Raw genomic sequence first — 56,621 nt, 5'->3', positions numbered from 1 at the left:
TACTAAGTATGTTGACGCCAACCGCGCAAAGATACCCGTTTCGCGCTGCTTCGTTGAGGCGCGCTTCAATTAATCGATCGTGTTCTTTAAGGTCTTTTTTAGTTTCAAGAAACTTTACTTCAACACGGCGACCAGTGCCGTTTTTCAGGCAGCCTTTGCCAGGTTGCCGCTGGAGGTTGTCCACGCCACGTCGGACATCGGGCCGCGTGTTTTTATCAAAAAACCAGGTCGTTCGTGCGCCATCATTCTGCTGCATCCTGTCAACAATTTCTTTGAGTACCCAGGACTCTGCGTCAGCGTCCTTGTTGAAGGAGTTCGGGTTCTCTACGGAATCCAGAGCTTCTAATTCGCGGCGTTGAACCAGCTCTCCCACTGATTCCGCACCTTCGAGCGATAGCACCTCAAGGATGGCGGCCGCGGCTTTTTGCTCGAGTGTTCCATACTTCCAATTCAGGTCGGGCCGTGTTTTATGGTGCAGGCTTATAACCTTGGGAACAAAATCCTTGGCCCGATCAACCTGCTCCGTTCCGCTATCACTATCCACGATGGACAGCGAATTAGAACAGCTTGCGCGTTTTTTCCGGGGGTGAAGCTCTGTTACCGTGTTGCGGTTCGGCTTGCCGGGTGCCGCATCGCGATCAAACTGTTTCGCGGCTTCGGAACCACACTCCTGATCGCTAAACCGCGCCCGCGTTGTACCTTCGGCGGCGATGAAACCTGCACGTGCAGGCTGTTCTGTTTTAGAAGCGCCAGGTGCCTTATGTATATCCTTTTGGGAAATCACACTTGGTCCAGCGGATTCTTTCATAGGATTTCCATATATAGTTCTTTTTCCTTGGAACCCTTCTTTCTTCGTTGCCACCAGAGGGGAATCTTCTTTTTGAAAAATTTTCCGGAGTTCACTAACGCTACGTGTAGCGCCGGTTGCGGTAACAGTGCCCACTGTGTATTTCCCTAACCAGTTAATTGTGCGGACAAATTACTCGAAGTCAGATATTGTGTGTGTACCTTTTAGTGCAGGGCACATTCCATCCCGAACGGCAACACAGGTGCTAACGTCCCTGTTTTTCGGGAGGATTACTGGAGCCGTACTTTTCGCGTTTAAGTTTTGAAGACCGCCGGAGGATTTCCCGGATGTGCGAGGAGAAATTCGACCAGTCAGAGATTGCCAGACGCCTTCACCGGGACTGTGTTGCATAAAACCTGGCTCGGTCTCCGGCGGCACATTTCAGAACGGTCTCGAGGGAGGAGACGTGCCGAATATCATACCGGCAGCATTGCCAACTTGTGACGGCGCGGCGCGTGGAATTTGAACGGCCGTCAGAAAACGTCACAGCGAGAGAACGCCGTTCAGGTCAGCGTAAACCGGATTTCTGCAACAAGGTTCCCATAGGGAGCCAAGGACAAAATATTTGCGGCAGAACCCCGAAACGCGCATCCACGTGAATTAAGCGGCCCAGGGTCCGGACTCATAAATATGATGGGAATGGCGCTTCAACTGGCACAGAGCGGCAAAGTGAGTGTCGAAAAGCGGGTTTTGTGCCCGGTTAAGGCGCTCAGCGCTGCCTCTCAAAGCCAGCTGAGCGTCCCGGAGGGATTTGGCGAATATGTCCGGGTACTGCGTTGCAAGTCTTGGAAAGCCATAAGGCGGCCTGCGGCCTTGCGCCTTGTATCCGGACATATTCGCTCAAACCATTCACACCAAATTTATGGGTCCGAACCCTAAGACTCTTGCAAGCAGTCTGCAAGAATGTTCAATAACCTCAGGGTATCAAAATCGCACCCAGGATTCTGGTCTCTTAAATCTTTGGCTTTTTCCATGTCAAGATTAGGGTTTTTCGAGACAATTTTGGCGAGCGTCAAAATATTAGCATCAGAGAAGATCTTTTGCAGAGCCAGGAAAGCTTCCAAGTTTTGCTCGGAGATTAATTTCGACACACCAAAAATGTTGGTAACATATTCTGGATTGCGATAATCCAGCGAGACAAGATCTCGAAATTTCTTCAATCTAGTCAAGTCATGCTTACCGTAGAATATTCGCGCATCGACGAGAGCCAGAATACCCGTTTCAGGGAAAACTCCTTTTAAGCCCCGTAATTCATCCAGTGGCAGGTCTCCTAGGCCTTTCAATGCTCTGAAGGCATCCTCCGGGCTTGCGTCAGGGAAAATATTATTCAAGGCCCGTAATGTATCCATTTTCACGGCTCCGCCGCTTAGTGGAGAAATCCAAATGGATATGTCTCCGAGACTTGCGTCAGGGAAGAACTTTTTCAAGTCCCATAATGTGTCCAGGTCCAGGTCCCGGCCCAAATTGCCGTACGTTTCCAGCGTGCCGATGAGTGCGTAAATAGATGCATCAGGAAAGATCTCTTTCAAGGCCCTGCCTTTTTCCTGACTCAGGTCGTGGCGTTGTGCCCCCAGTCTGACGAAGTCGTCGGGATGCAAGTCAGGAAACAGCGCACGCAAAACCTTGACGTTTTCCAGGTTCAGGCCGCGGACTGCCGCCCATTCGATGATCTCGGCGGGATTCGCGGCAGGAAACAGCTCACGCAAAGCCTTGACGTTTTCCAGGTTCAGGCCGGGGGTTGCCGCTTCTTCGATGATGTTGGCGGGATGCGTGTCAGGAAACAGCTCACGCAAAGCTATGGCGTTTTTCAGGTTCAGGCCGGGGATTGCCGCCCATTCGATGATCTCGACGGGATTCGCGGCAGGAAACAGCTCACGCAAAGCCTTGACGTTTTCCGGGTTCAGGTCGGGATTTGCTGCCCATTCGGTTTTCACGTTCAGGCGAGGGTTTGCTGCCCATTCGATGATTTGGGCAGGTTCCACGCCAGGGAGCAATCCGTGCAAAGCTTTGACGGCACGCGGGCTCAGGCCGTCGGTTCTCGCCAAAGCTACTATAGTATTGATGTCTATATCTTGCCAGATGTTGCTGAGAGCGAGAGCGATATACCGGCAGTCTTGGGCATCTTTGAATTTAGGCTCGGACACTTGTTTAAGCACGTCCGCGACAGGTGTTTCCGGGAACGTTAGAGTAATCTCAATGAAATCATCATGGTTTTCCGGGGACTTCTCTTGACAAATGTCAGCGATTTCCCCCAAGTCCACACAATTAAATGCGCGTACAAGTGCCGCTAATTTTAAAGTGTCGTCCTTGGCCCAAAATCTACCCTTAATAAAATCTTGATTGCCTTCAAATCTGCCACCTACCGCCTTGGCCAATTCATCCCGGTCGCGCAACTGCGTCAGATTGCAGAGGTCTTCTGGCGACAGTGACGGGAAGATAACACGCAAGTCCCGTAAGGTTTTTACATTCAAATCCGGTTCATTCAAGAGGCAGGCAGCGAGCTCCTGGAGGCTTTCGCCTGGTAAAAGTTCTGCAAGTTCTTCCAGCTTTTCAATATCTAGAGAACCCAGATGGCGGGAGCTGATATTGTAACGATTTTGATGAGATTTTTCTTTACTCTTCTGGACCGCGAGATCTTTCAGATTCCGGAGTGTTACCCCCATAGCCTCCAATGATCGTTTTTCGTTACCGGGATCATAAATTCCCGAAAGAGCCTTTTTTACGTCCTCATGGAGCTCTCCGGCGAACGCCTCGCGAAGCCTTTGAAACTGATTTTCACTCAATTTAACGGTTCTGCCGGCGAAGGCGCCGTGGTCCGCGCCGTCGCGCTGAGCCTCCTCAGGGTTAACGGCCAGGAGAGGCTGGCGAGGAACAATTTCATGAGGGGGGGCCATTTTAAAGATCCTGAGCACTGAAAGTTAAGTCTGGTTTATTTAGAACGCGCCACCAAATCCTGAAGTGCTGTTTAGGACGGCCGTGTGGCATAAATTCTGGCTTTGACTGCGGCCGTCCCTTACCCTGGTTTAGGCATCATGAGGCCCGCCCGAATGTGGGCCGCCCGAGGGACGTCGTCCGCACTGATGTGTCCCATTTGACATAGTCCCCCCGCGCTAGAAGAGGCATTATCCTGTGGGCACAGGTAATAGTTGATTGCCTGAAGCCGACAACAGGCATCTACGCCCCCTGCGAAAGGAAAAAAAATGACCAATTTGAGCAATGTAAGCTCACAGGCGGAGATATCCCCCCCCCACTTGTGATGCTGGAGTTTCACAAGCCCCCGCCACCTTCCGCGACAAGGTTTTCCGTTTCATCACCGGCCGGCCCATGCGCAGGCCTACACCAGCTGGTGTTCAGCAACTTAGAGATGGACAAACGGGCAGGGAAAATACCCTGCGGATGTTGAAACGAAATATCGTTTGGCTTTTCTCCAAGATTTTTCGTTTTAACTGCGGATCATCCCCCAGGGAAATCGGTCCGGCGCTGAAGCAGCTGGTGCCCGGTCTTCCCCGAAAAAACCAAGGCGACTTTGACTTTCAGCTCCTAATGAAAATTTATGACATCCTGGGGAAGTCCGACGACGCGGCTGTAGTCAGGGATGGTTTGAAGTTGCGAAAAAATTCCGGCGACCACCAGCTCTCCCGCCAGCAGAAGAGGCTCGCAGCGAAGAAAAAATATCTCGAGCGCGTCGCCGACATGCTTCGTGGAACCAAAAATATCACCGTAGCGATCAATACACCGGAGAGAAAGCAGCATTTCGAGAATCCAGAACAGTTCAAGCGCTTCATGACGCAGGGCGTCAATATGGAGATCGACAGGTACGCGTCGCCGCCCCAGAACGCCACTCCTCAGGCTTCAGCGGCCGAGGACGACGCTCCTTCGAGCGCTCCGCCGGCGCAGAACATGGACAAAGAGTGGGTCTACTTCCGGCGGAATGGCATCGCTTCGTCTTCTATGCAGTATCGTGTTTATCTCAATGTCAAAAATCATGACGTGCAGCACGTGTTCGGGGACGTTGTAAAGACGATACTGAATGACCCGACAAGGTTCCCGGGCGTTGGAGAGGCAAAAGTGTGTGGCCCCTCGATAAGCGAGGAGATAGCGTTGTCATATACGTGGACAGCAAGGAAAACTTGAAGAAAGTAGTTGATCACGTCAAGGAGTTTCGACGCAAGAAACCGGAACGTTTCATTGATACTGTGCCGGCACTCACAGGAAAGCTGGCGCCCGGCATTTCGGTTGGAAGTGAGCCGACGAAACCCATGAAAGACAAGATCATGACACTGGCTAATAAATACCTGGATCACAAATCTGCCAACGCGCTAAATAATTCAGGTGTTAGTTTCGGATCGGTCCGCGCGATTTCTTTTACTATTTGCTCCGCCATGACGGAAGCCGACAAGGATTATACTTCCGGACGTAAAACTTATGATGAAGTATACAATAAAAATCTTAAATACGTCTTTCATCAGGTAGGGATTGACGCGGAAAAACCGTATCGGAACCTCGGCGACAATCTGGAACTTGATGTTTTGCAAGACTGAGTAGACGGCTCCTGAGTGACGCCCCGCCGTTCCGCGGCGGGGTTAGCGTATTAGAACCGAGCGTTGAGCGCAGGCTTCCCTTACCCTGGTTTTGGCATCATGAGGCCCGCCCGAATGTGGGCCGCCCGAGGGACGTCCTATGGCGCGTCTAAACCTCAAACAAGAAGCAGATTGACCGATGATCGGCGTTGGAGCGTGGATCATTTATCAAGGGTTTGCCAGTAGGCAGGCGAAGGTCCGCTTTGCGGATTTCCGGGCCAAACTTGCGTACCCAGCGGTGGATGGTCGAGGCGTCGACCGCAACCGCCTTGCTCGGCCAACAGCTCTCGCATATCTCGGCATGACAGCGGTCCCGGCGCACCGCCAGCAAGATGATTTCGCGCGGAAACCGACGTCGCTCGAATGGATTGCACCGGGCCATCGCTCACTCCACAGTTTGGGACGATGGTCTGTCTGACATCCCGAAGATTTATGCAACGGGCCCGTCCTAAAAGGCACAGCCCCAATAGGCTGTATCTGCTTACCTTGCAGGAGTGGCTAATTATATCGGAAAAAATACCATGACAAATCCGGCTCGCGTTCCCCCCAACGTTGGAAGATTGATCGATTGGTTTAACGCCAACGATAGATATTATTCGGAGCTAAACGCATGCAAGCGAAAAATTACAATTGCCAACGGCTCTAAACCAGCAAGCAAAAATACTGATGACAAAAAAATAGGTTCACTTAGGGAAAAGTCACCGTCCAATAAACATGAATTAGTCTTAAACTGCCGAAAAGCGATGAATACTGTATTTCAGAAAAACAATTCAGACAGCAAAACGAAAGATGGATCTAGGTTTAATCACGCCAACGATAGCGGTATGACATTAAAGGACGCGGAATTCATTGAAAAAAACTCAGAAGAGTTACTCGCAAAGCTGAAGCGTGAAGCGGCAGCCAACAAATTTTCGCTACGTGGCATTGATTTGAGCGGTATCGTCTTTGGACCTGAAAGTGATTTTAGCGGTTTAGATCTTCGTGGAGCAATTTTCGATAATTGTGACTTGACCGGCGCATCGTTCGACGGAGCAAACTTGGAAGGCGCGAGCTTCAAGAACGTTGTTGCCATTGGGACAACTTTCATCAACGCGCGGATGTTAAATGCGAATTTGTCTGACGGAAATTTTCGTGATTCAGATTTTACTGACGCGGACTTGAAGCAAACAAACGTTTGGGGAGCAGCATTTTATGAGGTAACATTTCAAAGAACAGACATACGCGGAGCGTATTGGAAGGATACGTACGAAACAGAAGTAATGCATGAAGATGACGAAATCCGTTCTCTCTCTGGTGAATGCGATAAACAAAGCTCGCCACGCGCACTATCCTTCGATGAACAGAGCTGGCCACACGCACCATCCTTCGACTTGTGAGATCGAGATACAAAATTAGCCCGCGTAAATCACGGTGATGGGCGATTGTGTGCCTGAAGCTATGATGTTGTCGCGTTTGCGGTGTTTTTAGGCACGTGTTTTGGTGCGCCGGATTTGATCCGTCGTTCTGGGTGTCGGGGCTTGCGGGTTTCGGTGGGCGGGTTCGTTTCGGGGGCCGCTTGCCCCGTAGTTTATGTGACGAGCCGCGGAATGCGGTCGAGGACGATGCGCAGGATAGCTTGGTCCGGGCAGGATGTCGGGAGGTGCAGGCGGATTTGGGTTTTCATCTCGACCACGCGGGCGGCGATCTTGAGGAGGCGCAATCGCAGCGTTGATCAGCCCCACTTGAGTGGTCCAGTTTGATTGTTAGTGCATGGCCGGTCTTTGGTCCATCGGGATGATGGTTTCGGGAGCCGGTGGGCGGTAACCCAATGCGCTGTGCGGTCTCTTGGTGTTGTAGTGCTTCCTCCATTTTTCGATCAGGATTTGCGCTTCATGCAGCCCATAGAAGATTTCACCGTCGAGCAGTTCATCGCGGAACCTGGCGTTGAAGCTCTCGCAATAACCGTTCTCCCAAGGTGAGCCTGGCTCGATGTAGGCGGTCCTGGCGCCGACGGCCTTGATCCAGTCCCGCACGGCATGGGCAACGAACTCCGGACCATTGTCAGATCGTATGAACGTAGGCACACCGCGCAGGATGAACAGGTCGCTCAAGGCGTCAATGACATCGGTCGAGTTCAGCTTTCGTTTGACCCGGATCGCCAGGCACTCCCGGCTGAACTCGTCGAGGATGTTCAAGGTTCGGAACACCTTGCCGTCATCGGTGCGACAATGGACGAAGTCGTAGCTCCAGACGTGGTTGCGATACTCGGGCCGGAGACGGAGGCATGAGCCGTCATTCAACCAGAGCCGTCCCTTCTTCGGCTGTTTCGCCGGCACCTTCAGCCCCTCCCGCCGCCATAGCCGTTCGACACGCTTGTCGTTCACCTGCCAGCCAGCATCCCTCAACAGAGCCGCAATCCGGCGATAGCCATAGCGGCCATACTGTCGGGCAAGCGCGATCATATCCTCGACCAGGCGCTCTTCATCGGCACGCCCTCGTGGTCGCCGCCTCTGGGTAGAGCGATGCTGGCCCAACACAAGGCAGACACGACGCTCGGAGAGCTTCATTTGGCTGCGCACATGATCGATGCAGGCACGCCGACGGGCGGGGCTCAGAAGTTTCCCCGTGCGGCCTCGGCAAGGATCAGCTTGTCCAGTGTCAGATCGGAGACCGCCTTGCGGAGACGCTCATTTTCCTTTTGAAGCCGTTTGAGCTCTTTCAGTTGGTCGGTTCCCATGCCGCCATACTGCTTGCGCCAGCGGTAGTAGGTCTGCTCGGTTATGCGAACTTCCCGGATCGCATCAATCCGCGCCATTCCCTGGCCGACAAGAACCTCAACCTGCCGCAGCTTCGTGACAATCTCTTCCGGCTTGTGTCGCTTGTTTCCCATCTATGATCCTCCGTTTTCCTAAACATAACGGCGGACCAATTCATTGGGGGAGGATCACGGAAACGCCGCAACCGTTTTTCCATAAGAGGAGCGTAGGCCAGAACCCACCGGTTGATGGTGTTGTGGTCCACCTCAAAGCCGCGTTCCAGGAACATTTCCTCCAGGTCCCGATAGCTCAGCGGATAACGCAAGTACCAGGAGATTGCCTGGATGATCAGCCAGGCCTCGAACTGTCTGCCTTTGAAGTCATCCTTCGACTGGCGTTTCAGTTTTTCAACGATGGCACTCAGAATCATGACGCGGAACTCCAATTTCTGGAGCGCTCTTTCAACAGCCAAATCTCAAGGCGTGGTTAACGCGAAAAACTTTGCAACACGCCCGTAACGAGCATTGATGTACCAAAAAGCACACCAATCTTAGATTTTTTATCGTTGTATCCACACCCCTTGATTGTCCTTCCGGGAAGGGGAATCTGGGATAATCGAGTGACTTTGAAGGAGCAAATATGTCCATCACAATCAAAAAAGCTGTCATCTCCGAAGCTAAGAAAGCCATGTTGGCAGAAGCAATTGCTTGTCGCGACACGCTCTGTGACGGAAATCCAAACTGCACTGTTTTGCCGTTCTGATTAAGCAGACCACTCCGAAGGAAATCGGAGTGGTCATTTGTAAAGCCAATGATGATAAAATTATTAATAGAAATTGCAAAGAAGCAAAAGACATATGCGAAAGTTGGACTGTCGGTTGCTATTGTAACGTCAATAACTTTCTCTCTCCTGAACACCTTGTCAACATACTTCTTGTCAAAAGCTTTTTCACTAGCCGAGAAAAGCTCGGACGAATTTGTCAGCATGCTCGTCTACTTCGTTCTGACGTTCGTCGTGGCACGATTGTTGTTTGAACCGAGATGGATTGCCTACGCCTTTTGGGACGGGGAATACATAAAGTCATACCTTTCGAAGACATATGTCGAGGCGATGAGAGGACTATCGCCAAATAGTGAATCTCGTGAGCGAATTGCATCAAGATTGATGCACTCAAGTAAAAACTTACGAGAATTCACAACTAATGTTATATTTTCGATTATTCCGGTGATTTTCGATGTTTTATTCTCAATTTTTGTTATTGCTATATTTTATTCTCATCTTATAGTATCGTTCTCTTTTACTATTTTCGTATATTTTCTGTTCAATCACTACGCCCTCTCAAAGCTCAAAGGGCTTGCGGCCGATACACGCGATACACAGACGCGTGTGGACAGTGTCTTGACCTCACTGATGATAGCGTCCGATGAAACACTCGCACTGAATGCAGTTAACAAGTCATCAAAACTACTATCGATATACCTGGAAAAGAGCAAGAATGCTATTCTTTCGTACAATTTAAAGAGATCTATTCTTGCTTTATTTCAATTCTCTCCAATACTATTATCAATAGTATTGCATAATATTTATTTCTATCACAGCTATACGTCTGGTTCCGTGGACCTTAGTGCGGTCATACTGGTGAACATGCTCCTGTTCACGCTAACCCGTCGTCTGGAAATGCTGAGTACTTCGATACGGCAGGCTCAACTGAGCTGGTCATTCGTATCTGCCACCTGGGACCTGATCAGCGGTACGGCAACTTCATTTAGGTCGCAGGGCAATCCAAACTCTGAAGCAGAGCTTCAAATCGAATGCCGGAATGTCGAGATCAGAGGGGCCCGATTAACTAGTACCCTGAAAAACCTTCGTGTTCGCAAAGGAGACAAGCTGGCACTGGTAGGCCCTTCCGGCTGCGGGAAGAGTTCACTCTTGCGGGCGATTGCAGGATTGATACCCATCAAACACGGCGAAATCATTATCAGGCATGACACTTCCGCCTATACCCCCCGGCTTTCAAGACCGGATGTGACATACAATTCGGCATCTCCGGTTATTTACCCGACGACCTTGACAGAAAATCTGCATTTCTTCGATCGGGAAACAAATGTGAGCGCTTATGAAATATTGAAATCGCTAGACCTGGCAATACCGGCAGACAATGAAATCGATTTTTCCAGTAGTGCGCCGTCGTTTTCGCTAGGACAGCTGAAGAGAATTCACCTAGCGCGAGCGATAACAAGCAACGCTCCAATAATATTGATCGATGAGCCGTTCGCGAACATCGAGAAGAGGCTTGCGAGAAAAGTTTCTGATTTGTTGATCAACCTCGATTGTACCGTGATTATTGCATCGCAAGATACTGACAACACCGAAAACTTCACTCGAATAATTCACTTTCAGGAACAGGAGGACAGGAGTGTCGAATATAACTAAAGAACAAATATTGGAAACATTTCTAAATGAGTCAATGTTTCTATATTTCACTCAAAAAATTTCCCACAACGACGAAACAGAACTCAGGACTAAAATTTCTGAACTTCTGAAGTTCTTAATGCTTTGCTGCCACGACGACCTAAAAGGAGAAGTCCTATTTTCGGAGGCAATAGATAATATTTGGCATTATTGGATACTCCAGACTCAGCAGTATCAAGATCTTTGCAAAAAATTGCCAACAGGAAAATTCGTCCACCACTCGTCTAACGATTACAGGGAAAACGAGATGACTGTTGAACCGGATAAGATTGCACAAAGGAATCTGGATTTCTTCAGTAGTTACATTGAAAACTTTGGAGAAATCGCCGATGAAACGCTGACTTACTGGCCCGGGGCACTCGAGATTATGAGCCTTTATTCTTGGGATCTGAGAACTTTTAACAGTGAACTGGCTCAACTATCGGCTTAGAGAGGCTTGGGAACGATGAATTCAGCCGTGACCTTTCCCGCTCAGTTTCTCCGAAATTGCTTCGATTATGAGGATTTCGGGGAAGAAAAAAACATTAACAAGCCTACCTATTCTTGCTCATTGCGCGAATTCCGCAAAGCGTTCGCCAGTCAAGGTTTTGCGCTCATCAAAGGATACTTCAAGCCCGGAGAGACCCACGCCAGGTTGCCTTCTTGGTTAGATCATGGGGGCATTGGCGACCTCATGGCACAGAATAACCGGGGTGACCAAAGCCTGGAGATCAAGCCACGGAATGGGGAGCATCGAGAACTTATTTACACTGAGAAGGGGCAACCTGCCCACTGTGACAGCGCCTATCATGAGACCATGCCGGATATCGTTATGTTGGGATGCTCGAAGGCAGCTTCGTCCGGTGGGTTGTCGATCATAATAGATATCAGGTCGCTCTTGTCCGATCATCACATGGAGTATCTGAAAGAGCGCTTGCGAGCGCACCAACAGATAGACGTCATATACTCAAAGCGGAATATCCGTGTGGAAAAGCCGTTTGTGAAGATGAACCCAAATACTGAACGGGCCGAGTTCGCTTTCACACCATTTGCATTGTCTGCCATGTTCAAGAGCAAGGAAGACGCCAATCTATATGATTGTATTATTCAAAATAGCAATTCACCGACATATTCCAGATATTTTTTGCTTGAAGATGGCGATTTTGTAATTCTTGATAATACTTCCATGCTTCATGGTAGGACGGCATTCGCGGGAGAGAGAAGTCTTAGCCGTTTCTGGTTCAAAGCCAATAGAACGGACCATACCTTAGGGATGGCGGTCTGAGCATGAACTACTTTGTAAAAACCGTCGTAGTCGCGGACCAGGCTACGTCACTCATCGACATAATTGTTGATCAACTCAACCAGGGCATTGGGGTGTTGATCATTCGAAACGTGCACCTGCAAGTTCACCATCTCGAGCGTCTCGCGCACGCGCTAGGCACTCCCGTGGAGTTAAAGTCATTCCACGCCAACGGTAGCAATGTTGTCTTAGATTTGAAAAGCCATGGGGAGGACGGACAACTCTCCGACCTGTATCGATTTGGGAGAAGTTGGCACACAGACTATACGACAACTTCTATTACAGGAGGATACACGGCCCTTTACTGCTTGGACGCCCCAGAAGTCGGTGGGGGCACAAAGTTTATTTCGCTTGATACAAGAGAGTTGCCCGAGAGCGCGCGTTCTCTAATCGAAAAATTCTGTGGCAGAAACCCGTGTGAAGTGGATGTTGAACACTCCAACCCCAAGGCAGACAAGACGATGAAATCAGCCATGCATCCGTTATTCCGAAAGGGAATGAAAGGGGAGGGGTGCTATATCAGTCTTGGAAGCTTTGCATATTCAAGAGCGCTGATTGAAAATCAGGGGTTCATCAGAAATATGTACAATGTCCTGGAACAGGAAGGGAAATCCCATGTCGCCGAATGTTCCCGAAACCAATTGATTGTGTGGAACAACGCTTACGTTGCGCACAAGGCAATGCCATATAATTCAGAACAATACAGGAGGCACATGCTCCGTATTGCTACTTGGGGAACCCGCCCGTTGCGGAGCTCCCCGTTGCCGTGGAGGGCGGAATCCAACGGTCCTAACAATGACCCTGACCCGCACATCTCCGATTTTTAGGCGGCGACTGCGCGGCAATGCGCCACTGCTCCCCAGCAGATTTGAGCTCCCGGAGCGCGATCGACGTTCCTCTCAGCCTTCAGCCTTCAGTTCCGGGCACGACAATGCTGCATGTCTGGTCACGCCCGGCCTTTGCGGCGGCCGCCCGGCATTTCTCGATGGCCTCGTTATTGGCATAAACCAGCTGGCTGGCTGTGCTCATGAACTGCGCGCTGGCAGGATCGCCGGCACTCATCATGGCAAAGCCGGCATTCCAGCGCGGAGGACGGCGGCGACCCGCGCGGCGAGAGCGTCGGGCAGACAGACCAGAACCGCACCGACCAGGAGCATTCCGGCCACCAGACCACCGAGGCCGGTATAGCAAAGGCTTCTGTTCTGGGTTTCCCTGTCTCGTGCACTCCTGGTATAGGCGGCGAGATTCCGGGCTTCGCGCGCCAGATCGCTGGTGGCCTCCTCCACTTTGCGCGATAGTGATTTTACCAGCCCGTCCCCGCCCTGTTCGGCGGCGCGCGTCAGCTGGCCCGGCTGAAGCCGGAGCACCGGCAATTGCTCGATCGCCTGCAGACGCTCCCCGGTCCGGGCAAGGCTTTCCACCAGACGGCCGAGATCGGCACGGGATTGCCAACTTATTTTGTACGGCCGGCAAGATGCCCTGCTTTGGACGGATTTCAGGCGTTCATTTCGCCGGTGTAGTCGTGCCATCAGCCGAATGCATCAGCCCTTGCGTGCCGGTATGAGGCGGCCGACAGGGTGCAGCGGCGTGGCCGGAAGATCGTGTTGATCTGATCGTGGGCAGACAGGAACCGTTGCGCTTGCCGGGGCGATTTGAACCGGCCCATTATTTTCTCCCGCTTGCGGGTCGGGCGATGGGAATTCTCGATCCTGTTGTTCAACCCCTTGTGAGCGCGATGATCGGCATCCGGCGCCAGGGACTGGACCGGCTTGGTGTAGCTGCGTAATTTGTCGCTCACCACAACCCTGGGCTCGCCGAATTGCGTGACCAGCCCGCCGAAGAAACGCTTGGCTGCCTTTGCATTGCGATGGGCTTGAACCAGGATGTCGAGCACATCTCCGTCGCCGTCAATCGCCCGCCAGAGCCAGTATTTCACACCGCCGATGACAATCACCACTTCATCAAGGTGCCACTTGTTGTCGGGCTTGGGCCGGTCCCGGCGAATGCAGCGCGCGAAATGCCGACCAAACCGGTTCACCCAGGTGCGGATCGTTTCCCGGCTGACACCAATCCCCTGCTCCGCCAGGAGATCTTCAACATCTGCCGTACTCAACGCAAAACGATGATACGCCCAGACTGCGTAGGAAATGATCGACCTGGGAAAACGGAAGCCCTTAAGGCGCGGCAAATCTGAATTCTGAAACATCACGGTGACCTACCAAACCAAAACCCAATCAACAAGTTGGCGAGGCCCCTCAGAGAGTTTCCGAAGAGTCTGATTAAGCGGGGCGGGGCACGATTGAACCCGGGCAGTGTCGAATGTCACAGGTCCGGCGCCACCCGCCTATTAGATTGGCTTTATCGGCAACGGATTACAGCGCGAACAGATGAACAATCCAATGAAACTCGAAGAGCAGATCAAGGCGGCATCAGACACATTCATTACGATGTTGGAAACGCATTTCACGGCCTGGAAATTGTCAAACCCAGAACGCGCGATCGCCTGGCTGGGTCTGCGGGGGTACGAAGTCTTCGCATGCGCGGACATTCTTGATTTGTCTGAAGCGGAGGTGATTTCGCACCAAAGTTCCGTTTTCGCAAAGGTAGGTGTTACCTGTTGGCCGCAATTGAAAAACTTCATGACGGACCAGCTTTTTTTCGGGTCGAAGCACAAGGGCTACTGCCCGTTTGTCTGGAATTGAGCGCGCGACACTTTTCATAACGGTCCAAATTCACGGGAGTTGACAGGCATGAGAGCATATTCGCCAACGGAAACACTGTTCGTCGCCGCGAGCGAATTTGTGCCGGCACATGCTTGCCTGGTTCGCGCGGGGTTCGCACAGGACAAGGATGGTACCCCGCTTTTCAAATACGACCCGTGCGGTTCGGAAGCGTTCTGGGATAAGCAATCGATTGCCAGAAACGGGGAGGGCCTGCGCCTTTTCGTCGATAAAAATGGCCAGGTCTGGACCGAGGATCAGATCGAACTGGGCGCTTAAGCGCGACACGCCATGGGGGATAGGCTGAAAGCACATACCCTGGACACCCAGAGAGCCGGGCCTCGGCCGGCGCCTCGGTTTTCAACAAGATGACTTCCCTCGGGCGCTCCGCGTTCGAGCGCATCTCATGATGCCAGAAATCCGGGAAAGGGATAGCTCCGTTCAATTCCCGGAATTTTACAACATGATCTCCCATTCTTGACCCGCTCCCAAATCGCCAAACGCCTGGCGTCTGCAAATCCTGATTTCTTCGTCCCGTTCTCCACGTTCCTCAAACGTCCGAGACGTTCGATTATCCGCCCAATGATTTATATGAGGCCGTTTCTGTCAATAGGGTTGCAAAGCACCATCACCCGCAGAGCGCGAGTGCTAATACGTTATAGTTCGGACGGTTCGATCGTTGCGCGACGGTCATGCGGATATGCCCGCATCAACTTATATCCGGTAGCTCCATGACGGCTGACCACAATCTTGCATTCACGCGGACGGATCGGGGACGGGTTCACACTTTTTGCCGGCGCTCCGAGGGTGCGCCAATCGTTGACACGACGCCCGTCATCCCGCCCTCAGACCTCTGGCCGGAGGTCTGAAGCTCTTTCGTTCTTCAGTTTATGCCATGGTTGGTGACAGTCGTGCCCTCTCTGGCAGAACGCCTGTTTCCACGTAGCGCCACAGCACAATGGCAAGCTTGCGGGCCAGTGCGATCAGCATAATCCGGCGCATGCGGCCGCCCTGGCCTTGTGTTCGAGTCAGATACCAGCGCGAAAGGGGACTGTCTGGCTGATATTTGATCCAGAGCCAGGCGATCTCAATCAGAATGCGCCGTGCCCACGCGTTGCCAGCCTTGGAAATGCCTTGGCATTTGGTCACAGTTCCGCTGTCGTATGCGCTCGGTGTCAGGCCAAGATACGACGCCAAATGGCGGCGCGATGCGAACGTTCGTGCAAAGACTTCGCGGGCAAGAATGGCGGAGGCTGTTCCGCCGATACCATGAAGCTGCTCAAGATCCAGTCGCTTCTGTTCGACTGCTGGGGACTGCGCATCGGCTGTGTCGCGCTCCTTCTCGACCTCACGCAGTTGATCTTCGACCATGATCAGGCGGGCATATTCGCGCTTTAATTCCGCGAGAAGACGTCGTGGGAGCCTGTGTCCCTCCGCTGTCTGGAGTTGGGTGAAGTCAATGCGGTTTCGGCGCTGCCTTGGTTCAACGTCACGAATGCCCTGGGCAAAGAGCAGCCCCTTGATCCGGTTGACGTGGGCTGTGCGCTCATGGATGAGCCTGTCCCGCTCGCGATGTGACCTGCGTGCGTCTTCTTCTTCGACGCTCAATATGCGCACTTGCGCGCAGACATGACGTTCCCCGCGATCAAGTGCTGCCAGCGCCCTGAGCATTGCCAAAGCATCGATACGATCCGTCTTGACCCGTCGCGCCCGGCGATTGACCTGCAGGCTTGCTGGATCGAGCACGCGAACATCAAAGCCTTGGGCGATCAGAAAGCGGGCAAGCCAGAAACCGTCATGCCCGGCCTCAAAGCAAATGATCATACGCCCACTGCTGTGTGTAGCGGCCAGTCGTCGAAGAAGCCCCTTCGTGTCACCACCAGAAAGTCGATGTATCGACGGCTTGTCGCGGTCCGGATGGGCGATGCCGACGATCCAGCTGCGCTTGCTGAGCTCAATCGCTACGTAGGCCGTCGAGTTTGCGTCGTGATACTGATCCATAGTGTGCCTCCCGTATCAAATTAACGCGGTCAGCCTATCCGAGAGCCAGAGCCGCTCTCATAGGATCTTTTTAAGATGTTCCCTGGGATCGCTTCACATCGACCGCATGGTTTCAACAAAGTCGCGATGCCTGTCTCGATTGATACAGCCGTGGCCGGGAACGTTACCTATTAGCAAAGAGTCACAATGATTGGAGGCTATTTCGGATCTGCTTCCGCGCGAGGCCGCTTGGGCTGAAGGAGATCCGTAGCGGATGGGTGTTCACGGGCCGCCTTGCCTGAAGAGGCGGCTCCGAGCGTGGCCCGGCGAGAACTGCCACGGTTGCGTTCGTGCGTACGGGTAGCACTCGACAGGTGTGGGATTTGTTACGGACCGCGCAAATGGGTTCTGGCTGCGGCGCTTGCGCCTCGGGTCGATGCGTCTGAAGGAGAATGGGATTTGGGCCGAAGGCAACAATCGGGGAGGCGCGCCGGCAGGGTGTTGCTGGTGAAGTAATACATATTTCCTACTAAGTAATAGTATTCTCATAACTCTGGCCGCCGATCAGGCGCCGGAGCGTTTCGCGCTGGCAGAAGCGATATAAAAGCCATATAATTCAATGAGTTGCAAAAATACAACTTGAAAAATCAATGTGGCGCCAATCCGTTTGTACGGCTTGAAAATGCTGAAAAGAGTTGTTCTATTAGTGGTGCAATCAATTGAATTGATGTGGCCAATATTTGATAGATGTGAAATCATACAGAAATTCAACTATCGAATAGTTAAGAAAATCTTTCGATTGCTAGTATAGAGAAAGTTCTGGAGAAAAATAGTGAAAATCAAGATCTTGATGCTCGGCGTCGCGGCAGCGGCCGCTGCCGCGACTTCTGCTCAGGCAGCTGACCTTCCGGTTGCTCCCGAAGCGGTCGATTACGTTCGCGTTTGTGATGGATACGGCGCACGCTTTTACTACATCCCGGGTACCGAGACCTGTCTGCGCGTCGGTGGCCGTGTTCGTACTCAGGTTGTGGTCAACAATGTCCTGGATGGGGGCGCTTGGGGTGATCGTGATTCCAACGGCTATGACTGGCTGGCTCGTGGTTACCTGTACCTCGACGCTCGCACCGCCACCGAATTCGGTACGCTGCGCTCCTATGTTTCCATGTATGGCGATTCGCTCAACGGTGACGACTCCGGATTCGAACTCGAAGAAGCCTACATTCAATGGGGCGGTCTGACCGCTGGTCGTCTGGCTTCAAACTTTGACATCTTCACCGGTCAGACATTCATGGGTGTTGTTGATCGTGACTGGTCCGACGCCACCACGAACCAGATCGCCTACACCGCCGCGTTCGGCAATGGCCTGTCCGCGACCGTCGCTCTGGAAGACCGTTCCGAGCGTGAATTTGGGTACTACGGCGGCACGCGTGCTCCGGACTTTGTAACCGCTCTCGGCCTTTCCCAGGGCTGGGGATCCGCTCAGTTGTCCGGTGTTCTGCATCATGTGTATCCGAGCACAGCGTACAACAACGCGACCGATGGCGAAGACAATCTTGGCTGGGCAGTCGGTGGTGGTGTCGTCATCAATCTGCCGATGGTAGGTGCGGGTTCCAACATCTTCTTCCAGGGTTTCTATGCTGATGGCGCGTTGGCGTACATCACCACTTACGATGGTGTCGCGGACTTCTATGGTGACGAAACCTCAAAAGGCTTCTCGCTGTCTGCGGGTACGTTTATTCAAGCGACGTCCACGATCGGTCTTGCACTGGACGGTTCCTACGCCGACATCGACGCCGCAGGCAATCTGAGTGATGTGACCCGCTACGCAATCGACGGTTCCGTTCAATGGGAGCCTGTCTCCGGGTTCATACTCGGTGCGGACGTTGGCTATGCTAACATCGATGTGGACAACGAGGGCGACCAGGATCAGCTCCTCCTTGGTGTTCGTATGCAGCGAACGTTTTAATTCTGGATATACCTGACTGAGGTCCAGGCCTTTTAGTCAGTCTACGGTCCGGCGGGCTCCATGCTGCCGGACCGCCCCTTCAATCCGCTTTGAAGTCCTCGGAGCCATGTTCGGAATTGGGTGACGCGGCCGATCAGGCGGCACGTTGATCTGGTATGGCGGTCTCCGCGACACCGTTTGTGAATTTGATAGCTTGGACGGGCATCGCCAAGATGTTCACGGTTGGTTGCAATAGGGCGTTATAGGCTCGAATTTATGCAGCGATCCCGGCCATACAGCGTGCCTGTGAGCTGCAAGTATCAGCCCCGGTTTGACGCCGGGATTTTACGTTGAGAGTGGAGCGGCGGGGGCGAAGGGAGACCTGATCCTGGTTTCCTGGAATTCGTTCGGCGTGATCTTGCGATTTGAACCGCCCTGGGATTTCCTCTCGTTTTCGCACCGTGCGGTGCAAGCCTTCCGACATGTTATTGAGCCCTTCGTGGGCTCTGTGAGTGGCATTGGAGCCCAACGGGCTTGCCGTCGCAGCGCGGCTTGTCTGTCACGATAATGCGCGGTTCGTCATGCGCATCCACCAGACGCTTGAGGAAAAGGCGGGCGGCCCAGGAATTTCGCTGACGCTGAACCGGAACGTCGAAAACATCACCCGCGCTTTCAACGGCCCGCCAGAGCCGGCATAGCCGCCCATTGATGGTCATCGCCAGCTCGTCCGGCCGCCACGTGCCCCCCCGGCCCGGGTCGGTCCCGGCGAATGCGGTTGGCGAGGTGCTTTCCAAACCGGTTCATCCAAGTGTGAACCCCACGCTCGGCCAGAATATCCTCAAAATCAACGGTACTCATATGGAACCGGAAACAACCGCATACAGCGCGGGCAATGACTTCACGCGAACAACGAAAGCCCTTCAGGCGGATCCGGATTGGACGGGTACAGATGCCGGGGACGTACAGCTTGCGGATGAGGCAGGATTTTTCTGCCTGTCGGTGATTTCACTCTGGGGACTGGACGCACGTTTGGATTTGCCGTTGGTACCCGATTGAGCAAATCGATACGCGCTGAAGCCCTTTTTCAGTACCGGCAAGGTCACAGTTTCGACCCGAGCCTGCAGAATTTTTTAGGTTAGGATTTTGGGCTCCAGGCGGATGTGATTTCCTACTCGCTAATGCTGGGCGGTATCTATGACACGTTCACCTTCGATGTCGGCAACCTCGCGATTACCCCCAATGTGGCGGGCTATGTGGGCGTGTCCCACAATGGAACCGGCGACTTGGAGGTTTCCGTCGGCTCGCAAAAGCGTGCTTGTAGAAGGTGACGGCAAGACCGATTTCGCGTGGGGCCTGGGTGGAAGTGTCGGAATTGGCCTGACCCAAAACGTGTCGTTTGATGTGGGCTACAGATATATGGATCTGGGAAAGTTTGAAGCAGGCACGCTGAGTCGGTGCATAGACAAGGAATTCACGCAAGGGATAGATAGCAACTATTCCACGCAAGAAATCATATTGGGCATTCGTTATACATTCTAGATGCCGTAATGGGCTGCCGCACGGCCCGCCCAGCCGAGTGAACCTGGTCACTCCCTCTCCCGCGACACAGACGCGACCAGCCTGAAGCCTGGCGTCAGAAGGAAGGCGCCCCCCGCGCCGGAGGCCCAGGTCCGGCCAGTGTCGCGCGACACAGGCACAGGGCATGCGGTCACTATACATGTAATCCGGAAGACAGCGGGGCCACTCAGGCCGTCTGCATCCCGAACCGGCCCCGAACGGAAACCTGCCCGTACAACTTTGTGATCGGCAGGCTCCCCCGCGGAAAGGTTACCGGCTGCGAAGTTTTGCGATTACTTTTAAAGGAACCAGTCGCATGAATTATTTGGCACCATCCTACATTGATGTCGGACGTGATGGCGAGGCAATCAGTGATGCGAGGCTGAGCTTCAACTACACATGGCCCGAGGAGGATCCCCGGCTTCAGCCCCAGAAGGCCCGACCGGCGAGACCGGAAGACGAGCGGATCTTCGCCGAATGCGTCAATATCCGCCGCCTTGACTGGGAACGCTTCCAGGAGATTTCCGCGTCAAAACCGGTTTATGACCGCGTTTTCGATCTGATCAATCATCGTACGCTCCAGTTCAACTCCCGCGGCCGCTATCGCGAGAGCCCCGTCTGGAAGGGACGGATCATGGAAGCGTGTGAACGAGGCAAGCCGATCAGCATTCTCCTTCCCGTGTTCTGCGTCATTCGCAATCCGGTGAAACGGCTGCAGCTCACTGTACCGACGACCGCGGAAAAGATTACGCTAAGGCATCTTGCGAACATCGCGGACATGATCCGCCAGATGCATCCGGCGGGTGCCGTCTTCCATCTCATCACGGACAGCACTTTCTACGGCCTGCCGTTCGGTGTAACCGCGGTGGAGGCGATCCGCTATGTCGATCTGCTGCGCCAGCTCGTTGCCGACATGGGATGCGGCGATACCATCAAGCTCCACGACATGTCCCAGATCCTGTCGGGACGGTTCGAGGACTTTCAGGAGAGCTTCGAGCACTGGTCCGCGCGTTTCAATGCCGATCCCTTGGCCGACAGCCTCAGCCAGGACTCCTACAATGTCTGGCTCGCCAGCATGGCGGCGAGCCTCAACACGGCCAAGCGGCAGCTCGACTACAAAACACTTCGGGACCAGTTCGGCGGTTCGGGCGAGGTTGAAGCGACAGACGATCTTTACCGGAGGGCCCGTACGAGCCTCGCCGAATACCGGGCGCTGAAGGCGGCCGCCGCGGATCTGCAATGGGAAGAAGCGTTCTTTCCCAACTCCCTGCGGGCGACGATCCATACGAAGAAGGTCTCTTCGCTGGGTTTGCGGCTCTACCCCGAATACAAGTTCCGGTCCAACCTTCTCCCCTATCACGGCATCGGCGTCATCCGTCTCTGCGAGAAGACCGGCCTGCACTACATGACCGTGGAACCGGAGATGTTCGTCTGTGGCTGCGATGGCTTCACACGCATCACCGGTCAGGACGGCTACACGATGCACTATCTGGAGGACCGGACAAGCTGAAAAAAGCCTCCGGCGGACCGAACGGCCGCCGGCAATTGCGAACGGCCTGGAAAGCTGTGGATTCAAGGAGAAACCCGTAAATGACCATCTCTTGTCCGAAGACAAGACCCGCGCTTGCTCCGTTGTTTTTGATCTTGACGGAACACTGGTGGACTCCGCGAACCACCGCAAGGCGCGCGAGGACTGGCTTGTGCTGATCCAGGATGCCCATGAGGGCTATGTCAGTTGGGAAAGAGCTGAGGCGATCCGTAAGATGGTCAGCGACAATGTACCCTCGAGCAGGCACCACGGGGTATTCCTCGGGAAAAGCCTCGCGATAGACGTTGCAGAAGGTGGAATAGCCGATGGTAACGACACCTTCCGCCTTTAGCCGCGTCCACAACTGCAAAAAGGTTCGGCGTTCCTTCGCGGTTGCAGCAATTTTTTCTTTCTTGGACCTGAACTCAAGGCGCGATTGACCCCTTGGCGCCCGTCGTGGTTTCACAGACGACATGCGATTACTACGCCCCGCGAAGCAGAGCGCCCTTCTGATATTGACTATTGAATGTGGATAAGATGCTGTATTGGTCGCACTGCTAAGCGCGATTCACGTACGGCTACGCCGCATAGACGGCGCGAGAAATGCGACCAATACGAACAGTATGGTGAGTGTTGGCACCCCCTATGCGAGCATCAAAGAACAGGTTTGGTGTTCGCTAGGCTCGGGCGATCTGATCGCCAAATAAGATCGTCCGAGCCGCTAACAGGTCCATTTCTACAGCCTATGATTGGGCTTGTATATCCTTTTAAATACTGCTCACCGCGCTTTTCCCACACATCGTATTTTTGCGGCCAACAAACCCTTAATGCCGCTGCGTATCAGCGGAAACGTTGAGCACTTGTGCGAATAAGCCAAAGATTCAAATGAGTTCCGAAGGATTGACATGCGAAGCTCTCGTTTAGAAAGTGCCTCACTTTCTCTATCTTGCCGTCCTACCCTTCGGTTCGTTAAACCGCATAAATACGCAATAAAAGGCGTTATTGGTCTTTGCTGTATTTAGTTGTTAATTGAAAGCCGGTATGAGAAGATAATAGATTTTAAGAAAATCCAGCACTCAAGATGACAAAAAAACACCTTTCAATGTGTGCGAGCGGAAAATGTAGGCTCATTATCTATCTGTTTTTAATACGCTTTTCGATCTGACCAGCCGTTAAAAGGCTATAAACGAAGACAACAGTAGAAAAGGCGCATAAATACTAGAAACGGCAACGCTCAAGACACCCGGCGTTAGGATATTGACAAACCCACGAATCTTGAATCGTGAACATGGCGCGAGCTCAGCAAGGGTCACCGCACCGCAATTCGAAAAACAGGAAATGAACCTTTGGTTGAATCGACGGCGGGGAAAGAGAGGGTTTCGGAGCGCCACTTTTAGTCCGGCGAACGACGATGGTCATCCCCGAACACCTCCCGCGCGGCGTATTCATACGAAAAGGGCAGCGCGGAAAAAGCGATCTCGCCATGTTCATCACGCAGCACAAGCGGAGTTTCGACCGCGTCGGCGATGCCACGCACCAGTACTCGCGACGCGGTTGAGGAAGCGATTGAACTGCCGGATCGATGAATTGGGCGGCGAGGCACGGTCAAAAACATCCCCTGCTATCACAAGAACATCAGCTCGCTCGGCCATGAGAGTCTCAAGGCTCTGGCTCAGGATGACCTCGTGATCTTCCTCGAGGCTCAAGCCCATAAACTGACGCCCCAGGTGCAGGTCTACCGTATGAAGGATTCTCATTTTACACCGTCAGTTTTTATACATGTAAAAATTATATGGACAGTTTGAAGGAGTCAAGCTAGATTACAATCATGGCTTTCGAAGACCTCAAACATGCCCAACGGGAACGCCTCGAATACCTCGACAAACTGTTTTCCTGGGAAGGCGCGGCGACCCGTGCTTCATTGATCAAGCGGTTTGGTATTTCGAATGCGCAGGCCGCGCTCGATTTTCGCACGTACCTCGCAGAAGCACCAAAAGATGCTCTGCAGTATGACACGTCGTCGCGCCAATACCTCGCCCATGACAGCTTTGAACGACTAACCGGCAAGACAACTTCGATGGAGCTTGAGCAACTCTTGGCGGGCGAGGCCTCATCTGTATTTGATAGATTACCCGATTTGCAGCGCACCCAGGACATACGTGTCTTACGGCCGCTCTACCGCGCTTTTCGGGCCAAAGATGCCGCGAAGATTGTTTATCAATCGATGCGAGATCCGGAGCCGATGTCGCGCTGGATCGCGCCCGTGCGTTTCGCTTCCAACGGGGTGAGACTACATGTGCGTGCTTGGTGCTTTGAACGGGAGGCATTCCGAGACTTCCACCCCGCGCGCATAGACCCAGATCGTTCATTTGCAGCGACGAAACCTGCTGGTTCGATACCCCGTGATGATGATTGGTTCACATGGGCCATCCTGAAGCTCAAACCACATTCAAGATTGACCGAGGCGCAACAGCGCTTGGTCCGCATTGAATTCGGATTCACTTCAGACGTGCTTGAGGCCCGAACCCGAAAGGCACTTGAGTTCTATACGGAACGCCGATGGGGTCTCGAGCAAAAGGAACCTCGTCTTGAAAGGGTTTCTATCGACTATGTTCCGATCAGTGAGGAGGAGATCGATGCAAATTGATATGCGCCGTATTGATCCATCCCTCAATATGACCGGTTTTATTTCGTCGAGCTGACCAAAGACCTTTTTGGCCAAACTGGCGTCCACCGCCAATGGGGCCGCTTTGGAACCTGGGGACGACACCGCCACGATTGGTACTCAACACAGGCAGAAGCTGAATCTGCCCTTTCCGACCTTGTCATGCAGAAGTTGGCCCGCGGTTATCTGATCAAGTTGCCGGTGTCAGACGACTAGGAGGCCTGAGATGTCATCCTTTGGAAAGTGTTCGCAGCAGGGTGTTCCGAAGAAAGGTTGGACCTGCATCGGATTTGAGGATCTCGGTGAAAGCTCCACCCAATGTGAAATGTGCGAAAACCAAGACATCCGTTATGTTCACCAGATGCAACACCCTGAATATCCGGACATTCTGGAGTGTGGCTGCGTCTGCGCCGGCAAGATGGAGGAAGACTATACTGCTGCGTCTAGACAGGAAACCGAAAGCAAGAACCTGGCCCGGCGGCGCGCGCGCTGGCTGACACGAAAATGGAAGGTGTGAGCGATACTTGAAGTGCGACTTCTGCGGATTGCAAGGGTAGGGGGCGTTCTCTCATTGCGCCAGCATCTTCTCCCTGAAAACTTCGGCCGGCGTCTTCCATCCGAGGCATTTCCGGGGCGTCGCATTGAGCCGGTCACAGATCCCTTTCAACTCAAGATCGGTGACCCGGCTCATATTGAGTTTGCGGGGAAGCCATCGTCGGGCGCGCCGATTGGTGTTTTCCACGGTGCCTTTCTGTCAGGGAGCAGATGGATCACAGAACCAGGTTTGTGTTCCAATTTCCGCTTGAAGATGCGGCCAGGCCACAAACTCGGTTCCTCGATCGAACGTGATGGATTTTCGGGAACGGATTGGCAGGTGGCGGATCGCATCGATGACCTTGCCGAGCACCAAATGTGTTCTTCTGTTGTCATTCTTCAAAAGCACGGTGAACCGGGTGACGCGTTCCACCAGGGACGTAACGTTGCCAGAACCAAAGTGCTGTTTGAACAACATTAAATCGCCTTCCCAGTGCCCGAACTCCTACCGATGTGCCACGGCATCAGGCCGGAACAAGATGCTGACGTCACGATGGAATTTGGGTGGCAGGCGCTTTCTCGCTCGTCTGGGCTTGCGCGACTTTCGATGTGTCGGCAAGTACCACCACAGCTCCTGGGCCAGGCCTTCTTTCGAATAGATGTAACGGTAGATCGTTTCCTGGCAGACCCGGTGGGAGGCGCCTTCGTATCTCATGCGCCCGGCAATCTGTTCCGGCGTCCAGCCATCTTTGATGCGATCGGTCACAAGATGGCGCAGACCCGAATGCCTGATCAGTTTTCGTTTTCGTGACCGACGCGTGGCGCATTCCTGGTGGGCCGCCACGGCAAAATAGCCGACGATGTCCGGCACCTGTTCATCTTGAAAATGGTTGCGTTTCAATTCTCGAAAAATCGTTGATCGGTGCCGCCCAAGGATCTTCGCCATTCGACAAGGTGACACTTTCGCCTGGCGCCAGCGTTCAATCTTGCGGTACTCATCCAGCGTCAGGTGGCTGTATTTTGATCCCATGACACAATCCTCCTGTTTGATAACCTATTGGTTTCAAACAGAGTTCGCACTTGGGAATAGCGCGCGCCCTGTTATAATCAATGTTGTCACTAGCGAGAATGGTCACGATTTGTGCCGGGCAGAACGGTCACAAACAGGGCGGTGAACCGGGCAGGGCAGGAGCAAGGCTGACCGCCCGGAGACCCCACATATCGCAGGTCGGGGAAGCCTTGCGGGCAGGGGATTGATTGGAGCTTCTGGGCACCCTAGCGTGATGCCATGGACCCAATGATCTCCCTGCGCTCAGATATTGATCTCGCCGAGTATTCGCCGCTCATTCGAGGTATGGCGTTAAGCTTGTGCTATGCGCATGACAACCAGGGCATCGGCCTGACGCAGTCGGGAGCTTTAAACCGAAAGTTCGTCACCTGGGCTGCAGACGCCTTCAACTGGCCAGAGTACACCGTCAAGGAACTCTATGTCGTCAACAAGGTCCTGAATGAACAGGATATGCCACCCTTGTGGCCAATACACGCCTTGCTCAAGCACTTCAAACTGCTGCGACGGTCAAAGGGGCTTCTCAAGGCCACCAAAGCCGGCGTTAGTCTCGCAGAGCGTCCACGTGACCTGTTCGACCTCGTCGCACCTGTCTACCTGTACCGCTTCAACCACACACCTTATTTAGAGCGAACGGATACTCTACATCACTTTTGGCACGTTTTTCTCAATGTACTCAATCTCGAGGCCGAAGCCGGCTGCTCCTTGAGTAATCTTTTGAACGTGCTGTACGGGTGGGAAGAAACGGACAAATACGACCCCGACTTCAATGACAGGAAATATATGATCCGCCTTAACGTTCTCAGACCCTTGTGCTGGCTGGGTCTTCTACGCCATGACCGCAACGGCCTTGGTCTTTTCGAAGAGGGTACCTACTACAAAACACCTCTCTGGCAGGCATCGCTGCGCCTTGAAAGCGACCCCGAGGTTGGCAGTCGCCGCCTGAGTTGATGCCTCAAACGAGGTCCGTCTCCTCATTCCGCCGCTCAATCTTCGATCCCTTTTTCTGCCGCTTGGCAATGTACTTCGGATCGTCAAACAGGCTCGGCCGTCCACGCCTCTTTCCCCGACGTTTGTAGCCGCCTTTCTCGCTCGACGACTTGACCTTCGGCGGAGGCAGGTTGGCATCCTGCTGTTCCTTCACCCAGGACAGGACATCGCCGAGACGCTTGTTCTCGGTAATTGCCGCATGCGAAACCCGCTGGTCTTTGTCGAACACCTTGAACGGCAACGAAACTCCGTTCCAGAGCACCTCAAGACAACCGTCAGCAAATTGGCGCGTCTCGACATATTTGCCGGGCAGGGCGCTGGTCACCTCGTTCTCTTCCAGGATCAGCCGCTTGCGCTCGTAGGAAACCGCAAGTTGTGCGGTCACATAGCGTTTTTCCTTCCAGCACAGTATATCCTGAAGCCGGTCCGGCTCCACGTTCAGCGCCCGATGAAGATTGTCAGACCGTGCCGGAACCTTGGAAAACTGCGCGTTGTAGCGCTCGATGAATGTTGGCAGGAACGCGTTTGCATCTTCGATCGTGCCGATGTCAGCCAGCCTCAGGGCCTTGACCAAACGGTCCTGAAGGGTGCGGTTGGCCCGCTCGACGCGGCCCTTGGCCTGGCTGGAATTGGCGCACAGAATCTCGATGTTGAGCTCCGACAAGGCCCGGCCGAACTGGGTCATGCCTTGGCCTCCTTTGACCTCCGACTTGTTGACCCTGAACACCGAATGCTTGTCGGAGTAGAACGCAACAGGTCGGCCGTGATGGGTCAGATAGGAGTCCAGTGCCTCGAAATAGCTGAAGGCGCTTTCTGATCGCACAAAGCGTAATTCCATCAAGGTACTGGTCGCATCATCAATAAAAACCAGCAGCGTGCAGGGATCGCCTCTGTCCTCAAACCAGCGGTGCTCACTACCATCGATCTGTACCAGCTCGCCGAAACATTCCCGGCGCAATCGTGGTTGATGAAACCGCCGGCGTTGCTTGCGGGACAGCCACAGGCCGTCCTCGATCATCCACTGGCGCAGCGTCTCCCGGCCGACCTTGAAACCGTGATGTTCCAGAAGCATCTCAGCCGCCAGCGTCGGTCCGAAGTCCTCATAGCGCTCTCGCACCATTGTCATCGCATACTCACGCTTGGCGGGATGGATGGCGTTGTTCGGGCGGCGGCCACGAGCCCGGTGACGGATCCCGCCAGGACCTTCGGACCGGAACCGGTCCAGCAGACGATAGACGTGCCGTCTCGACATGTTCATCAGGTTGGCCGCCGTCGTGACGCCAACGTGGCCATCTTCGACCTGCGCCAGGATCTCGACCCGATTCAAATCACGCTCACTCATCAAAACCCATCCCATGTCCATGCTCCCGATAACCTGAAGGACGCGGGAAGCGTGACATTTTTGAATTGCATATGTGAGACATTTTAGTCCGGCGCTTACAATCAAAAATCGCGTAATTATCATTATGGAATATTTTTACCAATTGGTCTATTTTGATCGCGCGTTCTACGGATCGCGCTGCACCACCAACCTGATCAGCTCCAATCGACTGCGAATTGTGCCGACGCACCCACAATCGGCGGGCTTCACTATCTGTGTCATTCGATACAGGCAGTGGCCTCCTAATGGGGCTATATAGCACCAGCAGTACGAGGCTCGAATGAGCCGAAAGATCCTCGCAAGGTCGTACTGCTGCAGATCCTCTCAGGATTAACTTTGCCCAACGCCCGTTCCTCGTGAGCGGGCGTCTTTTTTTGTTTGGCGACACCCGCAACACGAGGATTACTAACTTCACCCCAGCCTTACTGGCAGGATTGGGCCTGGAGATCGGCGGACGCCTGCGCTCAGGGCGCTGCAATCAGATTTGGTGCGGACAGCGGGACTCGAACCCGCACAGCTCATCGCTTCCGGATTTTAAGTCCGGTATGTCTACCAGTTCCATCATGTCCGCGTTTTCACGCCCTATGAGCGCCCAACTTGCGCCCCAGGCCCAATTCTTCTGCGATTTCCGAACGAGCGGCCGCATAGTTGGGCGCCACCATTGGGTAGTCCGCTTCAAGGCCCCACCTGGCCCGGTACTCCTCAGAGGTCAGGTTATATGCGGCACGCAGATGACGCTTGAGGGATTTGAACCTTTTGTCGTCTTCCAGACAGACGATATAATCCGGCTGCACGGACTTTTTGATGGGTACGGTCGGGATCAGCCTCTCCGCTTCCGGCTCTTCTGTCACAGCAGCTGCTGACTGCAATGCCTGATGACGGAGCCGATCAGATCCGTCAGTTGGGCCTGTAGCTGCGGGTGCTTTCGGGACATCTCGTAGTGTGATTATAGCTTTTCTCGGAGCGCCTCGTAAGGCGTCTTTCCGTTGAAGGCACCGTGCGGCCTGGCGAAGTTGTAAAAGCGCTCCCATTCTTCGAGTTTCGCCTCCAGATCAACGTCGCCTTTGTAGGTGAGTAACTGGTAGAACTCCTGTTGATCTGAGCGGTGCGAGCGTTCGACCTTGCCGTTCAGTTGCGGCGTACCGCGCTTGATGTAGGCGTGACAGATGCCCTGGTCTTCGACATGCCAATGGAACTTGGCCTGGAACTCATGGCCGTTGTCCGTTCTGATCTCGCGAATGCGAAAGGGGAAGCTCTTGATGACGTGGTCGGCAAAGTCGATGGCGCTGGAACTCGGCGCACTCGGTTCCGACCACTACAACACAACAATCTTTGATAGTAACAAACGAAAAACAAACCCCAAGACGTAGGTATTCACATCGAAAAATGTTCGAATTCCGTTACTGTCTGTGACGTGCATCACCGGTATTCGTGTTCAATATAAAACATATTGTTTTTACTGATATGAAATGGATTTACGACAGAAGATTTGAAATAACAGGTCATGCCCATTATCACAATATTGATTGTAAGTAAGAATCTGAAGTGCTGTAAATATTCTTTTATCATATCAACTTTAAATAGATTAATGGTCGCGAGTGACCCAGTCTGCAATACGGCTTGCCTAAATAGTTGCGTTTTTCGGCTTACAACACTGCAGAGTATTACACGCGCTACAAGGGAACCAAGAAATGATCGCGCTCGAAGCGCTGCGGCACAATTTGACACTTTGGCTTGGGTTGAAAGACGCTCTTGACCTTATAAGCTCACCGACTGAGTTGGTTTTCGAGGACGGGCCAAACGTTTGGCTAGAGGCAGACGGTGCACGCGATCAAATCGTGTTGTCGTCCCTTGTGCCGATAAAACAGCCATTGACGCAGAAAGGGCAGATATTTCTCCTGCAGCAAAACAATCCGACCCGTAACCAATCCGGCATGGTGATCGGAGCGCACCCAGACAGCGGACTTATAACGATCTCTCGACGCTTTGATGCCGCGACTGTTGACCAAGGTACCTTCGAACATTCCGTGCTAGGACTTGTCGAGATGGCAAAGGCTACTGCCGCCGCCAGCCGCGAGCTAGATGAAGCGCCTATTCGTGATGTGCTAATGGCGCAGACACGCATTCAGGGACCGCAGCGCGGAGTTTCGATCGATATCCTGACGGAAGGATTGAAACCAACAGCATTCGCACTGCAACGGGTTCGCGGCGATGCCGCCGCATTGTCGTTCGCGGAATGCGATGTGATCGTGGAGGCGGTTGGCGCCGAGTATCTGGTCAGCGCAACGTGGCGGTCATGGAACGCCTATGCGGCGACCGGTGCTTGCGGCGCTCAAATGCTGTTGCGAAATCTGTTCCTTGCCAAATGTCGCTCTGCTGGTTTTTTTCTTGATGATGAAAACCAGCCCGGGGCGTTTGCACTTTTTGCATTGACGGGTGAAGCCGAAACCGCCTTCGGCGCAGCAACGGCATCCGCGGTCGGAGATCTGATGCAACTGCCGGGTTTGGAGCCTTTCAACAAAAACGTTTTCATGCAGTTACCGCCGAGCGAGATGCTGATAAAAGTATAACTGCCTGTCAGGAATAAAATAATGTCAAACACTATTTCAATAAATAGAACTGTCAACCCAGAAGCATTCCTTAAGAAACTCGACAAATTGCAGCAGGAATCAAAGCGTTCAGACGTTAATCTGCGATTCTCCTCGCCAATAAACGAAACTTCAACGTCAAAAAAACTGAAACTCGTTTCCGTTGGATGCGGTGAAGCCGGTGTGACGCTTCATCAATGTAGCAATGGACTAATGTCTCTAATCGACCGTATAGCTATCGATGATACAGGCAAGACATATCTGAAGGAAAAAATAGGCGAGTTACGGAATGAGGAGCTGACCGTTTGTCAACTTCGCCGCATGCTCACCGACGCGATGGCAAAAAACGATCCAGGCTATTGGCCCCTCCGCAGCGACTCAACCGTTAAACTTGATCTGTTAACATCAAGTTTCAGATTTTCGCTCAAGACATTGGAAGCTAAACCCAGTGTCTACGGCGCACTCCTAAAACAACTTTCAAGATTGCACGAAGAGCCTCGCAGCAATTCTATTGAACATATTGAAACGCTTCAAGATGTTTTGGATGTTCTTTTGGCAACTCGGGGAGCGTTTACCGATTCTTCGGACGACGCTCTTTTGCAAATTATCGAGCCTTCTTTCTACGAGAATAAGGGTCTTGTAAATGCATTCAGGGATGCAATTGCCTCAGCAGATTATCCCGGGGCTGTCATACGTGCCGCAGCGATTTTCGCGCAAAAGGGCGATGCTTTAAAGCGGTTTCAAGAAGACGGCGCCTTCAGGTCAAAATCAACCTACGTTCGAAATGTGTTAAAGATGGTCGGCAAGGTGGGCCATGACGCGCCCGAACGTCTTGAGGCTTTTATTGAAAATTCGCGGCTTAAAGAAAACCTGTTTTCGATTCCTAATCCCGGTGAAGCGAGGGATGCTCGTTTCAAGCGCACCAACCATGTCAGCGACGCGCTGATCGCGAGCGCGGATAGGTTGTCTGTTCCCGCCATTGATTTGGACTTCGAAGCGGCGAAGAACGCACTGGATGATGTGATGTTTTCGCCAGCGGCTGGCTTGAGCGATCCGTCGATGCCAGCGGGGCCAAGTTATGCTCTTGCAGTGCAAATGCGCGCAACACTGGCGTATTTTCAGAACGAGAAGAGCGCTCAGAGGAATATATTGGAGGTCACCGGACCAAGTAATCCTGCCGCAAGAATTCTGGTCGCGGGAAGTGTCGGGGTTTCGCACGACCGAATTACGGACAGGGACACGCAACGTGCAGTAGTCAACGCCATGCTCTCAAACGTCCGGCAAGGGGCAGTTGGAACATGCTCGACGACAGCACCTTTGATCAAATTGCGGGCGCACAACCCTGACAGGATGCTCCGCATGTATACGGAGATTGCAACGAGGGGCTGTTTCACCGATGCCCAAAAAATCCAGACGCCGGCCGTTACCAAAGTGACCGCCGATGGCGATCCTTTGCTTCGCAGTTTGGAGGCAACGATCATGACAGCGGCCATCCGCAATGAGGCCTCTGGTATTCAGAAGGCCGGCAAACGTGCGGCAAGCGCTGCGTCCAAGATGCTCCGCCCGTCTAAGATGGTTGGTTTCCTGAAACGGTTAAAAAACACGCCCAAAGAACAGGTGGCAATTGCTACAGCTCTTCAAAGTATATTCGAATACATCTACTTTCCGGATCGCGAACTAGTCTATGGAACTGATGGCGTGTCGACCCATGGCGTATATGTCCTTGCAATTAAGGGTGAAAATCCTCCCGAATTAATCGAAACTAAAGAGGATTGGATTGATGCAACTATCAGAGCATTGACTGCTGACAGGACGATCAATTCTCTAAAAAAAGAATTTCAGAATGAAGACATCTTGAGGCATATTGTCGGTGAAAGTAAGTTCTTGGAACTCTTCAAGAATGATGGCCGCTATCCATGGGAAGTAAAGCGCGGGCAAAATTTGGTCACCATTTTCTCGACGCTTTACGGCGGGCGACCAAAAATAAGTCGCGTTGCTGGGAAGTTTAAGGGAGAAAAGGACGGCAATGGCGAGAAGCGCAGTGCGCGTGCGACCGATATCGTGGCATCGTTGCTGGCGGCGCCGCCATCCTCGAAAGGACAGAACTCGGTCGTTGGGGTCCCGGGACACGGGGTAACATTTCTCTCCGACCATCCGTCTCTCAGGATTGTAAAAGGATCTACCAAGGCAGAATTGAACACATCGATTCAATCAGCTTTGCTAGGTGGCCTCAGTAAACGACTTACCAGCCAACAAGGCGAAGAGGTTGCAGATGCATTAGATGCTGCGTTTAACGGCGCTTACCTTGACACCAAGCTAATGGCCCTTGATCGTGATTTTTGTAGATCAGGCGTGACATTACAAGATTTCCTGGACTATGTCAAAGGTCGACTAAGATCTTACGCTGAGGAACTCGGGAAAATAGAAACAAACAATATGGCGAGTAGAGGTATCGGAGAACCGAGATGGGAACAGTTAGATAAAAGCATTAAGGATAAAATTATAGACGATAATATAGGTTATTTTGAGAGCGTGCTTAAGACTATTTCCTTCAAATTAATCCAGAAATTTTCCAAGGTGAAAGAAATTGTCTTTATCGATACGAATTGGGGTGATGATAAGGTGCGGAACGCATGGGCATTGTGCGTTAATCCAGGCACGTTGAAGATTGATCTGTACCAGATAGACAACCCTAAATCCCAAAATAAGCCTGTTGATAGCGATTTTTTGGAAGGAGAATGGAAGCTTTATTATCGGAAGGAAAAAGCAAGATGAAATCTCGAATCCATAACCATACAGACATCCTCACAGGTTTTGATCCGGACAGTGGAAGCGACGTGGTCAATATAGGTGACCGAACGTTCAAATCCGCCGCCGAATTGCTTGCAGGGGCGGCCGACATTTCGTCTGCACAGAATGCCCCAGCCCTGGCCGAGGCGATAAACCATTTCGCGACGGGCGGCGATTTTGAAGTAATACAAGATCCGGAGGCCTACGAATGCGCCTATCGTGCGCAGCTTGCTTTAGAAGACCCGAAAGCGCCTTACATCGAACGGGTGGTAAGGTTTTCCGATTTCGGTATCCCGGATTTTAGCGCCATTAGACCGCCGCGATACGTCAACGGACAGTTGGTGTTCTTTGCCAAGAATAGCACGACTGGTCTGCCGTATATCGCAGAGATCGATCATCCGACAGCTATGTCGAATCCGACCGCATCATGTTATGAAGCGCTATCCCTCAGTCCCACTGTGTTGCCGAATGACCTTGCCCCATGAAACCGGACCAGGGGCTTATTCAATTATGCAGCCATCTTGCTTTCCATGTCCATCCTAGCCCGCTTAATTCATGGTGATGGGCGTTTGTAGGCCAGAAGCTATGATGTTGTCGCGTTTGCGTTGTTTTTAGGCACGTCTTTTCGTGCGCCGGATTTGATCCGTTGTTCTGGGTTTCGGTGGGCGGTTGAGTGCTATCGCCTCAAGGCCATTGTAGCGCAGCATGCAAGACACGCAGGATCGTCACCACTTTGGAGTTCTCCGCGTAGACCACGATGTAATTTGCACGCACGACCATCTCACGCGTCCCATCAACCCGACCGGGGCGGTATATCTTCGCGTTTTCCGGCAACTTTGAGGCTTTGCTCTCAATCTCGTCCTTGAAAGCCTGGGCAACGTCCGGGTTGTCGTCGGAAATGTAGTCGACAATCGTCAGGCGGTCGGCGATGGCCCTGGCCTTCCATTCAAGATCGGGCACGGCGCTTCTCGTCAATCAACGCCTGAGCCTCTTGCATCACCTGGGCGTGGGGTTTGGCCGGGCGTGGATCGTCCAGTGCTTCCTGCACCTTGGCGCGGAACCAGGCATCGTATGCATCAGAATCAGCAGTCAGGCCAGCGGGCAGCCCGCCTTCTGTTGCGACGCGTGTCAGGAGTATGCGCACGGCATCGGACAGCGTAAGGCCGACGCCTGCGAGCGCGTCTGCGGCCTGAGCTTTGAGCTGATCGTCAACGCGGACGTGAAGCATGGATGTTTGAGCGGGCATGAAAATCCTCCTATAGCTTCGAGCACTGTGTCTCAATTGAGATACTGACGCGAGTGGTGCCGCGACTCAAAACTCTCGAGCACTGATCCTGTCTGCCAGTCGCGTCATGAGGTCCATGCGTTCATGAAAAATTGCCACAACCAAGGCAGGTGCACGCTCACGCGGCAAGCAAAACACGTAGTGATGCTCGCATCGTGCCATCCGCAGCGAGGGATACAATCCACTCATGTCCCTGAGATAGCCTTCACCGGCGGCAAGGCTGGCAATGCCGTGCTCCAGATTGGCAATATAGTGGCGTACCTGTGCAGCACCCCACTGCTTACGGGTGTAGCGGATGACGTTGCGCAGGTCGGATTCCGCCTCCGTCGTGAGGATGTAGGTCGTCAACTACGATGTCCGGCCAGCTCTTCATCCAGAATTTCACCCATGGTTTTGGCGGACACGTTGCCCGCGAGACCAGCGTTGACGCGATTTCCCAGCAGAGTTTTCAGCTCTTGCCACGCCTGATCAGCATCGCTGGGGAACAGGCGTTCCAGGGCGTATTGCTTGATCGTCTTGCCTTCAAGGGCAGCCAGCGCTTTCAGGCTTTTGTGCTGCTGGTCCGTTATGTCGATTGTCAGACGGCTCATGGGCATCTCCAGAGAATTGCACAACCCCACATTAGCACATTTAAAGAAATGAAGCTATCATTATGCCCAGTCAGTCAGAGGACCGCTTCAAGGACAGGTGAAAACCCTTCCTTCGATACCAAGCCGTTTGCGGAATATTGAGTACCTTTCAACCGCCCACCTCAGCGTCCGCCTCAAGCCGCCGATAGATCGCCTGACGCGGGACTCCGGCGGTCCGCGCCGCGGCTGTGATCGTCATGCCACCATCGAGCATCTGGCGGATGCCGGGCCAGCGTGCGTCGGTGATTGCCGGTGGCCGGCCAACCGGCCGCCCTGCCCTCTTCGCGGCCGCCATTCCCTCTTTCGTTCGCTGCCGGATCACATCCCGTTCGAATTCCGCGTAGGCCGCGCTGATATAGAAGAACAGCCGCCCGCCAGGCGCCGTCGAGTCGATCGCTTCGTGCAGCGACACAAAGTCAATGCCAAGGCCCCCGATCCGCTCGACATCCTCGATCAGGAATTTCATCGATCGGGCCAACCGGTCAAGTCGCGTCACGACCAGAGCGTCCCCTTCCGAGGCGGCCTTCAACGCGCGCTCGAGCTGCGGCTTGGATACCGCCCCTCCCGAAACACCCTTGTCATGGAAAATACGCTCGCATCCGGCCGCCTTGAGAGCTTCCCGTTGACCGGCGCCGACCTGGTCACCGGTTGATGTTCTGATATACCCGATTTTCATGTCCGAAATTAATCACGCCATGTAATTTCAGACAAGCCGAACAAAGGACAGTTTTCGGTTTCGGACACATGGTTGATTTCTGCGCCTTATAACGTCCGATAATTTTTGGGCGCGAGATTATCGGACATGTCCGGAAACGATCCTTTTAGGACATTTGAGGCGATCGCAATCAGACCTCCAATGTGGAGAACGCTACGTTCAGCTGACAAGCGACCCGTCTGGGATGAACAAGATCTTTTGAGAGATCCTCCCAACCATATGCAACTTCGTTCAATGTAGCGTCCGTTCTCACATCCTCGCGAAATCCAACAACACGTGCTCCCATTGCCTCGTAGAACGTGCGTGCCGGATGATTGTCTTCCAAGACCCACAAGGCAGCAGCTTTTTGCTCCGAAGCCAACAGATGTTGCGCGGCCTGCCGAATGAGATCCCTCCCAATCCCATTGCGCTGAGCAGCCGCCAAGACGTAAAGCGCTTCGATCTCTCCAGTAAAACCCTTATCGTGCAACGCGATATCCCTTTGCGGGCCGACCGAAACGAACCCCACGGCTCTGCCTTTGTTCAAGGCCAAAAACACTGAACTTTCACGACCACCGGCTTTCCTGGAGATGACCGAGGTCCACCTTTTTGTGCGGTCCGCGACATTCAGGTCAGACAGCATCTGATCCGGGAGGATGCCTGCATATGCTTCTTGCCACGAAGTCACGTGAACATTGGCGATCGCTTCTGCGTCCGCCAATACTGCCACCCTGATTTGTGTGAAATTTTTGATCATACTGGCAATATGCTCCGGCGCTGGCGTTTTGTCAGTTCAGAATGACGGGCTCGGACTCGGGAGCTGACATTCGCTGCAAATCGGTCGAGCGCCCAGAATGGGTGTATTCCGTTGAAAAACTCGTCTTGCCCGACGCCCTGATCGCTGATTCAATCTCGATGCTACAGGTGGAGGTGGGCGGCGATGATGGGATCCCGGCAGGAAGCGCAGGGCGCTCTGTTCTACGAGTTTTCGATCGAGGCACATGTGCCGCCTGACCACATGCTCCGGTCGGTCGACCGCTTTGTGGACCTGGGCGGTATCCGGAAGCACCTGCCGCCGTTCTATAGCTCAACGGACCATCGGTCGATCCAGAGCTGATGATCCGGATGCTGCTCGCCGACTACATCATGGGTATCCGTTCGGAACGGCGACTTTGCGAAGAGGTCCATCTCAACCTCGCCTATCGCTGGTTTTGTCGCCTCGATCTGACCGACCCGGTGCCGGATCATTCGACCTTATCCAAGAACCGTCATGGCCGTTTCCGTGATAGCGATCAGCTGCGCCACTTGTTCGAGACCGTGGTGGCGCAGCGTATCACGGAGGGATTGGCCAGCGGCCAGCGCCTTGCTGCAGACGCCAGTATCATTCAAGCGGACGCGAACCGGCAAATCTCCACGCCTCAGGCAGATTGGGTTCCTGAGAAGATTGATCCCGAGGATGCACCACGGGCCGTCAGGGAATATCTAGCCACGCTCGATGATGCGGCCTTCGGCGCAGCCAGCCCGGTTGAACCGAAGTTCACCTCACATTCCGATCCAGCCGCGCAATGGACCGGCGCACGTGGCGGGCCAGCCTATTTTGCCTATTCCACCAACTACCTGATCGACACCGGCAATGGCGTGATCCTGGACGTTGAGGCCACGCGTTCGATCCGCCGGGCCGAGGTTGGTTCAGTGCGCACCATGATCGACCGGGTGAGCGACACCTTCGGCCTCCAGGCTGAACGCCTGATTGCCGACACAGCCTATGGCACGGGCGACATGCTGGACTGGCTGGATCGGCAGCGCGGGATTGCACCCCATATTCCTGTCTTCGACAAGTCGCAGCGCAGAGACGGAACATTCGAAAAGGTCGACTTCGCCTATGATGCCGAGCATGATGTCTACACCTCCCCAAGCGGCAAGGCGTTGAAGCAAAACCGGCGAGCCTTAACGCCCCCCAGGGAGAACAAGCAGTATGAGAATGGAATGCTCCGCTATCGGGCCAGCAAAGCAGATTGCGATGCCTGCGAATTAAAGGCGCGCTGCTGCCCGAAGGCGCCATCTCGCAAGGTGCTCCGGTCGATCTACGAACCATCCCGCGATCGGGCGCGTGCAAGTGCCCTAACTACGGAATACGCCATCTCCTGCAAACTTTGAAAGAAGGTGGAGATGTTGTTCGCGCATCTGAAGCGGATCCTGAGATTGAACCGTCTCCGATTGCGCGGACCATGCGGAGCGCGTGATGAATTCCACCTCGCAGCCACCGCCCAAAACCTCCGAAAGCTCGCAAAACTACCGCCACCTCGGCAGATCGCCTGCTGACGCGAGAAAGGGCGACGCGCGAGGAACCTCAAGAGGAAATCAGCGCGACTATCGGGCCGAGTTTTTCAACGGAATAGGCGGGAAGCGGTCATTCGCTGCGAGGTGAACGAATGACTGGAATTGGACGACAAAGGATTGTCCAATATTGGCGACCGAGGATGAAATAGCTGCCATAGTTCTCGGAGGAGCCCGTGGCCGCCTACGACCCCACTCCACAAGTTCGGTATCCAAAGGCGGTTGCCTGAAAGTTTCCTTTTCTTGAGGGTACCCACTAATTTGCCCTACCATATTTCTTTCGGCGGAATGGAAATCGGCCGAACCAGGCCTGGTGTTCGGACATCACCTTCATCCCCGTGAAGTGCGGTTTTCTGTATCTGGTTGCGATCATGGATTGGGCGACACGGAAAGTCCTGAGCTGGCGGCTGTCGAACACGATGCACGCTAACTTCTGCGTCGAAGCCTTGAACGAGGCTATCGCCCGGTTTGGGCCCCCGGAGATCATGAACACCGATCAGGGATCACAGTTCACTGGATCGGCCTGGATCACCACGCTGACCGAAGCTGGCATACGCATCTCGATGGACGGGCGCGGTCGGTGCATGGACAACATATTCATCGAACGGCTCTGGCGATCTTTGAAGCAGGAAGCGGTTTATCTGGAAGACTTGACCGACGGCTTCAAGGCACATCGCGTTATCCGGGACTGGATGATCTTATACAACACCAAACGCTCCCATTCAGCCCTTGAGCATAAAACCCCAAGGGACGCATATTGGGATGATCGGGACCTGAAATTAACGGCTTGAAAACCAACTCGGATACACCTTAAATAAGCCGCTAACCTCTTGTGAAAACTGGGATCACTTCAATGAACGCCTGAAATCCGTCCAAAACAGGGACAAATGCGGGCCGGACAAAATAATTTGGCAATCCCCTTGCGAGACTTTCGATGGGTCGGCAAATACCACCACAGCTCCTGAACCAGCCCTTCTTTCGAACAGATGTAACGGTAGATGGTTTCCTGACAAACCTGGCGCGGTGCGCACTTTCACTCTGGACAACGATGTGCACTCAGACTTGCTTCTCCGGCCAGCTGGTGAACATCCAGCGCCAACGAAGTGTGAACAGCACAATAACTAGGACTGACGTTGACTATTTTATTCATTCGTATGAATTAAGATAATTCAAGTCGGAGCACACAATGACAGATGAACAAGCCCCACGACAGTTACAGCCCACTAACGTCTCAGAGGACAGCGACACGAAACTGACCTCTCAACGGCCGGTGCCTTCCGGTCGCCGTGGCAATTCTGTTACACGAAATGCATCCACTAAAGCAGGCACCAGGCAGCGATATTCCAAAAAAGAGAGAGCAGCGAAGATTGCTCAGATCGAAACGCGTTTGTCCGAAAGCCTCAATATAAAGGCGGCGATTAAAGAGGCTGGGATTTCCGAGCAGACCTATTACAGGTGGAAGCGCAGCGCTACGCCACAAGAAAAGCCTGAAAAGCTGGCTTCGCAGTCAAAAGTCGAAAAGAAAGCAAGTAGCGAGCTGGAAACGCTGGAAGATCTGGTCGCACTCGAAGCAGAGAACATACGGCTACGCACCCAGCTCGCCGAGAAGCTCCGCGCGGAAAATGCTGAACTTCGCAAACGCCTGGGGATGGAATGACTTCGGCTATCCATTCCAGCGTTGATAAACCGCTTGAACGACCGTGAATCTCAGGAATGGCTCACTGAGGCCCACCCAACTTTTTCGGAAGCATCTGTTCATGAAATCGCGACGAAACTTCGTTGTTGAATTGAAATCCAGCCGGCGACAGACAAAACCGCAGAACAGGTCCATCTGGGGTGACACCGATCTCAAGGCTCTTGCAAGTGAAGTCGAGGCAAACCTCCCGGTTTCTCGCGTTGGTAGGGGAACCTCGTTGGCTCTGGAGAAAAGGTCAAAGCAGCAGCCAATCCCAGGCAGCGAGAGTGGAGGTACTCGGTCATCCAGCGACACACTCACGGGCGATAAGCTGACTCAGACACCGTCCATGCCGCGAATATTGCAAGCGTTGCCACAAGCTGCTGTAGAACCTCAGGCAAACCCGGTGCAGGAAGAAACCGATCGGACTCCTGCGAGGCGCGTCTCTTCTTCTGAAGGTTCTGACGACGAGAATGAAAAAAAGCAGTCAAACAGCATCTCCGCCAAGCCCCAAGTGCCAGGAACCGATGAGTTGGCTGTGCTGGAGGCGGAAAATCATAGACTGAAAGCGATGTTAGGGTTGCAGCTTCGGGTAGAAAACCATGAGCTTAGAAAGATGCTCGCACGCCTGCCGTGAGCTGGCATCAGAGCATTGCGTGGAAACGCGGATCCCAGCCTGCAGGAGGTGCATCACCGTTGTGTGGCGGACCGTATGCGGTGATATCGGACGTTGTGCGAGTTGCGGGTGAGGCTCTGCGGCGGTCGCAACGGCAAGCTTGAGGCGCTGCGTGACATTCGAGCGCGCCATCCTTTCTCCGCTGCGGCTTGGGAACAGGAACCTGTCATCACCTACGCCTTCCAGCCTGCGCTTCCAGCCCCGGATCAGCGATGCGGTTGATCGCCAGAGCGGCACGCTTTGTTCCTTGCGTCCCTTACCATGAATGTGTGCTGCCATTGTCCCGTCGATCGCGCTCATCACGCGCCGCTCAACGCGGCCCAGATGACCGTGATGGGCTTGCCGATAGGCTTCGCCATGACGGCGGAAGATATCCGCCACCTCCAGTCTCGCCGACATGGGACCGCGTCAGTTCGGCGGCACCACCTCGATGTTGAGCCGGTCAAGTGGGCTTTGCGTGCGCCGGATGAGCCTGCTGGAAACCTTGGTGTAGCGCGCCGTGCTCGACAGGTTGTTGTGACCAAGCAGAACCTGGATGATGCGGATGTCTGTGCCGTTCTCCAGCAAATGTGTTGCGAAGGAGTGCCTGAGCGTGTGCACCGTCACGCGCTTGTCGATGCCGGCGGCGGCCCGCGCCGAGCGGCAGGCGGCATGAAGAACCGTAATGCTGATCGGGCCGGATCCGTTGCGGCGGGGAAACAGCCAATCGGGAGGCCGCGCCAGCCGCCAGTAGGTCCGCAGGATATGCAGGAGCTGCGCGGACAGCATCACGTAGCGGTCCTTGCCGCCCTTGCCGTGGCGGATCCGGATGACACCGCGCTGGCTGTCGATGTCGGCCACCTTGAGCCCGACAACCTCGGAAACACGCAGACCCGCCGCATAGGCCGCGGTTAGTGCCGTGCGCGTCTTCAGGCTCGGTACGGCCTCGAGAAAGCGCACGACCTCGTCGGCAGAAAGCACTTCCGGCAGCTTGCGCGGCGCGCGCGCATAGGCAATGCGCTCCGGGATCTCGGCCTGGCCGAGCGTCACGCCGTAGAAGAACCGCAGCGCACAGACCGTCTGGTTCAGCGCCGGCCAGGAAATGCCGGTTGCCACCAGATGCACCTGAAAGGCACGGACATCCTCAAGACCGAGCCGATCCGGCGAACGGCCGAAATAGCGGCTGAACTTCGACACCGCATGCAGGTAAGATCGCTGCGTCGCCGGCGAGAGATTGCGGACCGTCATGTCCTCGATCATGCGGCGGCGCAAAGGGCTGATGGCTTTGCTCATCGGGGTGCTCCTGACTGAGTGGATAGGGCTTCAACAACCGCAATCCTCGCAGACAGGGCACCTTCTCCCAACTGCCACACCAAATGCCGCCAATCCAACACGATTCAGACTTGTTGGGAAATGCTCTAATTTTAGATCCGGCTTTCGCAAGGCTGTCCCAATTAGGACAGCCAAGCCTATGCCAGACGATTAGCCCTTATTTGCAAATTGAATTTACCGGCCATACGGCCCAACGCGAATAATGAGGTAAAACCATGTGCCCTCCTGGACCAGGATCTGTTAGCAGCACCGGAAGTCACCCAATCCAGCAAGCGGCGGAACCCGCGGGGAATACCGGCGCCGGCAACAATCGGCGCGGGTCTTTTAACGACAGAGAGGTTTCTGTGATTGACAGGTTGAAGGAACTCTTTCGTGACGAAGCAAATATGAAAATATCTGCTATGCTTGCAAATAGGTCCCAAGTTTTCGCCGAAAAGGTGGAGACTTTTAAGACCGCCTTTCCTAAGGAAAAAGCATGGCCGATATTTGTTTTACTTAAGGCAAATCCTAAGGTAGACGTTGAGGTAATGGTAAAGCTTAGAGCCGCCTTTCCTCACGATCCTTTATCGAAAATATCTTTAGTACTTAAAGATTCTTCCGATGAGGACGTCGATAATATTCTGGAACTCGGGAAGCTCTTTCCTAACGACAAGGCATGGGACATAGCCCGTTACATGAAGTACAATTACTCTCCGAGTCTTCAAGATATTAAGTTGGCTAAAAAAATGCTAAAAGACGCAACGTTTGGCGAAATTGCGCAAATTTACAGATTTTCTAATCCGGACATCCAGAAGATAGCGAGAATTAAAAAAATATTCCCCGACAATAAGGTTGATCATATAGCATGTATACTTCATTTTAACCCAGAATTGACCCTTAAAGACTTATTGATGCTTAAAACGAAAGATAAGATAGCCGTGAGGCAAAGAGATGATGGTACTGAGGAAAAAGACTTGGACGAATTGGTCCAAGACTGGAAGACGTCCGGCAACCGGGCTTCCAAACTGCGCCCGCGGAACCCAGATTGACTGTGAAGTCGCCGGCATGGAGTTCGCCGGCCGTGCCGCGTAAATCCGCCGCGCCGCACACAAGATAAGACCGAGCGCCGGGGGCCGTGACGGCGACTGGAGCTAAAGCCCCCGGCGCAAGCAATGCCTTTTTTCAAGGTGCAGGCACCTGCCGGGCGCGCGGTCGGTGTTGGAGTGGTTTTCCCGGGAAAGGGGGACGCTTCGCGCCAGACTGTGGGAGGCGCCCGTTCTGGGGGGCGCTGGGGTCGGGATCGCCCGGGCGGCTATCCTGAATTTTGCGCGCGGACGTGGTAACTGCTCGAAAAGGGGCGCGCGCATGAGCATCGGCAAGGATCTGTTGGGCCGGCTGGACGGCCGCTCAAATTTCCCGCGCCGGTTCCACACGGCCACTGGAAGACGACAACCTTCGTCGGTGCCTTGCGGTTATCGAGCATTACTGCTCCCATGACACTCGGTGGGACCATGAATGGAGCCGCATTCCTGGCCTATGTCGAGCAAGTCCTGGCTCCGACTCTGAAGCCGGGAGACATCGTTGTCATGGACAACCTACCTGCCCACAAGCCCGCTGCGATCCGCCACGCTATCGAAGGCGCAGGGTTGTTCTTCCTGCCACCCTACAGCCCCGACTTCAATCCGATCGAAATGGCCTTTGCAAAGATCAAGGCCCTCCTCAAGAAAGCAGCCGCCAGAACCGTCGAGGATCTGTGGGATGCGACCGCAACGGCAATCGACGCAGTCACCCCCACAGAAGCGAGAAACTACTTCGTAGCGGCCGAATATGAACCGGAGTAAGTGGGAAATGCTCTAATTGCCGGGCACAGGCATGTTTGTGTCAATTAGGACAAAACCCGGCCAATACAGAAGTCCGCCAGTTCCACGCTCTCGCGCCGAACTGGCGGAAACGCCAAAATCCAGCTTCATCAGTGAGGTGGCTCGGGAAATCGACCGTGATGCGCAAATCATCAACCGGCCCGCTGCGATCCTTTAATCCGCCAGGCATTTGGGGAAAGGGGGACACTACCCCCGCCCGTGAGTGCTGAAGCGTAGTAACTCCTCCTCGGTCAGGTCCGAATGGACAACCTGCTGAGAGCTCACAGCTAGATGACCGCAGTCGGCTCAAACCGGTCGTCGCATGCGCGGAGGTGTCCACACACACAGCTACGGGCCGACTGGGCCTTGTTGCATGCAGTAAATGTCATCAAAGGAGCGATGCCAATTAGTCTATCGACAATAAAGTATCTCCATCATCGGAGAAGTAATCAACACTATCTCTGTCATTGGAGACGGTTTCAAGGCTACTTTTTTCCTTGGCACGGTTTTCAAAATAAATGTATAAAGATTCGGGTTCTCGAGGCTCAACTCCTGTTAAGGAGGTCTTCTTTTGATCTGAAAATCCAAATTCCTCAGTTGCCACCGTGGATGTTGAGCACCTTCTTACACCCATTATGCAAAGGTCCATTTTGTTTTTGGCATCAACTGCAATTTCCAGTTCTTCCGCATCTTGCCTGAAAAAAAGAAATTTTGCGACGTTTTGTGAGACATCAGTGGCTTCTTTTTTAATGCCACAAGGTTTCTTTTGTGTCACAAGACGTTCCTTAATTTTTTTACCCTGCGTTTTTATTGGCAGATCAGTCTGGGAACGTTGGGCGTTAGAGCTTTCAAACTTGCCTTTCAGTCGCGAAACGTGACCGTTATAAACGCTGGGGATTGTAACCAAACGATCTCGAAAACAGGTCTCTCGTCCGTCATTCACAATCCTGTTCTTCGCTTCATTCGAACCATTGAAGAAGCTCAATGCTTCGTTAAATGTCGGATAAGGGATTTCCATTTCTTGCATCGTGCTTGCCTTGTTAGAGCTGCAACTTAGTCTACTGAGCCCCCAAGAGTTTATATACAAACGAAAATTGATGTAGCGCAAGGGATCGACAGTAGTTTGACCGCCCCTGTTGCAGCTTATGATGGTTCTGTCCCGAAATTTTAACCAGCATTTGCATTTGGCGTGCTTCACCGTCTGTTTTCGAATTTGCCCAGGTACACGTTAGCCTCAAATTCGGCCAAGAATCAGAACGATCAGCAAACAGCTTTGGGTGGTCATCGGTTTTTTCGGTAAGGTCGGGTTGCGACCACCAACCTTCCCCAGGTACGACACCCGATGACCAACCCCATGATGGCCCTGCGCGCGCTCGTGGAAAAGATCGCCGATGCTGACCTGCTTCGAGAAAAGATCGGATTTGCGGCGGAGCGGCTTATGGAGCTCGAAGTCGGCGCCAGGACCGGTGCTGATTATGGCGAGAAGAGCACAGACCGTCAGGCGCAGCGCAACGGATACCGTGACCGGGACTGGCAGACCCGTGCGGGCAGCGTTGAGTTGCGCATTCCCCGGCTTCGCACGGGGTCCTACTTCCCGTCTTTCCTTGAGCCGAGGCGATCCGTGGAGAAGGCCCTGACGGCTGTGATCCAGGAGGCCTATGTTCATGGCGTGTCTACGCGATCGATGGACGATCTGGTGCAGGCAATGGGCGGGGCCGGGATCTCGAAAAGCCAGGTCAGCCGTTTGTGCGAAGACATCGATGAACGTGTTGATGCTTTCCTGACCTGACCCATCGAGGGCGACTGGCCCTACCTTTGGATCGACGCCACCTACCTGAAGGTCCGCCAGGGAGGGCGCATCGTGAGCGTCGCAGTCACACTGGCGGTGGGGGTGAACACGGACGGGCGCCGCGAGGTGCTGGGCATGGCGATCGGCACCTCTGAGGCTGAGCCCTTCTGGACCAAGTTTCTGCGAGATCTCATGCGCCGGACACCCGGACCGTGTCTCTCAGTGGCAGGCAACGGTGGATCGAGATCGGGTTGTGGACGGCGGGCGAAGCCGAAAAAACGCACGCGACCAGAAAGCGGAACTTGACTGGCGCGCGCATGACCCCTTGCGACTGTCGCCGCCCGGGCGGCGTCGGTTACGGAGGCCCTCAAAGGCGCGCCAGTACTCTGCCTGGCTTTCCGTTCTGCCACCCGGCGGCAAACCTTTCAGAACTTGGAATGCCATCTCGGACGCGCGTCGCAATTCACGGCACCCGAGCCGGTGCGCGCGGTCCCGGCTTCGCTTCGCCAGAGCGTAGGGCTACATTTCGCGCGACCGATCTTGTACGCGAATAATCGCGAAACTATATGCCTTGGATTGCCTATACTCGAGAATGGCGGTGCGGCGAAAAAATATAATAAATAGCGTTATTCCGGCGGCCACTCTCTCAAGCCTATGATGCGGGGTCGCAACGAACGCCCCAATGGGCTCAAGCAGGAGAGTGACCGCCGGAACTATGCTATGTATAAGCAAGAGAGTTCCGAATGAAAGCCAACATATTATTGCGATTATCTATTATACTGGTAAGTTTTATTCTGGTTTTATGGACGGTATTTGTCGCCTATTACCATATCCAGCAAGGAATTGAAGCAAAAGAGGTCAACCCTACTCCGGAAAGGCTTTCGCTGATCTTGGAAATCCTACGAGAGACTCCCGCGCAAGACAGGGAAAAATTGCTGACCGCCCTTCGCTCCCCGTTCCTGGATCTGGACATTCTACCCAGGCACGCACTTCTGTTTGACGCGCAAGGGCGCTACTATTCGCGTACAAATGTCTACTCGTACTCTGCGGAGCTAGGAAACGGTCTCCTTCATGTCGAAGAAAATCTGCCTTGGGTCAATCCTTTCAGAAACGCGTTTGACTGGCTGGCGGGGGAGGAAAAATCTGCATATCCGTCGAATGCGTTAACTTTCTGGCTGGGCCTCGATGCCCAATACATGCTTGTCGCTCGCTCGCTTGTGCCGATTGTCGTGACCCCATTCGGACTTCCCACCGGAACGGCGGCCGGCATCATCGGCGCGGGGCTCGCGCTCATCACGATACTGATTTTCCATCGGGAAGTATTGCCGCTGAAAAAATTCGCCGCGCTTGTCGAGAAAATCGATCCGGCAGGTGAAACGATCGAATTCCCGAAATTCCGTTCCGCCACATCCGAAATCCGGTCTCTGCGCAACGCCTTCCTGCGCCTGCAGTCGAGGCTCCAGACGCTCACGCGTACGCGCATGGCTTTGATCGGAGGGATACAGCACGACATCCGCAGCTTCGCGACGCGGTTGCGACTGAGGTTGGAGGCGCTCCCTGACGAGCTCGAACGCGAGCGGGCCATCGCCGACATCAACGACATGATAGTCCTTCTGGATGATGCCTTGCTTGCGGCGCAGGCCGGGTTTGGTTCCCTGGACCAGCAAATAGTCGATGTCGATGAGTGGCTGGGCGGCGAAGTGCGGGACTTGCAGTCCGTCGGCTTTCAGGTGCGTCTTGAGAGCAGAACCGAAAGCGAGGCAATTCAGGTCCTGGCAGACCGTGTCGCCCTGAGACGGGTGTTGGTGAACCTCGTAGAAAACGCCATCAAATACGGTGTCAAATGCAGGGTTTCACTCGCCCGGGAGGAGGATTTCGCCGTGATCACCGTAGATGACTGGGGCCCGGGGTTCAACGGCCCGTCAGCGGGCTTGCTGCTCGAACCGTTTGTCCGTGCCGAAATTTCGCGCGCGCGAACGACCGGCGGAGCCGGACTTGGGCTGGCGATAGCCAGCAGCCTGGCGGAAGCCCATGGCGGATCGATAGACCTCGGCAACCATCCCGAAGGCGGGCGCGTCTCTCTCAGGCTCCCGGCATTCGATGAATGAGACCGGGCGGACCGGCTTTTTCGATGAAACGTTCCTGTCCCGCGCCAAACTCGACAAACAGGAAGCTGCCGGATTGGCTTTTCCTGGCCCGCCCGCAGGTGGGCCTGGCTGGCGGGTCGAGCTGTGCGGGGCAGGTCCGGCCCCTGAACATTAAGGGGGCACAGGGGATTGCCAAGTTGTTGACGGGTCTCAGAGCTGGTAGATCGCTGTGATGATGCAGAGTTCCAATTTTCCGCGCTTTAAAGGCTTCTGTTTTCCCAGGTCAATCATTTCCTACGCGGTTTGGTCGGCAGTTCGCGCGATGCATTCGCAGGGACCGGCCCAAGCCCAACAACAAGTGGCACCTTGATGAAGTGGTGATTGTCATTGGCGGTGTTAAATACTGGCTCTGGCGGGCGATTGACATCGCTCGTTTCCTGAAAAGCCGCGGTTAGACTGGACACCCGGAGGGCTGCGGCGTGCGGTGAAGTGGTTGGTTGCTGAGGGAATGGCGGACAAGGACCTGCTCAGGAAATCTCCTCCACGCCCACCGGAAGACCGGTTGATGACGCTTGTAGCCGGCATCCATTCGTCCAACCCTGAGCTCACGTTGCGTGAAATCGCCAGTCAGCTGGAGCGGTTGCACGAGCGTACGCCCCGCGGCGGAACGAAATGGGCGTCTTCTTCCGTCAAGAACCTCATCGACCGGGCAAAGCGAACTGGTTTGCTCGAGGTGGCTTGAGTCCGAGATCGGAACTCCAGCGCAATTTGCCCGGCCAGACTCTGCGGCCGAAGTCTCCGCGCGATTGATTTCAACCGACCGGAAAACTGGCATCGACACTGATCTCCGGTCAGACTTCACCATGGCCTCATACCAGCCCATGCAGGGACTTGTGGAGGTGGAGTTTGCCCTCCCCTGCCCTGTCGATCATTGCGCGGAAATATCCGCCTGGCGAAGCGATGTGCTCGGGATCCCGCAAGGCCTTTTCGGCGACAACCGCAAGACAGGCCGCTGCCAGATATCTGCCTTGCCGCTCGACAGCGAGCTGATATCCGGCCGGACTAAGGCCGATCAGAACGCGCAACTGCTCCGCAGCACCACAAAGGGCCGGCCAACTGTTCAAATTGATCCCGGTTTCAGCCTGAACAGATGAACATGCCGATTGAATGAGGCCAATGGAAACGCCATCCAGGTTGGTTTCGGGTAGTTTGCCTCCCGCTTGCCTTCCCACTTGTGATTTTGGCGGTTGCAGTTCCGTGCGCCCGCCGCGAGGCTCTTTTTCGAGAGCCATTTCAACGGCGGAGCCGTTGTCTTGGGTAGATTTAGTGTCTTGCTCGTTAGAGCAAGTCCGTCTTGAATTACTTTCAAGAGAGTCGGTTTGGGTTGTATTAGATAAAGGGCTGACATCAATGTCATCCGCACATGACATTTTATTCTTTGTTTCCAGCGATTGAACATCATAGAGAGCCAAGATCTGCGTGTAGAGTGTCTCCAGGATCGAAGCCTTTTCCACCACATTCAATCCGTCCTGGTTCACTACAAACTGAGCTCGATCGGCAAAGCCTTGAAATTCCGTAGGCTCCAGTTCGCCCATGTCGGCGATCGCCCGTGAAAACCGCGTGACTGCCCGCCTGGCTTCCTGCTCGGCCCTGAGCCGACGCTGGAACGCATCTGCCTGTGCCTTGAAGGCCTCCAGGTTGAAGCACGCAGGGGTGAAGTCGAGACCGTAGGCCTGCGCCTGATCTCCACTTGAACCGCGATAGATAAAGCGTCGCCCGGTAGGACTGTCCCGATAGGCTAGAACTCCGGCTTCCACGAGCTTCTTCAGACAGCGTGTGACGGTTCGTGTGGTGCGCCGGGTGTATTCTGCTAGCCGCTGATTTGAGATCGCTACCACCGGCCGCTTCCCTGCCTGAAAATCGTCAGTTTGAACGAGGCCTAGGAGGATATCCAGGATGTGATAGGCGGTACCATCGATGCCAAGCGCCGGCGCAACACGTTTCAGAACCAGGGAGATTTCTTTTTTTGTGACCTTCGGCCGGTCCTCTTGGGACGCCAGATGCGCGCTCGCAAGGATCCCGGCAGACACCTTGCGAAAACTCGCAATCTGCTGAGACGAAGACATAAGTCCTCCTTTGCCGGAAGCGCTCAAACGCGACCGGGCACTGAATTTTCAGATGCGAGACAAGCTGGGAGACGCAAGAAATCATGCTCTGCTGCGAGACAGAACTTGCGTTACGCTGCGAGTGATTCTAGAATCAGAGTTGTCAGACCGAGATTATAGGCACTCGTGCTTATCTCAACGAGGACCCGCCCACGTGGCGGGTTCTTTGTTTTTAGCTATCGTATTCGTTCTCCTGTTCCTTGGATATTTGACTGATGAAATCGTCGTATAGACGTTCGATGTGCTGGCTCAGCCATTCCCCAAATTCGCTTTTTGGTTTCGGAAAGTTGAGCTGAAATCCATTGTTGTTCGATTTCGCCGAGCATATGAGTTCCTTGCCAAGACGAACTTCTATGACCTCATTGGCTGCCTGATTTTTCTCTCGAGCATTTCCCCCGAGCGCCTTTATCAAGCGTTCGAACCGTTTGGGTGAATCCAGCGATGCAAAGTCTGCCGCTTGGGACAAGGCTAGTGCGGTCTTCAGTTTTTCCGGGGAAGCATCAATTTTCTCCGCCAGATCCATCCAGCTCGGGCGACCAATTCCGTCTGCGCGGCCAATCGCTCTGATCATCTCCTCCGGAAGGCTGTTAAGCACCTTGAACAAACGAGAGACTTCAGCCTCAGACACGCCGAGAAGCGACGTCATTTCACGCTGTTTGATGCCTGTCGATTTTAGTTGCTGCGCCCACAGTGCTTTCTCAATCCAAGAGAGGTTTTCACGGACGCCATTTTCAATCGTCTGTTCATGGATTAGCTGTGCATCAGTCAAATTGCGCACATATGCACGAAGGAAGACCGTTTCCGGTCGATCGGATTCCGATGCAATTTCTTTTATTGCTCGCCAGCGACGATGACCGTAAGCAAGTTGATAGAAATTGGGTTGCGAAGGATGAGGACGAACCAAAACCGGTAGTTTTTGATTTTCTTTCAGCAGCGAACGCTTCAATTCGTCCTGCTGTTCTCTCGCTTCAGCATCCTCCTCCATCCGATCCCGAAACGGTGAAGGCTCAATGCGGTTGGGATCCAGATTAACAATACTGTCGCCGGCTAGGTCTCGCAGTGCTTTTTCCGCGTTGGCAAGAACCGGCGAGCCTTTTGCCCTTTTGGGCGCAACAGGCAAATGATTTGGCTGATCCGTATGAGCTTGTTCTGCAGCTGAAGTCAGAGTTTTCAGAATTCCCTTCTTCATGATGCCCTACCCCATTGATCGTGAATGAGCCCCAGTATTTCTGCGTTGACGCGATCCACGCTGTCCAGTGCTCTAAGCAAAGGCTCTCTGCCAACTTCGCCGTTTTCAAGCTCATAAAGGGATTTTTTAGCAACGCCTGCGGCCGCTACGGCCGTCGACTCCAGGGCTTCTGCCACCATCACATCGCCGGCAAAAAGCTTCCGCATAACAGACGACATGAATTTCTGCGGTCCATCATTGGGATTCACTCGTGTAAGCAGGACTCTGAAAAACGAATGCTGAAATTTTGCGCCAAACTCTTCCAACACATCAGACAGCTGTGAAATCATCAGCAAAAACTGATTGCAGGACGCAACATCGAGCATGGCCGGGTGAACTGTGACGATCATTCCTGTTGCTGCATACAAAGCCGCCAACGTCGAATATCCCAACGACGGCGGGGTATCGATCACCACCATGTCATAGCTATCTTCAACAGTGCTGATCGCGTTTCGCAAACGGGCGAAAAACAGCCCGAGCTCATCCCGAACACCCTTGTTTAACGCTGACGGAGTATCAAATTCAAAATCCATCAATTCCAAATTTGCTGGAACCAGATGCAGGCCTGGAAAGTAGGTTTCTCTGATGACTTCCGCAAACGGCCTACGATTTGTGTCGTAACGCAATGCAGCGTACGCAGTCTCATCATCGCCAACATCGAACTCGGGCTGAAGCCCGAAAGTGGATGTCATTGAAGCCTGCGGATCCAAATCGATGCAAAGAACTCTATATCCCTGTAATGCGAGATAATGGGCCAGATGGACGCTGGTTGTGGTTTTGCTCGAGCCACCCTTGAAGTTGGCGGCAGCCATTATCTGAAGCTTTTCGGTGCCGCGGCGGTGCGGCAGCAGCGTTAACTCATCATCCGGTCTTTGGGTCGCAAGGTATTCTCGTAACTCCCGAACCTGCTGAAGTGTATAAATTCTGGAACCGTTCTTTGAACGTTCGGGCACAGGACCCTTCCCGTCCAGAGATAGGGTACGTAGTGTGCTCTTCGGAATATTGAGCAACTTTGCCAGATCCTGGGTTGTGAATGTTCGACCAAATTGCTTTCGCGCTTCGGGAGGATATAGTTGCGCCCTCAGATCGTGGAGTTCTGCCGACAACTGAGACGTATAACGAGCTATCCGCTCTGAAGTGTTTTCGATAGCCATCGGTAAAAGTTTACCCCTTGAAGCAACCTGACGCGCCGCGGCGCCAAAACGCCCTCAAGGCGTCAGATAAACGGAATTTGCCGATTCTGCCAAGGCTTTTTTCGTAAACGAAAGTTTAAGACTTTGGCCGACACGGCCGCAATATTCCAGCGATCTACCAAACCAAAGCGCGATCAACAAATTGGAAACGCAGATAAATTTTTGTTGCAAATGAATTTTCTCAGATTCATCGGTCCAATTGACCTTGTTGCATTAATCGGGTTTCGTGCCTACCTGCTCGGCGTTCCTTGCTTCTGAAGTTTTGTGAATGCCGTTCAAACACCACGCATCTCGTCGCCACAAGTTTGCGAAATCCATGCATCGTGTAACGAACTGTCCCGAGTATACGGAAAGCCTGCGACGGCGTAGGGACATCACGGTCTGGGTTGATGAAAGCGTGGCGCATCACTGGGGCGTTACGCACACCGGCAAGCGTGGTCGGTCGGGGTAATACACTGATCTTGCCGTCACGGTTTGCCCGGAGATCCGGACCGTTTTCCATTTGGCCCTGCGGCAAACCCAAGGGTTTCTTCGTTCGGTGTTCCAGCTGATAAAGCTGGAACTGTCCGTTCCTGACTTTTTCACACTCTCGCGCCGAGCCGGCGGGCTTGAGCCTTTGCCGCGGGAACGATCCGAGGCGCCCGGGTTCCCTTGAGCTTGTGGTGAACAGCACCGGCCTGAAGGTCTTTGGGGCCGGAGAATGGCAGGAAACCAAACACGGCAAGGCGTCCAGGCGCCGCTCGTGGCGCAAGCTCCACTTGGGGCTGGATCTGGAGACAGGTCAGATCGAATGCAGTGAACTGACGACAGACGACATCGGCGATCCGTCGGCCGTGCCGGGTCTTTTGGACCAGACTGAAGAACCCGTGCGCCGCTTTCTTGCAGATGGTGCCTATGATGGCACCGCCACTGGGAACGAAATCACGCAGCGCTTTGCCGATGTGGAGATCATCATCCGGCCGCCGAAGACGGCTGTTGCCGGCCCTGAGGCCGAGATCAACCCCACCGCGCGGGATCTGGATGTTCTGGCGATCAAGGCCCATGGCCGCATGGCCTGGCAAAAGAGCACCGGATATGACCAGTAAGCGCGAGTGGAAACGCAGATGGGCCGCTGGAAGTCGGTCATCGGGGAAAGGCTGAAATCAAGTACCCCGGACAATCAGAGAACCGAGAGCCGGATCGGCGTCTCGGTCCTCAACAAGATGACTTCCCTCGGACACCCTACGTTCGAGCGTGTCTCATGATGCCAAAATTCTGGGGACCCTGGCGTTCCAGCATCAGGTGAATACGACTGTAGCCGAAGCGTCGGCGCTCTTCGGCAACCTTCTTCATGGCTTCACGTAGATCGGCATCATCAGATCGAAGACTTCGATACCGAACACTCGACCGGTCAACTGCCAAGACCGCACACGCCCGACGCTGGCTCACGCCATTCGCCGTGCGTGCGCGGTGATCCGGTTTGATCCGACGACCTATCGCTACAAGTCCCGTCGATCCGGCCAGGCCGCTTTGGAACAGCGTATCAGGGAGATTTGCCAGACGCGCGTCCGGTTCGGATATGTGCCGGCGCTTGATCCGCGCTTCAGCTATCGGGGCGACGATGTCGTGAGAACCCTGGAAACTGTCTGCACGCGGATTGGCTATCTGGCCTGCTGCCGGTTTTTCGGACACCGAGTTAAGCTAATCCCACCTTGTTTTCAAATTCCATCGGGCTGAGGTAGCCTAGGGTCGAGTGACGCCGCTTGGGATTGTAGAACCGCTCGATGTAATCGAACACGTCGGCCCGGGCGTCGTCTCGGGTTCTGTAGACCTTGCGTGCCGTCCTTTCCGTTTTCAGGGATGAGAAGAAGCTTTCCATCGCGGCATTGTCCCAGACATTCCCAGACCGGCTCATTGAGCAGGTGATGCCGTGGTCGGCCATGAGGCGCTTGAACTGTTCGCTGGTGTATTGGCTTCCCTGATGCGAGTGATGCAGCAGCGCATCCGGCTTGCCTCTGCGCCAGATGGCCATGATCAGCGCATCGGTCACGAGTTGGGAGGTCATGCTGCTGTTCATCGACCAACCAACGATACGGCGAGAGAACAGATCGATGACGGCGGCCACATAAAGCCAGCCCTCAGCCGTCCAAAGATAGGTAAAATCGGCCGCCTACTTCTGGTTCGGTCTGTCTGCCGCGAACTGACGATCCAGAATATTCGGCATAACAGCTGCCCGCTCACCACTATCTTTTGGCAAGCCACGCCGTCTCGGCCTTGCTCTCAATGCATTGCCGCGCATGAGCCGTTCGACACGAGCAAACCACAGGAAAGCCCTTCGGCAAGGAGGTCATGCCAGACACGCCGGGCGCCGTAGGTGCGGTCGCTGTCCTTGAAGCTGCCTTTGATCTTGTCGAGCAGAACCTCGTCATACCGGGCATGTTGGCTTGGAGAGCGATTTAACCAGGCATGGAAGCCGGAACGCGATACACCCAGCGCTTCGCAGAGCCATGCCACCGGCCAGATGGAACGGTGCTTTGCAATGAACGCGAACTTCATATCACGTCCTTGGCAAAGTAGGCGGCGGCCTTTTTTAGGAGGTCACGCTCCGCCTTCAGTTTGGCTACTTCCTTGCGCAGTCTCGCGATTTCGAGCTGCTCGGGCTTCATCTGCCCGTGGCCAGGAAAAGCCTGCGCCGGGTCAGAACCATAGTCCTTCACCCATTTGCGCAGCACATTCTCATGGACATCCAGATCGCGGGCTGCTTGCGCTACGCTGACGTCGCGCTCCCGCACCAATTTAACCGCCTCAAGTTTGAATTCGCGGCTGAACTTCCGTCGTTGCATTCATGAGCTCCAGTTTCATTGCAAACACCTTAACTCGGTGTCCATGAAACCGGCAGCAGGCCAATCCGAAGGCGATCCGCGTTGATCAGGGCTCCGAGTTCATCTCCCGGCATCTCGATCTATGGGCCTATCAGAAAGGCGTTACGCTGGACTTCTCCAGGCCTGGAAAACCGACGGACAACGCCTTCATTGAGGCCTTCAACGGGCGCTTCAGGGCGGAATGCCTGAATGCTCACTGGTTCCTGAGTCTTGCAGATGCAACCGAAAAGTTGGAGGATTGGCGCAAGGACTACAACGAACACAGACCTCACGGCGCTATCGGTAACAAGGTACCGATGGACCTGATGAAATCAGAACACGCAGCCAGCCCGTGTTCCTGATTTGGTCCGGAAAACTCTAGCCCACCTTGAGGGCACGTTGGATAGCACTCCAGAGTGCGACGGACTCTACACCAAACTGGAGGAGTTCTGGGGTCCCAGGTCACGAGCGATACCGGGAAAAGGGCAACGTCAAATCTAAACGCTGCAATCTGACAACACTCTGCGTCTGCGTAGAGCTGGAGGCAGCGCTTCGGCGGGAACCATCGTATGAATTGTGTGGTCGATAATCTCTAAATCGACGCACGATGGCAGATCAAGGCAGCCCTGGACGAACACAGGGAAATGCGGTAACCAACCCGCGCGTCAGAGTCTGCTCAACCGTCGTCTTAAAGCTCTGTCTCCTGCTCCACGCAGCCGCTTCATTTAAAGCCGAGCCCCAATGCTCGCAGAGGGGAACGCCGTTTATTGTGCAATTCACTTTACAATGAACATCAGAGTTCATGCGCGAAAACTGGCTCTCAAACAGGATTTTCAAATCCTACGAACAGATCTTGGCACTATGCTGCCAGGTTTGGAACAAACTTATCAATCAGCCATGGACCATCATGTCCATCGGGAATCGGAAATGGGCGCATGGGTTCTGATCAATTGAGGTTGATATGTGAGCAATAAATTGTGCGACTTGGTCGTCCCAAGTTACCCAGCACGGTCATTCGGAGTGCCTAATGTCACAGGGTAAGGCGGTGAATATCCTTTAGATTGTTGTCATCGGCAAAAAATGATGGCGAGGATAAGATGAGCAATCCCGTTGACTTTATGAACATATCAATGCCGCATCGGATGCATTCACCAAAATACTGGAGCCACGATTCGAAGCAGGGAAGCTGTCAAGTAAAAAAGAAATGTCGCTCG

General features: G+C 53.9%; 49 protein-coding genes, 1 tRNA gene and 17 pseudogenes (1 of these 67 only partly in view). 35 read left to right on the top strand and 32 right to left on the bottom strand.

Translation table 11 applies throughout. The features are described 5' to 3' along the window. On the bottom strand, positions 1–943 hold the 5' portion of the coding sequence (locus SIAM614_RS24640; RefSeq protein WP_157140068.1) for a hypothetical protein. It extends 422 nt beyond the left edge of the window; only the first 943 of its 1,365 coding nucleotides appear in the window; it begins with the start codon at positions 941–943; its stop codon lies off the left edge, out of view. Positions 944–1,080: 137 nt separating this feature from the next. On the opposite strand from SIAM614_RS24640, the gene SIAM614_RS33360 reads away from it, so the two are divergent. After that, on the top strand, positions 1,081–1,200 hold the full coding sequence (locus SIAM614_RS33360) for a helix-turn-helix domain-containing protein (RefSeq protein ID WP_157140071.1): 120 nt from the start codon (positions 1,081–1,083) through the stop codon (positions 1,198–1,200). A 522-nt stretch (positions 1,201–1,722) separates the two neighbouring features. Here the strand turns inward: SIAM614_RS33360 and SIAM614_RS24635 are convergent. Beyond that, positions 1,723–3,741, bottom strand: a complete 2,019-nt coding sequence (locus SIAM614_RS24635; protein ID WP_006938730.1) for a hypothetical protein — start codon at positions 3,739–3,741, stop codon at positions 1,723–1,725. 502 nt (positions 3,742–4,243) lie between these two features. Here SIAM614_RS24635 and SIAM614_RS24625 point away from each other — a divergent pair. The 3 genes from SIAM614_RS24625 (at position 4,244) to SIAM614_RS30825 (ending at position 6,803) form a co-directional block, all read left to right on the top strand. Continuing rightward, on the top strand, positions 4,244–4,981 hold the full coding sequence (locus tag SIAM614_RS24625; RefSeq protein ID WP_006938728.1) for a hypothetical protein: 738 nt from the start codon (positions 4,244–4,246) through the stop codon (positions 4,979–4,981). Then, complete coding sequence (locus SIAM614_RS24620; protein ID WP_006938726.1) at positions 4,978–5,388, top strand: hypothetical protein; 411 nt, start codon at positions 4,978–4,980, stop codon at positions 5,386–5,388. The genes SIAM614_RS24625 and SIAM614_RS24620 overlap by 4 nt, the downstream gene beginning before the upstream one ends. 560 nt (positions 5,389–5,948) lie before the next feature. Further along, positions 5,949–6,803, top strand: a complete 855-nt coding sequence (locus SIAM614_RS30825; protein ID WP_081455343.1) for a pentapeptide repeat-containing protein — start codon at positions 5,949–5,951, stop codon at positions 6,801–6,803. Positions 6,804–6,994: 191 nt separating this feature from the next. On the opposite strand, the pseudogene SIAM614_RS24605 reads toward SIAM614_RS30825, so the two are convergent. The 3 genes and pseudogenes from SIAM614_RS24605 to SIAM614_RS31420 form a co-directional block, all read right to left on the bottom strand. Beyond that, positions 6,995–7,135 (bottom strand): annotated as a pseudogene (locus SIAM614_RS24605) (transposase); the annotation flags it as partial. Positions 7,136–7,169: 34 nt separating this feature from the next. Further along, positions 7,170–8,296, bottom strand: a protein-coding gene (locus tag SIAM614_RS31425; protein WP_085956414.1) for an IS3 family transposase whose coding sequence is annotated in 2 segments (ribosomal slippage) — positions 7,170–8,032 and positions 8,032–8,296 — 1,128 coding nt in all. Because the reading frame shifts where the segments join, the coding sequence is not laid out codon by codon here. Between the two features lie 50 nt (positions 8,297–8,346). Continuing rightward, a pseudogene (locus tag SIAM614_RS31420) lies at positions 8,347–8,592 on the bottom strand (IS6 family transposase); the annotation flags it as partial. A gap of 209 nt (positions 8,593–8,801) precedes the next feature. Between SIAM614_RS31420 and SIAM614_RS33355 the strand changes: the two are divergent. From SIAM614_RS33355 to SIAM614_RS24570, 5 genes are read left to right on the top strand one after another with little or no spacing between them, the layout of a single operon-like run. Then, entirely contained in the window at positions 8,802–8,924 is a 123-nt protein-coding gene (locus SIAM614_RS33355) for a hypothetical protein (RefSeq protein ID WP_267871949.1), read from the top strand. A 48-nt stretch (positions 8,925–8,972) separates the two neighbouring features. Further along, positions 8,973–10,595 (top strand): ABC transporter ATP-binding protein, encoded by a 1,623-nt coding sequence (locus tag SIAM614_RS24585; protein ID WP_006938712.1) that lies wholly within the window; start codon positions 8,973–8,975, stop codon positions 10,593–10,595. Then, on the top strand, positions 10,579–11,064 hold the full coding sequence (locus tag SIAM614_RS24580) for a hypothetical protein (protein WP_157140067.1): 486 nt from the start codon (positions 10,579–10,581) through the stop codon (positions 11,062–11,064). The genes SIAM614_RS24585 and SIAM614_RS24580 overlap by 17 nt, the downstream gene beginning before the upstream one ends. 15 nt (positions 11,065–11,079) lie before the next feature. Next, positions 11,080–11,898, top strand: a complete 819-nt coding sequence (locus SIAM614_RS24575; protein WP_006938710.1) for a TauD/TfdA family dioxygenase — start codon at positions 11,080–11,082, stop codon at positions 11,896–11,898. A 2-nt stretch (positions 11,899–11,900) separates the two neighbouring features. After that, positions 11,901–12,743, top strand: a complete 843-nt coding sequence (locus tag SIAM614_RS24570; protein WP_006938709.1) for a TauD/TfdA family dioxygenase — start codon at positions 11,901–11,903, stop codon at positions 12,741–12,743. A 79-nt stretch (positions 12,744–12,822) separates the two neighbouring features. Here SIAM614_RS24570 and SIAM614_RS33350 read toward each other — a convergent pair whose 3' ends face one another. The 3 genes from SIAM614_RS33350 to SIAM614_RS24560 are packed head-to-tail and all read right to left on the bottom strand — an operon-like array spanning position 12,823 to position 14,122. After that, the gene (locus SIAM614_RS33350; protein WP_006938707.1) at positions 12,823–12,981 is read right to left on the bottom strand and encodes a DUF6118 family protein; all 159 of its coding nucleotides are present in this window, start codon (positions 12,979–12,981) and stop codon (positions 12,823–12,825) included. Next, entirely contained in the window at positions 12,978–13,445 is a 468-nt protein-coding gene (locus SIAM614_RS24565; protein WP_157140066.1) for a DUF6118 family protein, read from the bottom strand. The genes SIAM614_RS33350 and SIAM614_RS24565 overlap by 4 nt, the downstream gene beginning before the upstream one ends. Next, positions 13,445–14,122 carry an IS6 family transposase gene (locus tag SIAM614_RS24560; RefSeq protein ID WP_006938702.1) on the bottom strand — a complete coding sequence of 226 codons (678 nt, stop codon included), beginning with the start codon at positions 14,120–14,122 and terminating at the stop codon, positions 13,445–13,447. Before SIAM614_RS24560 ends, SIAM614_RS24565 begins: the two co-directional genes overlap by 1 nt. A 193-nt stretch (positions 14,123–14,315) precedes the next feature. Here SIAM614_RS24560 and SIAM614_RS24555 point away from each other — a divergent pair, with 193 nt between their 5' ends. Both SIAM614_RS24555 and SIAM614_RS24550 read left to right on the top strand, forming a co-directional pair. Then, complete coding sequence (locus tag SIAM614_RS24555; protein ID WP_040441018.1) at positions 14,316–14,618, top strand: hypothetical protein; 303 nt, start codon at positions 14,316–14,318, stop codon at positions 14,616–14,618. Between the two features lie 48 nt (positions 14,619–14,666). Beyond that, a complete protein-coding gene (locus tag SIAM614_RS24550) occupies positions 14,667–14,915 on the top strand; it encodes an Ntn hydrolase family protein (RefSeq protein WP_006938698.1) in 249 nt (82 codons plus the stop codon). A 609-nt stretch (positions 14,916–15,524) separates the two neighbouring features. Here the strand turns inward: SIAM614_RS24550 and SIAM614_RS24545 are convergent. Then, complete coding sequence (locus SIAM614_RS24545; RefSeq protein WP_006931135.1) at positions 15,525–16,637, bottom strand: IS110 family RNA-guided transposase; 1,113 nt, start codon at positions 16,635–16,637, stop codon at positions 15,525–15,527. 811 nt (positions 16,638–17,448) lie between these two features. Between SIAM614_RS24545 and SIAM614_RS24540 the strand changes: the two genes are divergently transcribed. After that, positions 17,449–18,582 (top strand): porin, encoded by a 1,134-nt coding sequence (locus tag SIAM614_RS24540; protein ID WP_006938695.1) that lies wholly within the window; start codon positions 17,449–17,451, stop codon positions 18,580–18,582. 253 nt (positions 18,583–18,835) lie between these two features. On the opposite strand, the pseudogene SIAM614_RS33580 reads toward SIAM614_RS24540, so the two are convergent. Further along, positions 18,836–19,512, bottom strand: a pseudogene (locus tag SIAM614_RS33580) (IS6 family transposase). A 922-nt stretch (positions 19,513–20,434) separates the two neighbouring features. Between SIAM614_RS33580 and SIAM614_RS31770 the strand changes: the two are divergent. Together SIAM614_RS31770 and SIAM614_RS24515 are read left to right on the top strand one after the other, a co-directional pair. Then, positions 20,435–21,628, top strand: coding sequence for an L-tyrosine/L-tryptophan isonitrile synthase family protein (locus SIAM614_RS31770; protein ID WP_006938686.1), 1,194 nt, complete (start codon positions 20,435–20,437; stop codon positions 21,626–21,628). Between the two features lie 148 nt (positions 21,629–21,776). Then, the gene (locus tag SIAM614_RS24515; protein WP_006938684.1) at positions 21,777–21,998 is read left to right on the top strand and encodes a transposase; all 222 of its coding nucleotides are present in this window, start codon (positions 21,777–21,779) and stop codon (positions 21,996–21,998) included. Between the two features lie 1,041 nt (positions 21,999–23,039). Here the strand turns inward: SIAM614_RS24515 and SIAM614_RS32575 are convergent. Both SIAM614_RS32575 and SIAM614_RS33575 read right to left on the bottom strand, forming a co-directional pair. Further along, positions 23,040–23,183 (bottom strand): hypothetical protein, encoded by a 144-nt coding sequence (locus SIAM614_RS32575; RefSeq protein WP_006938683.1) that lies wholly within the window; start codon positions 23,181–23,183, stop codon positions 23,040–23,042. Beyond that, positions 23,137–23,358 carry a metallophosphoesterase family protein gene (locus SIAM614_RS33575; RefSeq protein WP_407636315.1) on the bottom strand — a complete coding sequence of 74 codons (222 nt, stop codon included), beginning with the start codon at positions 23,356–23,358 and terminating at the stop codon, positions 23,137–23,139. Before SIAM614_RS33575 ends, SIAM614_RS32575 begins: the two co-directional genes overlap by 47 nt. Positions 23,359–23,474: 116 nt before the next feature. Here SIAM614_RS33575 and SIAM614_RS24510 point away from each other — a divergent pair, with 116 nt between their 5' ends. The 3 genes from SIAM614_RS24510 to SIAM614_RS24505 are packed head-to-tail and all read left to right on the top strand — an operon-like array spanning position 23,475 to position 24,828. Then, positions 23,475–24,293, top strand: a complete 819-nt coding sequence (locus SIAM614_RS24510; protein ID WP_006938682.1) for a WYL domain-containing protein — start codon at positions 23,475–23,477, stop codon at positions 24,291–24,293. An 18-nt stretch (positions 24,294–24,311) separates the two neighbouring features. Then, positions 24,312–24,527: a WGR domain-containing protein gene (locus SIAM614_RS33570; protein ID WP_198137395.1), complete on the top strand. Its 216-nt coding sequence runs from the start codon at positions 24,312–24,314 to the stop codon at positions 24,525–24,527. A 10-nt stretch (positions 24,528–24,537) separates the two neighbouring features. Further along, positions 24,538–24,828, top strand: a complete 291-nt coding sequence (locus tag SIAM614_RS24505; RefSeq protein WP_040441047.1) for a hypothetical protein — start codon at positions 24,538–24,540, stop codon at positions 24,826–24,828. Between the two features lie 51 nt (positions 24,829–24,879). Here SIAM614_RS24505 and SIAM614_RS32200 read toward each other — a convergent pair. Beyond that, positions 24,880–25,875 (bottom strand): annotated as a pseudogene (locus tag SIAM614_RS32200) (IS30 family transposase). Between the two features lie 258 nt (positions 25,876–26,133). On the opposite strand from SIAM614_RS32200, the gene SIAM614_RS24490 reads away from it, so the two are divergent. Further along, on the top strand, positions 26,134–26,862 hold the full coding sequence (locus tag SIAM614_RS24490; RefSeq protein WP_006934491.1) for a hypothetical protein: 729 nt from the start codon (positions 26,134–26,136) through the stop codon (positions 26,860–26,862). 4 nt (positions 26,863–26,866) lie between these two features. Here SIAM614_RS24490 and SIAM614_RS24485 read toward each other — a convergent pair whose 3' ends face one another. The 4 genes and pseudogenes from SIAM614_RS24485 to SIAM614_RS31390 form a co-directional block, all read right to left on the bottom strand. Further along, positions 26,867–28,258 (bottom strand): ISNCY family transposase, encoded by a 1,392-nt coding sequence (locus SIAM614_RS24485; RefSeq protein ID WP_040439957.1) that lies wholly within the window; start codon positions 28,256–28,258, stop codon positions 26,867–26,869. Positions 28,259–28,767: 509 nt separating this feature from the next. Beyond that, a tRNA-Leu gene (locus tag SIAM614_RS24480) sits at positions 28,768–28,853 on the bottom strand. A 4-nt stretch (positions 28,854–28,857) separates the two neighbouring features. Then, entirely contained in the window at positions 28,858–29,232 is a 375-nt protein-coding gene (locus SIAM614_RS33090; RefSeq protein WP_081455346.1) for a MucR family transcriptional regulator, read from the bottom strand. Further along, positions 29,229–29,573 (bottom strand): annotated as a pseudogene (locus tag SIAM614_RS31390) (integrase core domain-containing protein); the annotation flags it as partial. The pseudogene SIAM614_RS31390 and the gene SIAM614_RS33090, both read right to left, overlap by 4 nt. 400 nt (positions 29,574–29,973) lie before the next feature. On the opposite strand from SIAM614_RS31390, the gene SIAM614_RS24470 reads away from it, so the two are divergent. Genes SIAM614_RS24470 through SIAM614_RS24460 form a run of 3 tightly spaced genes read left to right on the top strand, consistent with a single transcriptional unit; the run spans position 29,974 to position 34,145 of the window. Continuing rightward, positions 29,974–30,852, top strand: coding sequence for a type III secretion system chaperone (locus tag SIAM614_RS24470; protein WP_006938677.1), 879 nt, complete (start codon positions 29,974–29,976; stop codon positions 30,850–30,852). A gap of 21 nt (positions 30,853–30,873) precedes the next feature. Next, positions 30,874–33,645, top strand: a complete 2,772-nt coding sequence (locus tag SIAM614_RS24465) for a hypothetical protein (RefSeq protein ID WP_157140064.1) — start codon at positions 30,874–30,876, stop codon at positions 33,643–33,645. Beyond that, positions 33,642–34,145 carry a hypothetical protein gene (locus SIAM614_RS24460; RefSeq protein ID WP_006938675.1) on the top strand — a complete coding sequence of 168 codons (504 nt, stop codon included), beginning with the start codon at positions 33,642–33,644 and terminating at the stop codon, positions 34,143–34,145. The genes SIAM614_RS24465 and SIAM614_RS24460 overlap by 4 nt, the downstream gene beginning before the upstream one ends. 199 nt (positions 34,146–34,344) lie before the next feature. Here the strand turns inward: SIAM614_RS24460 and SIAM614_RS24455 are convergent, their stop codons facing one another. From SIAM614_RS24455 to SIAM614_RS24430, 6 genes are all read right to left on the bottom strand, one after another. Further along, positions 34,345–34,620: a type II toxin-antitoxin system RelE/ParE family toxin gene (locus tag SIAM614_RS24455; protein WP_006938674.1), complete on the bottom strand. Its 276-nt coding sequence runs from the start codon at positions 34,618–34,620 to the stop codon at positions 34,345–34,347. After that, complete coding sequence (gene relB, locus SIAM614_RS24450; RefSeq protein WP_040441016.1) at positions 34,607–34,906, bottom strand: type II toxin-antitoxin system RelB family antitoxin; 300 nt, start codon at positions 34,904–34,906, stop codon at positions 34,607–34,609. Before relB ends, SIAM614_RS24455 begins: the two co-directional genes overlap by 14 nt. Before the next feature lie 66 nt (positions 34,907–34,972). Continuing rightward, the gene (locus tag SIAM614_RS24445) at positions 34,973–35,293 is read right to left on the bottom strand and encodes a type II toxin-antitoxin system RelE/ParE family toxin (protein WP_006938662.1); all 321 of its coding nucleotides are present in this window, start codon (positions 35,291–35,293) and stop codon (positions 34,973–34,975) included. Continuing rightward, entirely contained in the window at positions 35,290–35,535 is a 246-nt protein-coding gene (locus tag SIAM614_RS24440; protein ID WP_006938661.1) for an antitoxin, read from the bottom strand. The genes SIAM614_RS24445 and SIAM614_RS24440 overlap by 4 nt, the downstream gene beginning before the upstream one ends. 148 nt (positions 35,536–35,683) lie before the next feature. Next, complete coding sequence (locus SIAM614_RS24435) at positions 35,684–36,250, bottom strand: recombinase family protein (RefSeq protein ID WP_006938660.1); 567 nt, start codon at positions 36,248–36,250, stop codon at positions 35,684–35,686. Between the two features lie 169 nt (positions 36,251–36,419). Further along, positions 36,420–37,025 (bottom strand): GNAT family N-acetyltransferase, encoded by a 606-nt coding sequence (locus SIAM614_RS24430; protein WP_006938659.1) that lies wholly within the window; start codon positions 37,023–37,025, stop codon positions 36,420–36,422. 183 nt (positions 37,026–37,208) lie between these two features. On the opposite strand from SIAM614_RS24430, the pseudogene SIAM614_RS24425 reads away from it, so the two are divergent. After that, positions 37,209–38,590, top strand: a pseudogene (locus SIAM614_RS24425) (IS1182 family transposase). Between the two features lie 284 nt (positions 38,591–38,874). Then, a pseudogene (locus tag SIAM614_RS24420) lies at positions 38,875–39,396 on the top strand (IS3 family transposase); the annotation flags it as partial. Positions 39,397–39,524: 128 nt separating this feature from the next. On the opposite strand, the pseudogene SIAM614_RS33680 reads toward SIAM614_RS24420, so the two are convergent. Further along, positions 39,525–39,632: pseudogene (locus SIAM614_RS33680) on the bottom strand (IS30 family transposase); the annotation flags it as partial. Between the two features lie 159 nt (positions 39,633–39,791). Here SIAM614_RS33680 and SIAM614_RS32195 point away from each other — a divergent pair. Beyond that, entirely contained in the window at positions 39,792–40,262 is a 471-nt protein-coding gene (locus SIAM614_RS32195; RefSeq protein ID WP_006938655.1) for a transposase, read from the top strand. Positions 40,263–40,854: 592 nt separating this feature from the next. Here SIAM614_RS32195 and SIAM614_RS24410 read toward each other — a convergent pair. The 3 genes and pseudogenes from SIAM614_RS24410 to SIAM614_RS24405 form a co-directional block, all read right to left on the bottom strand. Beyond that, on the bottom strand, positions 40,855–41,235 hold the full coding sequence (locus SIAM614_RS24410; RefSeq protein ID WP_456153879.1) for a tyrosine-type recombinase/integrase: 381 nt from the start codon (positions 41,233–41,235) through the stop codon (positions 40,855–40,857). Continuing rightward, positions 41,215–41,355 (bottom strand): annotated as a pseudogene (locus tag SIAM614_RS33675) (IS91 family transposase); the annotation flags it as partial. The gene SIAM614_RS24410 and the pseudogene SIAM614_RS33675, both read right to left, overlap by 21 nt. Positions 41,356–41,364: 9 nt before the next feature. Further along, positions 41,365–42,228, bottom strand: a complete 864-nt coding sequence (locus SIAM614_RS24405; RefSeq protein ID WP_006938653.1) for a tyrosine-type recombinase/integrase — start codon at positions 42,226–42,228, stop codon at positions 41,365–41,367. Positions 42,229–42,611: 383 nt separating this feature from the next. Between SIAM614_RS24405 and SIAM614_RS24400 the strand changes: the two genes are divergently transcribed. Both SIAM614_RS24400 and SIAM614_RS24395 read left to right on the top strand, forming a co-directional pair. Beyond that, the gene (locus SIAM614_RS24400) at positions 42,612–43,295 is read left to right on the top strand and encodes a hypothetical protein (RefSeq protein WP_006938652.1); all 684 of its coding nucleotides are present in this window, start codon (positions 42,612–42,614) and stop codon (positions 43,293–43,295) included. 333 nt (positions 43,296–43,628) lie between these two features. Beyond that, positions 43,629–44,087 (top strand): annotated as a pseudogene (locus SIAM614_RS24395) (IS630 family transposase); the annotation flags it as partial. Positions 44,088–44,511: 424 nt separating this feature from the next. On the opposite strand, the gene SIAM614_RS24390 reads toward SIAM614_RS24395, so the two are convergent. Continuing rightward, positions 44,512–45,132, bottom strand: coding sequence for a hypothetical protein (locus tag SIAM614_RS24390; protein WP_006938650.1), 621 nt, complete (start codon positions 45,130–45,132; stop codon positions 44,512–44,514). Positions 45,133–45,447: 315 nt separating this feature from the next. Between SIAM614_RS24390 and SIAM614_RS24385 the strand changes: the two are divergent. The 4 genes and pseudogenes from SIAM614_RS24385 to SIAM614_RS31380 all read left to right on the top strand — a co-directional run. After that, positions 45,448–46,095 (top strand): annotated as a pseudogene (locus SIAM614_RS24385) (IS256 family transposase); the annotation flags it as partial. Between the two features lie 542 nt (positions 46,096–46,637). Beyond that, positions 46,638–48,002: a sensor histidine kinase gene (locus SIAM614_RS24380; RefSeq protein WP_040441013.1), complete on the top strand. Its 1,365-nt coding sequence runs from the start codon at positions 46,638–46,640 to the stop codon at positions 48,000–48,002. 211 nt (positions 48,003–48,213) lie between these two features. Beyond that, positions 48,214–48,406: pseudogene (locus SIAM614_RS32570) on the top strand (IS6 family transposase); the annotation flags it as partial. Further along, positions 48,404–48,723, top strand: a pseudogene (locus SIAM614_RS31380) (recombinase family protein); the annotation flags it as partial. The pseudogenes SIAM614_RS32570 and SIAM614_RS31380, both read left to right, overlap by 3 nt. Positions 48,724–48,850: 127 nt before the next feature. On the opposite strand, the gene repC reads toward SIAM614_RS31380, so the two are convergent. From repC to repA, 3 genes are all read right to left on the bottom strand, one after another. Beyond that, positions 48,851–50,107, bottom strand: coding sequence for a plasmid replication protein RepC (gene repC / locus SIAM614_RS24375; RefSeq protein ID WP_006938639.1), 1,257 nt, complete (start codon positions 50,105–50,107; stop codon positions 48,851–48,853). Between the two features lie 211 nt (positions 50,108–50,318). After that, positions 50,319–51,335 (bottom strand): plasmid partitioning protein RepB, encoded by a 1,017-nt coding sequence (gene repB / locus SIAM614_RS24370; protein ID WP_006938637.1) that lies wholly within the window; start codon positions 51,333–51,335, stop codon positions 50,319–50,321. Continuing rightward, positions 51,332–52,528, bottom strand: a complete 1,197-nt coding sequence (gene repA, locus SIAM614_RS24365) for a plasmid partitioning protein RepA (RefSeq protein ID WP_006938633.1) — start codon at positions 52,526–52,528, stop codon at positions 51,332–51,334. The genes repB and repA overlap by 4 nt, the downstream gene beginning before the upstream one ends. Positions 52,529–53,069: 541 nt before the next feature. Here repA and SIAM614_RS33085 point away from each other — a divergent pair. The 3 genes and pseudogenes from SIAM614_RS33085 to SIAM614_RS31375 form a co-directional block, all read left to right on the top strand. Next, positions 53,070–53,222 carry a transposase gene (locus tag SIAM614_RS33085; RefSeq protein WP_229598010.1) on the top strand — a complete coding sequence of 51 codons (153 nt, stop codon included), beginning with the start codon at positions 53,070–53,072 and terminating at the stop codon, positions 53,220–53,222. Positions 53,223–53,229: 7 nt separating this feature from the next. Then, a complete protein-coding gene (locus SIAM614_RS33080) occupies positions 53,230–53,652 on the top strand; it encodes a transposase (protein WP_229598009.1) in 423 nt (140 codons plus the stop codon). 337 nt (positions 53,653–53,989) lie between these two features. Next, positions 53,990–54,211: pseudogene (locus SIAM614_RS31375) on the top strand (hypothetical protein); the annotation flags it as partial. A 31-nt stretch (positions 54,212–54,242) separates the two neighbouring features. Here SIAM614_RS31375 and SIAM614_RS24350 read toward each other — a convergent pair. Continuing rightward, positions 54,243–55,389: pseudogene (locus SIAM614_RS24350) on the bottom strand (IS3 family transposase). Positions 55,390–55,454: 65 nt separating this feature from the next. Between SIAM614_RS24350 and SIAM614_RS31370 the strand changes: the two are divergent. Further along, positions 55,455–55,769 (top strand): annotated as a pseudogene (locus tag SIAM614_RS31370) (integrase core domain-containing protein); the annotation flags it as partial. 434 nt (positions 55,770–56,203) lie between these two features. Then, positions 56,204–56,353: pseudogene (locus SIAM614_RS33070) on the top strand (IS630 family transposase); the annotation flags it as partial. Between the last annotated feature and the right edge of the window lie 268 nt (positions 56,354–56,621).

Origin of the sequence: Roseibium aggregatum IAM 12614, from assembly GCF_000168975.1 — a bacterium.
In the GTDB taxonomy this organism is placed as follows: Bacteria; Pseudomonadota; Alphaproteobacteria; order Rhizobiales; family Stappiaceae; genus Roseibium; species Roseibium aggregatum.
The sequence above is the reverse complement of the archived record's forward strand: the minus strand, read 5'-3'. Positions and strand labels throughout refer to the sequence as shown.

Bases quoted from the DNA above. Each gene is read 5' to 3' on its own strand.
- SIAM614_RS24440 (WP_006938661.1), bottom strand. From the start codon at position 35,535: ATGAGCCGTCTGACAATCGACATAACGGACCAGCAGCACAAAAGCCTG.
- SIAM614_RS24555 (WP_040441018.1), top strand. From the start codon at position 14,316: ATGAAACTCGAAGAGCAGATCAAGGCGGCATCAGACACATTCATTACG.
- SIAM614_RS24550 (WP_006938698.1), top strand. From the start codon at position 14,667: ATGAGAGCATATTCGCCAACGGAAACACTGTTCGTCGCCGCGAGCGAA.
- SIAM614_RS24380 (WP_040441013.1), top strand. From the start codon at position 46,638: ATGAAAGCCAACATATTATTGCGATTATCTATTATACTGGTAAGTTTT.
- SIAM614_RS24405 (WP_006938653.1), bottom strand. From the start codon at position 42,228: ATGAGCAAAGCCATCAGCCCTTTGCGCCGCCGCATGATCGAGGACATG.
- SIAM614_RS24460 (WP_006938675.1), top strand. From the start codon at position 33,642: ATGAAATCTCGAATCCATAACCATACAGACATCCTCACAGGTTTTGAT.
- SIAM614_RS24575 (WP_006938710.1), top strand. From the start codon at position 11,080: ATGAATTCAGCCGTGACCTTTCCCGCTCAGTTTCTCCGAAATTGCTTC.
- SIAM614_RS24625 (WP_006938728.1), top strand. From the start codon at position 4,244: ATGTTGAAACGAAATATCGTTTGGCTTTTCTCCAAGATTTTTCGTTTT.
- SIAM614_RS24435 (WP_006938660.1), bottom strand. From the start codon at position 36,250: ATGAAAATCGGGTATATCAGAACATCAACCGGTGACCAGGTCGGCGCC.
- SIAM614_RS24565 (WP_157140066.1), bottom strand. From the start codon at position 13,445: ATGGCACGACTACACCGGCGAAATGAACGCCTGAAATCCGTCCAAAGC.
- SIAM614_RS24570 (WP_006938709.1), top strand. From the start codon at position 11,901: ATGAACTACTTTGTAAAAACCGTCGTAGTCGCGGACCAGGCTACGTCA.
- SIAM614_RS24545 (WP_006931135.1), bottom strand. From the start codon at position 16,637: ATGGATCAGTATCACGACGCAAACTCGACGGCCTACGTAGCGATTGAG.
- SIAM614_RS33355 (WP_267871949.1), top strand. From the start codon at position 8,802: ATGTCCATCACAATCAAAAAAGCTGTCATCTCCGAAGCTAAGAAAGCC.
- repB (WP_006938637.1), bottom strand. From the start codon at position 51,335: ATGAAGAAGGGAATTCTGAAAACTCTGACTTCAGCTGCAGAACAAGCT.
- SIAM614_RS33575 (WP_407636315.1), bottom strand. From the start codon at position 23,358: ATGGGCTTGAGCCTCGAGGAAGATCACGAGGTCATCCTGAGCCAGAGC.
- SIAM614_RS24430 (WP_006938659.1), bottom strand. From the start codon at position 37,025: ATGATCAAAAATTTCACACAAATCAGGGTGGCAGTATTGGCGGACGCA.
- SIAM614_RS24560 (WP_006938702.1), bottom strand. From the start codon at position 14,122: ATGTTTCAGAATTCAGATTTGCCGCGCCTTAAGGGCTTCCGTTTTCCC.
- repC (WP_006938639.1), bottom strand. From the start codon at position 50,107: ATGTCTTCGTCTCAGCAGATTGCGAGTTTTCGCAAGGTGTCTGCCGGG.
- repA (WP_006938633.1), bottom strand. From the start codon at position 52,528: ATGGCTATCGAAAACACTTCAGAGCGGATAGCTCGTTATACGTCTCAG.
- SIAM614_RS24505 (WP_040441047.1), top strand. From the start codon at position 24,538: ATGTCATCCTTTGGAAAGTGTTCGCAGCAGGGTGTTCCGAAGAAAGGT.
- relB (WP_040441016.1), bottom strand. From the start codon at position 34,906: ATGCCCGCTCAAACATCCATGCTTCACGTCCGCGTTGACGATCAGCTC.
- SIAM614_RS24390 (WP_006938650.1), bottom strand. From the start codon at position 45,132: ATGCAAGAAATGGAAATCCCTTATCCGACATTTAACGAAGCATTGAGC.
- SIAM614_RS32195 (WP_006938655.1), top strand. From the start codon at position 39,792: ATGACAGATGAACAAGCCCCACGACAGTTACAGCCCACTAACGTCTCA.
- SIAM614_RS24490 (WP_006934491.1), top strand. From the start codon at position 26,134: ATGGACCCAATGATCTCCCTGCGCTCAGATATTGATCTCGCCGAGTAT.
- SIAM614_RS24635 (WP_006938730.1), bottom strand. From the start codon at position 3,741: ATGGCCCCCCCTCATGAAATTGTTCCTCGCCAGCCTCTCCTGGCCGTT.
- SIAM614_RS24470 (WP_006938677.1), top strand. From the start codon at position 29,974: ATGATCGCGCTCGAAGCGCTGCGGCACAATTTGACACTTTGGCTTGGG.
- SIAM614_RS33350 (WP_006938707.1), bottom strand. From the start codon at position 12,981: ATGATGAGTGCCGGCGATCCTGCCAGCGCGCAGTTCATGAGCACAGCC.
- SIAM614_RS24465 (WP_157140064.1), top strand. From the start codon at position 30,874: ATGTCAAACACTATTTCAATAAATAGAACTGTCAACCCAGAAGCATTC.
- SIAM614_RS30825 (WP_081455343.1), top strand. From the start codon at position 5,949: ATGACAAATCCGGCTCGCGTTCCCCCCAACGTTGGAAGATTGATCGAT.
- SIAM614_RS24485 (WP_040439957.1), bottom strand. From the start codon at position 28,258: ATGGGATGGGTTTTGATGAGTGAGCGTGATTTGAATCGGGTCGAGATC.
- SIAM614_RS24410 (WP_456153879.1), bottom strand. From the start codon at position 41,235: ATGGCAGCACACATTCATGGTAAGGGACGCAAGGAACAAAGCGTGCCG.
- SIAM614_RS24510 (WP_006938682.1), top strand. From the start codon at position 23,475: ATGGCTTTCGAAGACCTCAAACATGCCCAACGGGAACGCCTCGAATAC.
- SIAM614_RS31770 (WP_006938686.1), top strand. From the start codon at position 20,435: ATGAATTATTTGGCACCATCCTACATTGATGTCGGACGTGATGGCGAG.
- SIAM614_RS24585 (WP_006938712.1), top strand. From the start codon at position 8,973: ATGATGATAAAATTATTAATAGAAATTGCAAAGAAGCAAAAGACATAT.